This is a genomic window from Bradyrhizobium nivariense (assembly GCF_029846695.2).
In the GTDB taxonomy this organism is placed as follows: domain Bacteria; phylum Pseudomonadota; class Alphaproteobacteria; order Rhizobiales; family Xanthobacteraceae; genus Bradyrhizobium.
The window spans coordinates 1-56866 of record NZ_JARWCR020000041.1; the positions used below are offsets into that span (position 1 = coordinate 1).

At 64.5% G+C, this 56866-nt stretch carries 53 protein-coding genes (1 of these 53 cut by a window edge); 27 read left to right on the plus strand and 26 right to left on the minus strand.

The genetic code is table 11. The features are described 5' to 3' along the window. Positions 1-273 precede the first annotated feature (273 nt). Entirely contained in the window at positions 274-876 is a 603-nt protein-coding gene (gene ccmA, locus QCM77_RS28055; protein WP_279685808.1) for a heme ABC exporter ATP-binding protein CcmA, read from the minus strand. Positions 877-1120: 244 nt separating this feature from the next. On the opposite strand from ccmA, the gene acnA reads away from it, so the two are divergent. The 3 genes from acnA (at position 1121) to QCM77_RS28070 (ending at position 5824) form a co-directional block, all read left to right on the plus strand. Continuing rightward, the gene (gene acnA / locus QCM77_RS28060; protein ID WP_279685761.1) at positions 1121-3841 is read left to right on the plus strand and encodes an aconitate hydratase AcnA; all 2721 of its coding nucleotides are present in this window, start codon (positions 1121-1123) and stop codon (positions 3839-3841) included. Positions 3842-4072: 231 nt separating this feature from the next. Continuing rightward, entirely contained in the window at positions 4073-4864 is a 792-nt protein-coding gene (locus QCM77_RS28065; RefSeq protein ID WP_279667550.1) for a DUF1223 domain-containing protein, read from the plus strand. A 591-nt stretch (positions 4865-5455) separates the two neighbouring features. Continuing rightward, positions 5456-5824, plus strand: a complete 369-nt coding sequence (locus QCM77_RS28070) for a DUF2794 domain-containing protein (RefSeq protein WP_279667551.1) — start codon at positions 5456-5458, stop codon at positions 5822-5824. 92 nt (positions 5825-5916) lie between these two features. On the opposite strand, the gene QCM77_RS28075 is transcribed toward QCM77_RS28070, so the two are convergent. The 4 genes from QCM77_RS28075 to QCM77_RS28090 all read right to left on the minus strand — a co-directional run bounded on the left by QCM77_RS28075 (position 5917) and on the right by QCM77_RS28090 (position 11110). Beyond that, a complete protein-coding gene (locus QCM77_RS28075) occupies positions 5917-6447 on the minus strand; it encodes a GNAT family N-acetyltransferase (protein WP_279685762.1) in 531 nt (176 codons plus the stop codon). A gap of 298 nt (positions 6448-6745) precedes the next feature. Next, on the minus strand, positions 6746-7549 hold the full coding sequence (locus QCM77_RS28080) for a Bax inhibitor-1/YccA family protein (protein ID WP_279667553.1): 804 nt from the start codon (positions 7547-7549) through the stop codon (positions 6746-6748). A gap of 271 nt (positions 7550-7820) precedes the next feature. Continuing rightward, positions 7821-10391 (minus strand): ABC transporter permease, encoded by a 2571-nt coding sequence (locus tag QCM77_RS28085; RefSeq protein ID WP_279685763.1) that lies wholly within the window; start codon positions 10389-10391, stop codon positions 7821-7823. Further along, on the minus strand, positions 10388-11110 hold the full coding sequence (locus tag QCM77_RS28090; protein ID WP_279685764.1) for an ABC transporter ATP-binding protein: 723 nt from the start codon (positions 11108-11110) through the stop codon (positions 10388-10390). Before QCM77_RS28090 ends, QCM77_RS28085 begins: the two co-directional genes overlap by 4 nt. A 55-nt stretch (positions 11111-11165) precedes the next feature. Here QCM77_RS28090 and QCM77_RS28095 point away from each other — a divergent pair, with 55 nt between their 5' ends. Beyond that, positions 11166-11801 (plus strand): arylesterase, encoded by a 636-nt coding sequence (locus tag QCM77_RS28095; RefSeq protein WP_279685765.1) that lies wholly within the window; start codon positions 11166-11168, stop codon positions 11799-11801. Between the two features lie 174 nt (positions 11802-11975). After that, positions 11976-12512, plus strand: a complete 537-nt coding sequence (gene thpR, locus QCM77_RS28100; RefSeq protein WP_279685766.1) for an RNA 2',3'-cyclic phosphodiesterase — start codon at positions 11976-11978, stop codon at positions 12510-12512. 30 nt (positions 12513-12542) lie between these two features. On the opposite strand, the gene QCM77_RS28105 is transcribed toward thpR, so the two are convergent. Together QCM77_RS28105 and QCM77_RS28110 are read right to left on the minus strand one after the other, a co-directional pair. Continuing rightward, on the minus strand, positions 12543-12947 hold the full coding sequence (locus QCM77_RS28105) for a type II toxin-antitoxin system VapC family toxin (RefSeq protein WP_279685767.1): 405 nt from the start codon (positions 12945-12947) through the stop codon (positions 12543-12545). After that, a complete protein-coding gene (locus tag QCM77_RS28110) occupies positions 12947-13201 on the minus strand; it encodes a type II toxin-antitoxin system VapB family antitoxin (RefSeq protein WP_279685768.1) in 255 nt (84 codons plus the stop codon). Before QCM77_RS28110 ends, QCM77_RS28105 begins: the two co-directional genes overlap by 1 nt. Positions 13202-13402: 201 nt before the next feature. Between QCM77_RS28110 and zapE the strand changes: the two genes are divergently transcribed. The 12 genes from zapE to QCM77_RS28170 all read left to right on the plus strand — a co-directional run bounded on the left by zapE (position 13403) and on the right by QCM77_RS28170 (position 26585). Beyond that, the gene (gene zapE / locus QCM77_RS28115; RefSeq protein WP_279685769.1) at positions 13403-14587 is read left to right on the plus strand and encodes a cell division protein ZapE; all 1185 of its coding nucleotides are present in this window, start codon (positions 13403-13405) and stop codon (positions 14585-14587) included. 253 nt (positions 14588-14840) lie between these two features. Then, complete coding sequence (gene mdh / locus QCM77_RS28120; RefSeq protein WP_007598869.1) at positions 14841-15809, plus strand: malate dehydrogenase; 969 nt, start codon at positions 14841-14843, stop codon at positions 15807-15809. Between the two features lie 219 nt (positions 15810-16028). Further along, positions 16029-17225, plus strand: a complete 1197-nt coding sequence (sucC, locus tag QCM77_RS28125) for an ADP-forming succinate--CoA ligase subunit beta (RefSeq protein WP_279667561.1) — start codon at positions 16029-16031, stop codon at positions 17223-17225. Between the two features lie 4 nt (positions 17226-17229). Next, positions 17230-17709: a DUF1579 domain-containing protein gene (locus QCM77_RS28130; RefSeq protein ID WP_279667562.1), complete on the plus strand. Its 480-nt coding sequence runs from the start codon at positions 17230-17232 to the stop codon at positions 17707-17709. An 8-nt stretch (positions 17710-17717) separates the two neighbouring features. Further along, complete coding sequence (locus QCM77_RS28135) at positions 17718-18182, plus strand: hypothetical protein (protein ID WP_279667563.1); 465 nt, start codon at positions 17718-17720, stop codon at positions 18180-18182. A 6-nt stretch (positions 18183-18188) separates the two neighbouring features. After that, positions 18189-19073, plus strand: coding sequence for a succinate--CoA ligase subunit alpha (gene sucD, locus QCM77_RS28140; protein WP_279685770.1), 885 nt, complete (start codon positions 18189-18191; stop codon positions 19071-19073). Between the two features lie 137 nt (positions 19074-19210). Then, positions 19211-22192, plus strand: a complete 2982-nt coding sequence (locus tag QCM77_RS28145) for a 2-oxoglutarate dehydrogenase E1 component (protein WP_279667565.1) — start codon at positions 19211-19213, stop codon at positions 22190-22192. Positions 22193-22352: 160 nt separating this feature from the next. Next, a complete protein-coding gene (odhB, locus tag QCM77_RS28150; RefSeq protein WP_279685771.1) occupies positions 22353-23582 on the plus strand; it encodes a 2-oxoglutarate dehydrogenase complex dihydrolipoyllysine-residue succinyltransferase in 1230 nt (409 codons plus the stop codon). An 11-nt stretch (positions 23583-23593) separates the two neighbouring features. Next, on the plus strand, positions 23594-23818 hold the full coding sequence (locus QCM77_RS28155) for a hypothetical protein (RefSeq protein WP_279667567.1): 225 nt from the start codon (positions 23594-23596) through the stop codon (positions 23816-23818). A gap of 2 nt (positions 23819-23820) precedes the next feature. After that, positions 23821-24582 carry an SDR family oxidoreductase gene (locus tag QCM77_RS28160; protein ID WP_462804356.1) on the plus strand — a complete coding sequence of 254 codons (762 nt, stop codon included), beginning with the start codon at positions 23821-23823 and terminating at the stop codon, positions 24580-24582. Between the two features lie 38 nt (positions 24583-24620). Next, the gene (lpdA, locus tag QCM77_RS28165) at positions 24621-26021 is read left to right on the plus strand and encodes a dihydrolipoyl dehydrogenase (RefSeq protein WP_279685774.1); all 1401 of its coding nucleotides are present in this window, start codon (positions 24621-24623) and stop codon (positions 26019-26021) included. 33 nt (positions 26022-26054) lie between these two features. Further along, positions 26055-26585 (plus strand): hypothetical protein, encoded by a 531-nt coding sequence (locus QCM77_RS28170; protein ID WP_279667570.1) that lies wholly within the window; start codon positions 26055-26057, stop codon positions 26583-26585. Between the two features lie 160 nt (positions 26586-26745). Here QCM77_RS28170 and QCM77_RS28175 read toward each other — a convergent pair whose 3' ends face one another. Both QCM77_RS28175 and QCM77_RS28180 read right to left on the minus strand, forming a co-directional pair. Next, complete coding sequence (locus QCM77_RS28175; protein ID WP_279667571.1) at positions 26746-27330, minus strand: DUF4337 domain-containing protein; 585 nt, start codon at positions 27328-27330, stop codon at positions 26746-26748. A gap of 100 nt (positions 27331-27430) precedes the next feature. Next, the gene (locus QCM77_RS28180) at positions 27431-28396 is read right to left on the minus strand and encodes a tyrosine recombinase XerC (protein WP_279667572.1); all 966 of its coding nucleotides are present in this window, start codon (positions 28394-28396) and stop codon (positions 27431-27433) included. Positions 28397-28505: 109 nt separating this feature from the next. Between QCM77_RS28180 and QCM77_RS28185 the strand changes: the two genes are divergently transcribed. Further along, positions 28506-30716 carry a primosomal protein N' gene (locus QCM77_RS28185; RefSeq protein WP_279685776.1) on the plus strand — a complete coding sequence of 737 codons (2211 nt, stop codon included), beginning with the start codon at positions 28506-28508 and terminating at the stop codon, positions 30714-30716. A 213-nt stretch (positions 30717-30929) separates the two neighbouring features. Here the strand turns inward: QCM77_RS28185 and QCM77_RS28190 are convergent, their stop codons facing one another. Further along, positions 30930-31439: a septal ring lytic transglycosylase RlpA family protein gene (locus QCM77_RS28190; protein ID WP_279668898.1), complete on the minus strand. Its 510-nt coding sequence runs from the start codon at positions 31437-31439 to the stop codon at positions 30930-30932. A 636-nt stretch (positions 31440-32075) separates the two neighbouring features. Between QCM77_RS28190 and QCM77_RS28195 the strand changes: the two genes are divergently transcribed. From QCM77_RS28195 to QCM77_RS28220, 6 genes are all read left to right on the plus strand, one after another. Beyond that, positions 32076-32636 (plus strand): F0F1 ATP synthase subunit delta, encoded by a 561-nt coding sequence (locus QCM77_RS28195; RefSeq protein WP_279668897.1) that lies wholly within the window; start codon positions 32076-32078, stop codon positions 32634-32636. Continuing rightward, complete coding sequence (atpA, locus tag QCM77_RS28200; protein WP_106945574.1) at positions 32636-34165, plus strand: F0F1 ATP synthase subunit alpha; 1530 nt, start codon at positions 32636-32638, stop codon at positions 34163-34165. Before QCM77_RS28195 ends, atpA begins: the two co-directional genes overlap by 1 nt. Before the next feature lie 153 nt (positions 34166-34318). Further along, a complete protein-coding gene (locus QCM77_RS28205; protein ID WP_279668896.1) occupies positions 34319-35194 on the plus strand; it encodes a F0F1 ATP synthase subunit gamma in 876 nt (291 codons plus the stop codon). Between the two features lie 52 nt (positions 35195-35246). Continuing rightward, the gene (gene atpD, locus QCM77_RS28210; RefSeq protein WP_247497189.1) at positions 35247-36689 is read left to right on the plus strand and encodes a F0F1 ATP synthase subunit beta; all 1443 of its coding nucleotides are present in this window, start codon (positions 35247-35249) and stop codon (positions 36687-36689) included. Positions 36690-36798: 109 nt separating this feature from the next. Continuing rightward, positions 36799-37206 (plus strand): F0F1 ATP synthase subunit epsilon, encoded by a 408-nt coding sequence (locus QCM77_RS28215; RefSeq protein ID WP_279685778.1) that lies wholly within the window; start codon positions 36799-36801, stop codon positions 37204-37206. A 184-nt stretch (positions 37207-37390) separates the two neighbouring features. Then, entirely contained in the window at positions 37391-39022 is a 1632-nt protein-coding gene (locus QCM77_RS28220; RefSeq protein ID WP_279685780.1) for an adenylate/guanylate cyclase domain-containing protein, read from the plus strand. 156 nt (positions 39023-39178) lie between these two features. On the opposite strand, the gene QCM77_RS28225 is transcribed toward QCM77_RS28220, so the two are convergent. From QCM77_RS28225 to proB, 10 genes are all read right to left on the minus strand, one after another. Further along, positions 39179-39679, minus strand: coding sequence for an RNA pyrophosphohydrolase (locus tag QCM77_RS28225; protein WP_279685782.1), 501 nt, complete (start codon positions 39677-39679; stop codon positions 39179-39181). A 64-nt stretch (positions 39680-39743) separates the two neighbouring features. Further along, positions 39744-40250, minus strand: coding sequence for an RNA pyrophosphohydrolase (locus QCM77_RS28230; RefSeq protein WP_279668892.1), 507 nt, complete (start codon positions 40248-40250; stop codon positions 39744-39746). Positions 40251-40323: 73 nt separating this feature from the next. Beyond that, positions 40324-41550 (minus strand): divergent polysaccharide deacetylase family protein, encoded by a 1227-nt coding sequence (locus QCM77_RS28235; RefSeq protein ID WP_279685784.1) that lies wholly within the window; start codon positions 41548-41550, stop codon positions 40324-40326. A gap of 144 nt (positions 41551-41694) precedes the next feature. Beyond that, a complete protein-coding gene (locus QCM77_RS28240) occupies positions 41695-43053 on the minus strand; it encodes a S41 family peptidase (RefSeq protein ID WP_279668890.1) in 1359 nt (452 codons plus the stop codon). Further along, positions 43050-44402, minus strand: a complete 1353-nt coding sequence (locus tag QCM77_RS28245; protein ID WP_279685786.1) for a murein hydrolase activator EnvC family protein — start codon at positions 44400-44402, stop codon at positions 43050-43052. Before QCM77_RS28245 ends, QCM77_RS28240 begins: the two co-directional genes overlap by 4 nt. Before the next feature lie 33 nt (positions 44403-44435). Further along, positions 44436-44918, minus strand: coding sequence for a 23S rRNA (pseudouridine(1915)-N(3))-methyltransferase RlmH (rlmH, locus tag QCM77_RS28250; protein ID WP_279668888.1), 483 nt, complete (start codon positions 44916-44918; stop codon positions 44436-44438). 95 nt (positions 44919-45013) lie between these two features. After that, on the minus strand, positions 45014-45370 hold the full coding sequence (rsfS, locus tag QCM77_RS28255) for a ribosome silencing factor (RefSeq protein ID WP_279668887.1): 357 nt from the start codon (positions 45368-45370) through the stop codon (positions 45014-45016). 208 nt (positions 45371-45578) lie between these two features. Beyond that, entirely contained in the window at positions 45579-46223 is a 645-nt protein-coding gene (locus QCM77_RS28260; protein WP_279668886.1) for a nicotinate-nucleotide adenylyltransferase, read from the minus strand. Positions 46224-46243: 20 nt separating this feature from the next. Beyond that, complete coding sequence (locus QCM77_RS28265; RefSeq protein ID WP_279685788.1) at positions 46244-47539, minus strand: glutamate-5-semialdehyde dehydrogenase; 1296 nt, start codon at positions 47537-47539, stop codon at positions 46244-46246. Positions 47540-47687: 148 nt separating this feature from the next. After that, positions 47688-48809 (minus strand): glutamate 5-kinase, encoded by a 1122-nt coding sequence (proB, locus tag QCM77_RS28270; RefSeq protein ID WP_279668884.1) that lies wholly within the window; start codon positions 48807-48809, stop codon positions 47688-47690. 195 nt (positions 48810-49004) lie between these two features. On the opposite strand from proB, the gene QCM77_RS28275 reads away from it, so the two are divergent. Continuing rightward, positions 49005-49970, plus strand: a complete 966-nt coding sequence (locus QCM77_RS28275; RefSeq protein ID WP_279668883.1) for a Bug family tripartite tricarboxylate transporter substrate binding protein — start codon at positions 49005-49007, stop codon at positions 49968-49970. 137 nt (positions 49971-50107) lie between these two features. On the opposite strand, the gene QCM77_RS28280 is transcribed toward QCM77_RS28275, so the two are convergent. The 3 genes from QCM77_RS28280 to QCM77_RS28290 all read right to left on the minus strand — a co-directional run bounded on the left by QCM77_RS28280 (position 50108) and on the right by QCM77_RS28290 (position 53603). Next, positions 50108-51742, minus strand: a complete 1635-nt coding sequence (locus QCM77_RS28280) for an alkaline phosphatase family protein (protein ID WP_279685789.1) — start codon at positions 51740-51742, stop codon at positions 50108-50110. Positions 51743-51961: 219 nt separating this feature from the next. Continuing rightward, the gene (obgE, locus tag QCM77_RS28285) at positions 51962-53002 is read right to left on the minus strand and encodes a GTPase ObgE (RefSeq protein WP_279669156.1); all 1041 of its coding nucleotides are present in this window, start codon (positions 53000-53002) and stop codon (positions 51962-51964) included. Positions 53003-53123: 121 nt separating this feature from the next. Continuing rightward, positions 53124-53603 (minus strand): MaoC family dehydratase, encoded by a 480-nt coding sequence (locus QCM77_RS28290; protein WP_279685791.1) that lies wholly within the window; start codon positions 53601-53603, stop codon positions 53124-53126. Between the two features lie 121 nt (positions 53604-53724). Between QCM77_RS28290 and QCM77_RS28295 the strand changes: the two genes are divergently transcribed. Further along, complete coding sequence (locus QCM77_RS28295) at positions 53725-54639, plus strand: DMT family transporter (RefSeq protein WP_279669158.1); 915 nt, start codon at positions 53725-53727, stop codon at positions 54637-54639. Positions 54640-54642: 3 nt separating this feature from the next. Here QCM77_RS28295 and QCM77_RS28300 read toward each other — a convergent pair whose 3' ends face one another. The 3 genes from QCM77_RS28300 to rplU all read right to left on the minus strand — a co-directional run bounded on the left by QCM77_RS28300 (position 54643) and on the right by rplU (position 56148). Further along, the gene (locus QCM77_RS28300; protein WP_279669159.1) at positions 54643-55236 is read right to left on the minus strand and encodes a GNAT family N-acetyltransferase; all 594 of its coding nucleotides are present in this window, start codon (positions 55234-55236) and stop codon (positions 54643-54645) included. A 155-nt stretch (positions 55237-55391) separates the two neighbouring features. Further along, positions 55392-55661 carry a 50S ribosomal protein L27 gene (gene rpmA / locus QCM77_RS28305; RefSeq protein ID WP_007598923.1) on the minus strand — a complete coding sequence of 90 codons (270 nt, stop codon included), beginning with the start codon at positions 55659-55661 and terminating at the stop codon, positions 55392-55394. Between the two features lie 97 nt (positions 55662-55758). Then, entirely contained in the window at positions 55759-56148 is a 390-nt protein-coding gene (gene rplU / locus QCM77_RS28310; RefSeq protein WP_279685793.1) for a 50S ribosomal protein L21, read from the minus strand. A 349-nt stretch (positions 56149-56497) separates the two neighbouring features. On the opposite strand from rplU, the gene QCM77_RS28315 reads away from it, so the two are divergent. Next, on the plus strand, positions 56498-56866 hold the beginning of the coding sequence (locus tag QCM77_RS28315) for an ROK family protein (protein ID WP_279685794.1). The gene runs 786 nt beyond the window's last position; 369 of the gene's 1155 nt are visible here — the first part of the coding sequence; the start codon lies at positions 56498-56500; the stop codon falls past the right edge of the window.

Genomic DNA, 56866 nt, shown 5'->3' on the forward strand with positions numbered 1-56866 from the left:
GCTCTACAGCCGCCCAGTCGACCAGCTCGCAAATCCGCCTCAGCACCGGGCTCCCTTTCCCTCGCCGCGACACCAGCGCGTCCGCGAAACCCGGTTGCCCAACCTGTCGATATGCCATCCCGAGCCCCTCCGAGCCTAGGCCCTAATGAATCCCTGATTCGCCTTTGTGCAAAGCTCTCGCAAGCGGGAGAGGCGAGGGAGCCCGCGGCGACGACCGCGTCCAGGGTGTGAGAGCGCCGCCCAGGCGCTTGGAAAGCTGAGGGTCGTGTCGCTTCACGCCATCCCCCCGATCCGAAGCTCCCGCGAATCGATGCCGAGCGGGGCGTGGGTGGCGGCGATGATCAGGCCGCCGCGGTCGAGGTGCTGGCGCATCAGGCCGCCGAACATATCCTGGCCGGCGACATCCAGCGCTGTGGTCGGCTCGTCGAGCAGCCAGACCGGACGGCGGACCGTCAGCAGGCGGGCCAGCGAGAGCCGGCGGCGCTGGCCGGCGGACAGGAAGGCGGCGGGCAGATGGGCGGCGTGGTCGAGGCCGACAGTGGCGAGGCTTTTGGCAGCGTCAAAACGCTCGCCGCCGAGAAAATCGGCCCAGAATGTCAGATTTTCCGCCACGCTCAGCGCCGGCTTCAGGGCGTCGCGATGGCCGAGATAGTGACATTGCTCCGGCAGGGTCAGCTCGGCATCGCCGCCGTCCAGCGCGATCGTGCCGCCCGCCGGAATGAGCAGGCCCGCGATTAGCCGCAGCAGCGACGTCTTGCCCGATCCGTTGCGGCCCACGACCGCCACGGCTTCGCCGGCGCCGGCCTCGAAATCGAGCCCGGAAAACACTTCGCGCCCGCCCCGCACGCAAATGACCCCGCGTCCGGAAAGCTGCATCTTGCCATGGTCCAATCCGCTCAAAGCCAGGCCTCAGGAAATCTTTGGGTAGCGCATGGGAATTTTTGGCTCGCGAATTGCTGCGGCTCGATTGTGGCTGTGGCGGCGCGGTTAGAAAGCTTCTATAAGCCCGGAACTACTTGATGCAGCAACTCAACCTGCCCCTGCAAGCGACTCAGCCGGAATCGCTGACGGTGTTAAAATACCCCTTGCCGGGTATAACTAACAATTGGGATTTTCCTACATGACCTCGCTCGACAGCTTCAAATGCAAAAAGACCCTCAAGGTCGGCGCCAAGACCTATGTCTATTACAGCCTGCCCACGGCCGAGAAGAATGGTCTGAAGGGAATTTCGAAACTTCCCTATTCGATGAAGGTTTTGCTCGAGAACCTGCTCCGCAACGAGGACGGCCGCTCGGTCAAGAAGGAGGACATCGTCGCGGTGTCGAAGTGGCTGCGCAAGAAATCGCTGGAGCATGAGATCGCATTCCGTCCGGCCCGCGTGCTGATGCAGGACTTCACCGGCGTGCCCGCCGTGGTCGATCTCGCCGCGATGCGCAACGCGATGCAGAAGCTCGGCGGCGATGCCGAGAAGATCAATCCGCTGGTGCCGGTTGATCTCGTCATCGACCACTCGGTGATCGTGAACTTCTTCGGCGACAACAAGGCCTTCGGCAAGAACGTCACCGAGGAATACAAGCAGAACCAGGAGCGCTACGAGTTCCTGAAGTGGGGCCAGAAGGCGTTCACGAACTTCTCCGTCGTGCCGCCCGGCACCGGCATCTGCCACCAGGTCAATCTCGAATATCTCTCCCAGACGGTGTGGACCAAGAAGGAGAAGATGACGGTCGGCAAGAAGACCGGCACCTTCGAGGTCGCCTATCCCGACTCGCTGGTCGGCACCGACTCCCACACCACCATGGTCAACGGTCTCGCCGTGCTCGGCTGGGGCGTCGGCGGCATCGAGGCGGAAGCCTGCATGCTCGGCCAACCGCTGTCGATGCTGCTGCCCAACGTCGTCGGCTTCAAGCTGAAGGGCGCGATGAAGGAAGGCGTCACCGCGACCGACCTCGTGCTGACCGTGACGCAGATGCTGCGCAAGCTCGGCGTCGTCGGCAAGTTCGTCGAGTTCTTCGGCCCCGGCCTCGACCATCTCTCGGTCGCCGACAAGGCGACCATCGCCAACATGGCGCCCGAATACGGCGCGACCTGCGGCTTCTTCCCGGTCGATGCCGCCGCGCTCGATTATCTCAAGACCTCCGGCCGCGCCCCGGCGCGCGTCGCGCTGGTGCAGGCCTATGCCAAGGCGCAAGGGCTGTTCCGCACCGCCAAGTCGGCCGATCCGGTGTTCACGGAGACGCTGACGCTCGACCTCGGCGACGTCGTGCCCTCGATGGCCGGCCCGAAGCGTCCCGAGGGCCGCATTGCGCTGCCGTCGGTCGCCGAAGGCTTTTCGGTCGCCCTCGCCAGCGAATACAAGAAGGCGGATGAGCCGACGAAGCGCTTTGCCGTCGGCGGCAAGACCTTCGATCTCGGCCATGGCGACGTCGTGATCGCCGCCATCACCTCCTGCACCAACACCTCGAACCCGAGCGTGCTGATCGGCGCCGGTCTTCTGGCGCGTAACGCCGCCGCGAAGGGCCTCAAGGCCAAGCCGTGGGTGAAGACCTCGCTCGCCCCGGGCAGCCAGGTGGTGGCGGCCTATCTCGCCGATTCCGGTCTCCAGGCCGATCTCGACAAGGTCGGCTTCAATTTGATCGGCTTCGGCTGCACCACCTGCATCGGCAATTCCGGCCCGCTGCCCGAGGAGATCTCGAAGTCGATCAACGACAACGGCATCGTCGCGGCAGCCGTGCTCTCCGGTAACCGCAACTTCGAAGGCCGCGTCTCGCCGGACGTGCAGGCGAATTATCTGGCCTCGCCGCCGCTCGTCGTCGCCCACGCGCTCGCAGGGTCCGTCACCAAGAACCTCGCGGTCGAGCCGCTCGGTGAAGGCAAGGACGGCAAGCCGGTCTACCTGAAGGACATCTGGCCGACGACGAAGGAGATCAACGCCTTCATGAAGAAGTTCGTGACCGCGGCGATCTTCAAGAAGAAGTATGCCGACGTGTTCAAGGGCGACACCAACTGGCGCAAGATCAAGACGGTCGAGAGCGAAACCTATCGCTGGAACATGAGCTCGACCTACGTGCAGAACCCGCCCTATTTCGAAGGCATGAAGAAGGAGCCGGAGCCCGTCACCGACATCGTCGAGGCCCGCATCCTCGCCATGTTCGGCGACAAGATCACCACCGACCACATCTCGCCGGCCGGCTCGATCAAGCTCACCTCGCCCGCCGGGAAATACCTCAGCGAGCATCAGGTGCGTCCCGCCGACTTCAACCAGTACGGCACGCGGCGCGGCAACCATGAAGTCATGATGCGCGGCACCTTCGCCAACATCCGCATCAAGAACTTCATGCTGAAGGGCGCCGACGGCAACATTCCGGAAGGCGGCCTCACCAAGCACTGGCCCGACGGCGAGCAGATGTCGATCTACGACGCCGCGATGAAGTACCAGCAGGAGCAGGTGCCGCTGGTGGTGTTCGCCGGCGCCGAATACGGCAACGGCTCCTCGCGCGACTGGGCCGCGAAGGGCACACGTCTGCTCGGCGTGCGCGCCGTGATCTGCCAGAGCTTCGAGCGCATCCACCGCTCCAATCTGGTCGGCATGGGCGTGCTGCCGCTGACCTTCGAGGACGGCACCTCCTGGTCGTCGCTCGGCCTGAAGGGCGACGAGAAGGTCACGCTGCGAGGCCTCGTCGGCGACCTGAAGCCGCGCCAGAAGCTGACTGCGGAGATCGTCTCCGGCGACGGTTCGCTGCAGCGGGTTTCGCTGCTTTGCCGCATCGATACGCTGGACGAGCTCGAATACTACCGCAACGGCGGCATCCTGCACTACGTGCTGCGCAAGCTCGCGGCGTAAGCGCGAATTTGTGAACGGTGGCTCACTGCGAAGTGAGTAGGAGGTTGAACGAAGGCGGCCTATCAAAAGGCCGCCTTCGCGCGTTTGCGGCAGGCTTCAGATGGGCCCGTCCGGCAGAGAACCTCGCCTTGGAGGTTACTTGACGATCGAATATGCGACGTCCGTAAGACTACGGTGATCATCCGGCGGTAAGAATTCCCTTCTCACGAGCAATGGTGTGCGACGTTCGACATGACAACAATGACGGCTTCTCATCTGGTTTCGCGCCACGTGATCTCAAGGTGGTCCGGTGCCCTCTGGTCGGGAGCACTTGGTATCTGCGCGATCGTCGCCGTCATTCGTCCTGCCGAGGCTGATCCCCGCGCCGTTGTCGAATTGTTTACCTCGCAGGGCTGCTCCTCCTGCCCGCCGGCCGACAAGATCATCGGCGACCTCTCCAGCGATCCCTCGATCATCGCGCTGAGCATGCCGATCGATTATTGGGATTATCTCGGCTGGAAGGACACCTTGGCCGATTCGCGCTTCTCTGCACGGCAGCGTGCCTATTCGCGCATGCGTGGCGACCGCGAGGTCTACACGCCGCAGGTCGTGGTCAACGGCTCCACGCATGTCGTCGGCAGCGACCGCACCGGCATCGAAAGCGCGATCGGCAGGACCGACAATGGTACGGGCGCGATGAGCGTGCCGGTGACGATGTCGCTCGCGGGCAAGCAGATCAACGTCTCGGTGGCCGCAAGCAAGGAGCCGGCAGTCTCGCACGGCGAGGTCTGGATCTGCTCGATTGCGAAATCGGTGCCGATCGCGATCAGCCGCGGCGAAAATCGCGGACAGCAGGTGATCTATCACAACGTGGTGCGCAACCTGCTCAAGGTCGGCGACTGGACCGGCCGTCCGGAAAGCTGGACGGTGCCGCTCGAGAACCTCACACGTGACGGCGTCGACGGCGCGGTGGTCTATGTCCAGGACGGCAGCCGCGAGAAACCGGGCCCGATGCTGGGCGCCGCGTATACGTCGCTGCACTGATTCGATTCTCTCACTAGCGTCGTACCATCTCTCACTCCTCATGGTGAGGAGCGCGCCTTTGCGCGCGTCTCGAACCATGCAGGCCCTGCTGATCCAGCTCGGGCCTCGATCCTTCGAGACGCCGCGGCTCCTCAGGATGAGGAGAGGGGTTCTGGCGCGGATGTCTGGTGAGCTATTCGTCGAGCCAGAAACATCCCGGCACAAACAAAACACAAACAAAAAAGGACCAACTTGCGTTGGCCCTCCTTGTCGTGCGAACAGACCCGATCCTGACGACCCCGGGGGGCTGGGGGCTGAGGAATCCGGAACCGAAAGGACCGGGTCAACGCACACAGGTCTTTTCGCAGCGCAGGGCGGCAGTCGCTTGGCGGAAAAGCGGCGACACTATGATTCCTGCTAACGATCCCGTGACGGTTTGCCGCGACAGAGTTCCACCGCTGCGTGTGTCCGGACGCGCACCGGATTCCATGCATCCTTTCAACGGCCCCTTGCGGTGGGGAACAGTTGGCGCAATCATGCAGCTGTCATGATCCGCGGTTCCGGGGACGGTCTTCGCGGGCGCGGTCATGCTGATGCGACAGGAGGCGCTCCATGAGTCTGTCGGAGGATGCCGATCCCAGCGAACAGCGCGCGGCGGTGCGTCCTGCCGCTGCGAATGCGCAACTGAGCCGGGTCACGTTCAACCGGCTCGAGCTGCACCGTATTCTCAATCTGTACGGCCGTATGGTCGCCGACGGCGAGTGGCGCGACTATGCCATCGACTTCCTGAAAGACCGCGCCGTGTTCTCGGTCTATCGCCGCGCCTCGGAAGTGCCGATCTATCGCATCGAGAAAGATCCGCGCCTCGCGCGCAAGCAGGGCATGTACAGCGTGATCTCGGCGACGGGTCTGATCCTGCGCCGCGGCCACGAACTCGAGCGCGTGCTGCTGGTGATCGACCGCAAGCTGGCAGTGGTGTAGCCGCGATCCAGTAGCCCGGATAAGCGTAGCGACATCCGGGTCTTTGCCTGCAGCGTTCCCGGGTATCGCTTCGCTCACCCGGGCTACAGGCCTTACTTCCCCGGCACCGTGCTCGCGCCCTCGCCGAGGTCGCGCTGCATCATCACCGTGTCCAGCCAGCGGCCGAATTTCAGCCCGACGCTGGGATGCGTGCCGATCATCCTGAACCCGCCCTTGGTGTGCACGCCGATCGAGCCGGCATTGGCGGAATCGCCGATCACCGCGATCATCTGGCGAAAGCCGCGCGCCTCGCATTCGGCGACCAGACGCTCCAACAGCAGAAGCCCGACGCCGCGGCGGTGGAAGGACGGGTCGAGATAGATCGAGTTCTCGACCGTGAAGCGATAGGCCGGCCGCGGCCGGTAGGCGCCGGCATAGGCATAGCCGGCCACACGGCCGTCGAGGATGGCGACGAAATAGGGATAGCCCCCGTCGACCAGCGCGCGGTAGCGGCGCGTCATTTCAGCTAGGTCCGGCGGCTCCAGCTCGAACGTCGCGGTGCCCTCGCGGACAGCCTGCTGGTAGATGGCGGTGATGGCGGGAAGATCGGCCTCGAGGGCGGGTCTGATTTCAGGTGCGGACATGGAAGCGAGATTAGAGCCTTCCGGGGACGGCTGGGAAGAGACAACGGCTTCTCGGCGTCGTCTTTGCGAGAGCAGCAGCCTCCATCTTCTCGCTGTCATGCCCCGCGTAGGCGGGGCATCCAGTACTCCGAGACAGCGCGGCTAGAACGGAGCCGCTGCGGCGTACCGGATCGCCCGCCCCAGTGCGCAAGTGCGCACAAGGCGGGCGACGACAGCGGCGGGTGCTGCGACGTCCAGCCCCAAACGAAAAACCCCGGCCTCTCGGCCGGGGTTCGTGTCCGCTCTCTCAGGCTAACGCTTAGTCGCGCTGGCCGAGGAGCTGCAGCAGCAGCGTGAACAGGTTGATGAAGTTCAAGTACAGCGACAGCGCACCGGTGATGGCCGCACGCTCCGCGACGTCACCGCCGGCCGAGGCGTAGCCGTAGATGTAGTCGTTCTTCAGCCGCTGGGTGTCCCAGGCGGTAAGGCCCGCGAACACCAGCACGCCGACCACCGACACGACGAACTGCAGCACCGAGCTTGCCAGGAACAGGTTCACCAGGCTCGCGATGATGATGCCGATCAGGCCCATGAACAGGAACGAGCCCATTCCGGTCAGGTCACGCTTGGTGGTGTAGCCATAGAGGCTGAGCGCGCCGAAGGTCGCCGCGGTGATGAAGAACACCCGCACGATCGAGGTGTGCGTGAACACCAGGAAGATCGAGGACAGCGAGATGCCCATCAGTGCCGCGAACACCCAGAACAGGATCTGGGCGGTCGAAGGAGCGAGGCGATTGATGCCTGCCGAGATCACGAACACCATCGCGAGCGGCGCAAACATGAAGAGCCACTTCAGCGGGCCAAGGTACATCGCACTGCCGAACGGCGTCAGATAGATCGCCTTCGCGCCGGTACCTATCCGAATCGCGTCGGCGGCAGAAGGGTCGGCTACTGACGCCATGTAGACGCCGAGCGCGGCCAGGCCGGTGATGGCGAGGCCAACGCTCATATAGTTGTAGATGCGCAGCATGTAGGCGCGCAGGCCGGCATCGACCGTCGCGGCGTCAACACGCCCGGCGGCCCTGCCGAAAGGAGAAGCGTAGTTACGGTCTAGGTCCGACATGGTCGAATTCCCGTTGGTTGGCCCGGTCCGGCATGAGGGTCGCCATGCCGCCGGTTCGTCAAATTCTATCTCGGATACCGGTGTGTGCCGACATTAAATTTGGCTCACAATCCGGGCTCCGAACCCATTCGATATGTGGGAAACTAACACATCCGCTGCAACGGTCCACGCGCGGCCGAATGTCGCCCTCAGCCACAATCCTGACGAGCGGACGTGGTTAATCGCAGGAATCGTGCGATTCCGCTACCGCGCGGCGACCCGCTACCATTTGTCACAAATTCCGCAACACCGTGGCGGGCTTTTTGTTCAACGCCAGGAGCGTGCCGGCGAGCCCGAGGCCGACCGTGACGACCAGGGCGGCCGCGACCACGCCGGCCGCGCTGCCGGCCTGCCAGACGAAGCTCAGCGTCATCAGCCGCGTCACGATCATCCAGGCCGCGATGCTGCCGGCGAAAACGCCGAACACCGCCGTGGCCAGCCCGATCAGGAGGTATTCGAGCGCATAGGCGCCGAGCAGCCGTAGCCGGGTCGCGCCCAGGGTCTTGAGGATCACCGCATCGTAGACCCGGTGGCGATGGCCGGCGGCGAGTGCCCCGCCGAGCACCAGGATCGCCGAGATCAGGGTCACGGCGCTGGCGCCGCGGATCGCCAACGCAAGGTTGGTCACGACCGAACCGACCGTCTCCATCACCTCGCGCACGCGCACGCTCGTGACCATCGGATAGGCGTCGGCGACCTGCTTGATGATCTGGCCGTCACCCGCCGCATCGCCGCCCGCTTCCGTCAGCGTCGCGATGTGGGTATGCGGCGCGCCCTTGAACGCGTTCGGCGAGAACATCAGGACGAAATTGATGCCGAGGCCCTGCCAGTCGATGGTGCGCAAATTGCTGATCTTCGCCGGGATGTCGCGGCCGAGGATATTGACGACGACCTCGTCACCGAGCTTGAGGCCGAGCCCGTCCGCGATCTTCTTCTCCATCGAAACCAGCGGCGGGCCGGAATAATCGGCGCTCCACCACTCGCCCTCGACCACCTTGGAGCCTTTCGGCAGATCGGCGGTATAGGTCAGGCCACGGTCGCTCTGCAGCACCCACTCGGAATCGGTGCTGGGCTTGAGCTCCTCGGCGCGGAGGCCACGGGCTCCGACGATGCGCCCGCGCAGCATCGGCACGTCCTCGACCTTCGCGCCAGGGGCGATCTGACGCAGATAGGAGTCGAACTGCTCGGCCTGCGTGCTCGGAATATCGATGAAGAAGAACGATGGCGCGTGCTCGGGCAATGCCGCCAGGAACTGCCGGCGCAGATTGCCGTCGATCTGGGTAATGGTGACGAGCACCGCGAGTCCGAGCCCGAGCGACAGCACGACCGAGGGCGTCAGCGCGCCCGGCCGGTGGATGTTGGCAATCGCGAGTCGCAGCATCGGCAACCGCGTGCGCGGCAGCCGCCGTGCGATCGTCATCAGCAGGGCGGCAATGCCGCGCAGCAGGGCGAATACGACGACGGAGGAGGCCACGAACACCGCGGCGATGCGCTTGTCGAAGGACAGCCCGATCACGACCGCGATGAGCAGCGTGATCACGACGGCCATGAAAACGAGGTAGCTCCAGCGTGGCCGGTGCCATTCGGAGCTGATGGTGTCGCGGAACAGCGCGGCCACCGGCACGTCGTGCACCCGCCCGAGCGGCCACAGGCCGAAGGCAAGCGCGGTGAGAAGCCCGTAGACGAACGACAGTGCGAGCTCGTCGACGTGCACCGCCGCCACCACCGGCAGCGGCAGCAGCTTGCCGAACAGGCCGACGATGGTGAAGGGCATGGCGGCACCGAGCGCAAGGCCGATCACCGAGCCGATCGCTGCGAGCAGGAGAACCTGCGCGAGATAGATGCCGAACACGTCGCGCCCCGTGGCGCCGACGGCCTTGAAGGCCGCGATCACCTCGAGCTTGTGGTCGATATGGGCCTTGACGGCATTGGCGACGCCGACGCCGCCCACCAGCAGCGCGGCGAGGCCGACCAGCGTCAAAAACTGCGTGAAGCGATTGATGTTGCGCTCGAGCTGCGGCGAGGCATTGGAGCGGCTGCGGACCTCCCAGCCGGCCTGCGGCGCGGCGTTGCGCGCGTCCGTGATGAAGGCTTCGGTGGCGCGCTCGCTGTTGGCGGTATCGGGCAATTTCACCCGGTAGACCCAGCGCACCAGGCTGCCGGGCTGGATCAGGCCGGTGGCGCGCAGGCCCGCCTCGCTGATCAGGAAGCGCGGGCCGAAGCCGATGCCGCCGGCGAGCTTGTCGGGCTCGGCTTCGACGGCGCTGCGGATCTGGAACGTCGCTGACCCGATGGTGACGCGATCGCCGGTCTTCAGCGAGAGCCGCGCCAGCAACGTCGGATCGGCGGCGGCGCCGAACGCGCCGTCGCGCTCCGCGAGCAGATCGGACATCGGCAGTGGTGGCGCGAGCGTCAATTGGCCGAGCATCGGATAGGCGTCGTCGACCGCCTTCATTTCGACCAGCGCCAGCTTGCCCTCCGCCGACCGCGCCATGCCGCGCAGTGTGGCGGCGCTCGAGACGGTGCCGCGCGAACGCAGGAAGGCGATTTCCTCCGGCTTCGCCTCGCGCTGAAACAAGACGAACGACACGTCGCCGCCGAGCAGCGTACGGCCCTCGCGGGCGAGGCCGTCGCTCAGGCTGGCCGAGACCGAGCCGACACCGGCGATCGCCATCACGCCGAGCGCGATGCAGGCAATGAAGACGTAGAAGCCGCGCAGGCCGCCGCGCAATTCGCGCAACGCGTAGCGCAGCGACAGCGCGACGCCGTTGGGCTTCGCGAACGGTTCGGCAGCAGTGCTCATACCGGCGCCGACTGCGTGTCGATGCGCCCGGAGCGCAGGCGGATCACGCGATCGCAGCGATGCGCGAGCGAGGAATCGTGCGTGACCAGCACCAGCGTCATGCCGCGCTCGGCATGCTTGCTGAACAGGAGATCGACGATCTGCTTGCCGGTGGCTTCGTCGAGATTGCCGGTCGGCTCGTCGGCAACGAGGATCGCGGGATCGGGCGCCAGCGCGCGCGCGAGCGCGACGCGCTGCTGCTCGCCGCCGGAGAGCTGCGTCGGATAATGATGCAGACGGTCGCCGAGCCCCACCGATTGCAGCTCCTGCGCCGCGCGCTTTGCGGCGTCCGGATTGCCCGCGAGTTCGAGCGGCACGGCGACGTTCTCCAGCGCCGTCATCGTCGGGATCAAATGGAAGGACTGGAAGACGATGCCGACCTGGCGGCCGCGGAAGCGGGCCAGCGCGTCCTCGTCGAGGGCATTGAAAGGCGTGCCGCTGACCACCACCTCTCCGCTATCAGGACGCTCCAGCCCCGCCATCACCATCAGCAGCGTGGATTTGCCCGAGCCTGACGGGCCGATCAGGCCGACCGTCTCGCTACGGCCGACGCGCAAGCTGATATCCTTGAGAATGTGAACGCGTGCCGCGCCCGTACCCAATGACAGATTGACGTTGGAGATGGCGATGGTGTCCGCCGAACTGTCGGCGAGCGAAGAGGAATAGATGCGAGTGTCCATGGTCCGGTCATATGGCAACTCCGTACGCGCGGTCGAGAGGCGTTACGGATTGTTCATGCACATAGCCGTGTTGATGTTCGCTTTGATGACGGTCGCAAATCCGGCCTGGGCGGGAGCGGCAAAACCGGTCAAGCTTGTCGTTCTGGGCGATTCCCTGAGCGCCGGCCTCGGTCTCGCAGCCCAGGAAGCATTTCCCACAAAACTTCAAAAAGCCTTGCAGGCCAAAGGCATAGTCGTCGATATGACCAACGCCGGGGTGTCCGGCGACACCTCATCCGGCGGTCGTGACCGGCTCGACTGGTCGGTCCCTGACGGAACCGATGGCGTCATCATCGAGCTTGGCGCCAACGACGCGCTGCGCGGCGTCGATCCCGATCTGACCCGCGCCGCGCTGACCGACATCGTCCAGCGCCTCAAGGCGCGCAAGATCGCGGTGATGCTGTGCGGCATGCTGGCGCCGCCGAATTACGGCGCGGATTATGCCGCGCGCTTCAATTCGATTTATCCGGATCTGGCGAAAAAATTCGACGTGCCGCTCTATTCGTTTTTTCTCGACGGTGTTGCAGCGGACGCCAAGCTCAACCAGGCCGACGGCATTCATCCGACCGCGCCCGGCGTCGACATCATCGTCGGCAACATCATGCCCACCGTGGAGGCATTTCTGCGCAACATAAGCGAGCAACCGCATTGAAAAGCAGGCAGCGCCGACCGTAATTCCCAGGGTTTTACCGGGGTGGCCCGCAGCGTGCTTCGCAGAGTCACACAACTGCGATAGGAATCAGGGTACCGGTGATTCGTCACCGGCTCTAAAATTTGGATATGATCTTTCCCAAGGATCATGCCCAAGCATCGGGAGTGCGAAACGATGCCGCGTTTGTTCACTGGTCTGGAAATTCCGGCCGAGATTGGCCAGTCGCTTTCCAATTTGCGGGGCGGCCTTCCCGGCGCCCGCTGGATCGATCCCGAAAATTACCACGTCACCCTGCGTTTCATCGGCAATATCGATGGCATGTCCGCCAACGAAATCGCCTCGATGCTGTTTCGCGTCGACCGCAAGCCGTTCGAGGTGAAGGTGCAGGGCTTGCAGAGTTTCGGCGGACGCAAGCCGCGCGCGGTGGTCGCAACCATCGTGCCGAGCAAGCCGCTGATGGAATTGCAGGCCGAGCTCGAGCGCATGATGCAGCGGATCGGCCTCGACCCTGAAGGCCGCAAGTTCATCCCGCATGTCACGCTGGCCCGTCTGCACGACGCCACCGACCGAGATGTCGCCGACTATCTCTCGCTGCGCGGCTACTTTCCGAGCAAGGCGTTCATGGCCGAACGCTTCGTGCTGTTCTCGTCCCGCGCCTCCACCGGCGGCGGCCCTTATGTGGTCGAGGACGCCTACGAGCTGTGTCAGTGAGGCTTCATAGCGCTCCGGCTTGTCGCGTCGCTATCGCAGCGGCGCCATGCCGGGCCGGCTGATATCAGTCTTCGCAAAATCCCCGCCCTTGAACAGCAGCGGCTCGCTGCGGGTCACCGCCAGCGCGTAGGAAAAGCAGTCGCCGTAGTTCAGCGCAGCGATGTGACGTCCCTTTCCGTAGCGTCGCCAAGCGCGTCGTGCCGCATCGGTTTGTTCGGCGTCGACGGCAACGATCTCGGCGCCGATCTTGAGCAGCCAAAGGTCGAACTCACGCCCGCCCGCGTCACCCATCCGCGTTTCAAGCACCATCGCTGCTTCGAGCACGGTTGCTGCCGAGATCAGTCGGACCGGGTCATCCGCAATCTGGATTTCCATCCTTGACGCGTCCGGCTCGTTGAGGGCGATTGCCACGATCGCCGATGTGTCGATCACCATCAGCGCGGCAATCCGTGCTCGTCATAGCCGAGGATCTCTTCTGGCGTTCGGTCATCGACCACGGCCATCTCGCTCCAGCGACGCCGGATCTCCGCCATGTCTTCCAACAGAGCGGTCTTGCGGGATTGGCTGCCAAGGCGGCGCAATCGCTCCTCGATGGCGCGCTTGGTCGCGGTCGTGATGTTCTCGCCGGTGAGCTGCGCCAGAGTCCGCGCCAATTGCTCGGTCTCGGGATCCTTGATGCTCAGTGCCATGTAAGGTTCCTAGGTTCCTCCTTAGATATATTCTACCTTTTTGCAAAGGCAAGATGAGGAAGCCAGGACGCAGGTCGTATGGTTCAACGTGACGTTCTGGCGGCCTGTGGAGGACATTTCCTGGGGAAGTAGAAAAAGCGCATACGCCGTTGCGCCAATACACGGCTTGCAATTTGCCCCCGTCTCTGGCGGTAAAGAGCCATGCTCTCGACCCCCAGTTCCCCATTCCGCGAGGCCTATCAAGCCGAGATCGCCTCCGGCGCGATCGAGCCCGATGCTGCCCAAGCCGAGGTCGCCGAGGCCTATGCGGCGCTCGACCAGCGGCTCGCCAATTACAAGCCGCCGCGCAAGCAGGGCCTGCTCAGCCGCCTGTTCAGCGCCGACAAGGACGAGGCACCGCGCGGGCTCTACGTCCATGGCGAGGTTGGCCGCGGCAAGACCATGCTGATGGACCTGTTCTTCCAGCACAGTACCGTCGAGCACAAGCGCCGCGCGCATTTCCACGAATTCATGGCCGATGTGCACGAGCGCATCTACGACTATCGCCAGGGCATCGCGCGCGGCGAGATCCCCGACGGCGACGTCATCACGCTGACCGCGAACGCCATCTTCGAGGAGAGCTGGCTGCTCTGCTTCGACGAATTCCACGTCACCGACATCGCGGACGCGATGATCCTCGGCCGCCTGTTCGCAAAGCTGCTGGAACTCGGCACCGTGGTGGTCGCAACCTCCAACGTCGCACCCGACGACCTCTACAAGGGCGGTCTGAACCGTTCGCTGTTCCTGCCCTTCGTCAAGCAGATCACCGACCACATGGACGTGCTGCGGCTCGACGCGCGCACCGACTTCCGTCTGGAAAAACTTCAGGGCGTGCCGATGTGGCTGACGCCGGCGGACACCGAGGCGGACACCGCGCTCGACCGCGCCTGGTCGAAGATGTCAGGTGGCGCCAAATGCAAGTCACGCGATATTTCGATCAAGGGACGCATCCTGCACGTGCCGTGCTCGGCCCACGGCGTGGCGCGCTTCGCGTTCGCCGATCTCTGCGAGAAGCCGCTCGGGGCATCCGACTATCTCAGGCTGGCGCACGACTATCACACCATCCTGGTCGACCATATTCCAGTGATGGACATCTCCCGGCGCAACGCCGCCAAACGTTTCATCACGCTGATCGACACGCTCTATGACAATGCCGTGAAGCTGATGGCCTCGGCCGAGGCCAATCCGGTGTCGCTCTATCTCGCTAACGAAGGCAACGAGGCCAACGAGTTCAAGCGGACGTCGTCACGCCTGATCGAAATGAGCTCGGAATCCTATCTGGCGCTGCCCCACGGCCGCAAGGATTCCACCGCCAGCGGCTCGACCAAGGGTCTGGTGGAGACTTAAGTCCTATTTGCCAGCGCGGTCATTCCGGGGCGCCCGCCCTTCGCGGGCGAGCCCGGAATCCATTTCGCCACCAGTGTTGAGGCCCGATGGATTTCCGGGCTCGTCGGTTCGCGACGCCCCGGAATGACAGGGATGCGCTTGAATACGCGGCAAGCCCGACAATTGGGCAACCGGCGACTTGAACGGGGGAGGCGAAAGGGATAACCACCCGTCTCAGTTTTCCCCTCCTTACGTGTCTAAAGGACAGGTTCACATGGCGCGCGACAAGATTGCTTTGATTGGCTCCGGTCAGATCGGCGGAACGTTGGCTCATCTCATCGGCCTGAAAGAGCTGGGCGACGTGGTGATGTTCGACATCGCCGAGGGCGTGCCGCAGGGCAAGGCGCTCGACATCGCGCAGTCCTCGCCGGTCGACGGCTTTGACGCGCACTACACCGGCGCCAACTCCTACGAAGCGCTCGACAACGCCAAAGTCTGCATCGTCACCGCCGGCGTGCCGCGCAAGCCCGGCATGAGCCGCGACGACCTCCTCTCCATAAACCTCAAGGTCATGGAGCAGGTCGGCGCCGGCATCAAGAAGTACGCCCCCGATGCTTTCGTCATCTGCATCACCAACCCGCTCGACGCGATGGTCTGGGCGCTGCAGAAGGCCTCCGGCCTGCCGCACAAGAAGGTCGTCGGCATGGCCGGCGTGCTGGATTCGTCGCGCTTCCGCTACTTCCTGGCCGACGAGTTCAACGTTTCGGTCGAGGACGTCACCGCCTTCGTGCTCGGCGGCCACGGCGACACCATGGTGCCGCTGGTGAAATACTCCACCGTCGCCGGCATCCCGCTGCCCGATCTCGTCAAGATGGGCTGGACCTCGCAGGCGCGCCTCGACGAGATCGTCGACCGCACCCGCAACGGCGGCGCCGAGATCGTCAATCTGCTCAAGACCGGCTCGGCCTTCTACGCGCCGGCGGCCTCCGCGATCGCGATGGCCGAGAGCTATCTGCGTGACAAGAAGCGCGTGCTGGCCTCAGCCGCCTACCTGAACGGCGAATACGGCGTGAAGGACATGTATGTCGGCGTGCCCGTCGTGATCGGCTCCAAGGGTGTCGAGCGCGTCGTCGAGATCGAGCTCGTCGGCAAGGACCGCGAGGCCTTCGACAAGTCGGTCGGCGCAGTGCAGGGCCTGGTTGACGCCTGCAAGAAGATCGCCCCTGATCTTCTCGGTCGCTAAACGCCTACAATCCCCGCCGAAGATCGAAAACCGGTCTTCGGCGGTTTCACTTCCGGGCCCCGGCTGCAGCACTTGTTGAAGGCTGGCGGGTTCCGGGTCGGCAGTCCAGAGATCGATGTCAAAGAATCCGAGTTGCAGTTCCTGTGGTATATGGTATGCCAGCCACAAGACTGAGGTGGGCCCATGTGGTCACCGCCCGCGGGTTCAGGGAGCGACCATATGAATATCCATGAATATCAGGCCAAAGCGCTGCTGAACGAGTTCGGCGTAGCGATCTCCAAGGGCGTTCCGGTCCTGAAGGCGGCCGATGCGGACGCCGCGGCAAAGGCCCTCCCGGGCCCGGTCTGGGTGGTGAAGAGCCAGATCCATGCCGGCGGCCGCGGCAAGGGCAAGTTCAAGGAAGCCTCGGCCGGCGACAAGGGCGGTGTGCGCATCGCCAAGTCGGCCGCGGAGGTCTCCGAGTTCGCCAAGCAGATGCTCGGCGCCACGCTCGTGACGATCCAGACCGGCCCCGCCGGCAAGCAGGTCAACCGCCTCTACATCGAGGACGGCTCCGACATCGACAAGGAGTTCTATCTCTCGATCCTGGTCGACCGCGAGACCTCGCGCGTCTCCTTCGTGGTGTCGACCGAGGGCGGCGTCAACATCGAGGACGTCGCGCACAACACCCCTGAGAAGATCGTCACCTTCTCGATCGATCCCGCGACCGGCATCATGGGCCATCACGGCCGCACCGTCGCGGACGCGCTGAAGCTCTCCGGCGATCTCGCCAAGCAGGCCGAGAAGCTCACCGCGCAGCTCTACGCGGCCTTCGTCGCCAAGGACATGTCGATGCTGGAGATCAACCCGCTGGTCGTGACCAAGCAGGGCCAGCTTCGCGTGCTCGACGCCAAGGTGTCGTTCGACGACAACGCCCTGTTCCGTCACCCCGAGGTGCTCGCGCTGCGCGACGAGACCGAGGAGGACGCCAAGGAAATCGAGGCGTCGAAACACGACCTCAACTACGTCACCCTCGACGGCAACATCGGCTGCATGGTCAACGGCGCCGGTCTCGCGATGGCGACGATGGACATCATCAAGCTCTACGGCATGGCGCCGGCGAACTTCCTCGACGTCGGCGGCAGCGCCAGCAAGGAGAAGGTCGCGGCCGCGTTCAAGATCATCACCGCGGACCCGAACGTGAAGGGCATCCTGGTCAACATCTTCGGTGGCATCATGAAGTGCGACGTGATCGCCGAGGGCGTCACGGCAGCGGTTCGTGAAGTCGGCCTCAGCGTGCCGCTGGTGGTTCGCCTCGAAGGCACCAATGTCGAGCTGGGCAAGAAGATCATCCGTGAATCCGGCCTGAACGTCGTGCCCGCCGATAATCTCGACGACGCCGCGCAGAAGATCGTGAAGGCCGTCAAGGAAGGCTAAGGCCATGACCCAGGACCATCTCGCTGCATCATCCCCGCTGCCGGAGCACGCGCGTCTTGCCGCGTTCGCCGGTGAATGGAACGGTGAGGAGGTGGTCTTTCCGTCGCGCTGGATGGAGGGCGGGACAGCCACCTCTCACGTCATCGCGCACATGGATCTGAACGGCTTCTACCTGATCCAGGACTCGGTCCAGATGCGCGACGGCAAGCAGAGCTTCGCCACCCACGGCATCTTCACCTTCGACCGCGAGGACCGGACCTACAAATTGTTCTGGTACGATTCTCTCGGCTACACGCCGCCCTCGCCCGCCTCCGGCGGGTGGGTCGGCAAGACCCTGACGCTGGTGCGCGGCTCGCTCCGCGGCAATGCGCGCCACGTCTACGAGATCATCGACGACGATTCCTATTCGTTGAAGATCCAGTTCTCGCCGGACGCGGAAGGCTGGGCTGACGTGCTCACCGGCGTCTACCGCCGTGTTCACTAGGGTGAGGTATGTCCGGATATCCGATATGGGACGCAGCAACGACCACGGATTGGCCTCCGGAAGCATGCCCGTTCTCAATCGAGGAGATGCAGCAATATCTCTTCGTCAACCACTATCACTGGTCGCGCGATGAGGAGCCAACGACTTTCCTCGTCAGGGGGCCACATGCTGAGGCGATCAAGACCGAGCGGAGTTACTGGCTGTTTGAGGCCACCAAAGATCGGTTATCTCGACGCGAACGCAAAGAACTTTGGTGCTCGCTCTGTCAGAAGCCGCACGTTCTCGATGCGCTTCACGACTATAACCCCGTCTATGAGGACCGACAGTGGTTCGTCGTCGTCGGGTCAGGAAAGTTTGGACGCGAAAAGATGATGCGTTGGATGTACGCCCAGACAAATGATGATGACCTGTCGCCGGACCAATTCCTCGACAAGGCTTGTGAAGAACAACTCGCAGAAGATGCTCGGAGCTAAGTAAAAATGTCCATCCTGATCGACAAGAACACCAAGGTCATCTGCCAGGGCTTCACCGGCAAGAACGGCACCTTCCACTCGGAGGCCGCGATTGCCTACGGCACCAAGATGGTCGGCGGCACCTCGCCGGGCAAAGGCGGCGCGACGCATCTGGGCCTGCCGGTGTTCGACACCGTGCGCGAGGCGCGTGAGAAGACCGGCGCCGATGCGTCGGTGATCTACGTGCCGCCGCCGGGCGCGGCGGACGCGATCTGCGAAGCCATCGACGCCGAGGTCCCGCTGATCGTATGCATCACCGAGGGCATTCCTGTCATCGACATGGTGCGCGTGAAGCGCTCGCTGGCCGGTTCCAAGTCGCGCCTGATCGGGCCGAACTGCCCGGGCGTCATGACCGCCGGCGAGTGCAAGATCGGCATCATGCCCGCCAACATCTTCAAGACCGGCAGCGTCGGCATCGTCTCCCGCTCCGGCACGCTGACCTATGAAGCCGTGTTCCAGACCACCCAGGAAGGCCTCGGCCAGACCACCGCGGTCGGCATCGGCGGTGACCCGGTCAAGGGAACCGAGTTCATCGACGTGCTGGAAATGCTCCTTGGCGACCCCAAGACCGAGTCGATCATCATGATCGGCGAGATCGGCGGGTCCGCCGAGGAGGACGCCGCCCAGTTCCTCAAGGACGAGGCCAAGCGCGGCCGCAAGAAGCCGATGGTCGGTTTCATCGCCGGTGTCACCGCCCCTCCCGGCCGCCGCATGGGCCACGCCGGCGCGATCATTTCGGGCGGCAAGGGCGACGCCGGTTCCAAGACCGACGCGATGAAATCGGCAGGAATTACAGTGTCGCCGTCTCCCGCTCGCTTGGGTCATACGCTTGCCGAAAAATTGAAGGGCTAATTCACTCCTTCGTAATTTTCCGGGCGAAGTTTCGCAGCAAATAGGGTAAATGGTGCCTGTCGCGCTGGGCCTCTGCCGGGGAGCTCAGCGCGAGCGCCGTTTGTTATGCGCGAACCGAAATCGCCAGGAACTCAAGTATGTCTCGCCAAGACGCGAACGCAGCCTTTGCCCTCTCCTCCTTTTTGCAGGGCACCAACGCCACCTACATCGACGAAATCTACGCCCGCTACGAGAAGGACCCGTCCTCGGTCGACGCCGAGTGGCAGGACTTCTTCAAGAGCCTCAACGACCAGCCCGGTGACATCAGCAAGAACGCCGAAGGCCCGTCCTGGGAGCGCGCCAATTGGCCGCTGACCCCGCAGGACGATCTGACCTCCGCGCTCGACGGCAATTGGACCGAAGTCGAGAAGACGGTCGGTGCCAAGATCGCCGCCAAGGCGCAGGCCAGGGGTGGCGACAAGGGTAGCGACAAGGGCGGCGGTCTCTCCTCCGCCGACCTGCTCCAGGCCACGCGCGACTCCGTCCGCGCCCTGATGCTGATCCGGTCCTACCGCATGCGTGGTCATTTCCACGCCAAGCTCGATCCGCTCGGCATCGAAGCCCCGCGTAACCGCGAAGAGCTCGACCCGCGCACCTACGGCTTCAGCGAAGCCGATTTCGACCGAAAGATCTTCCTCGATCACGTGCTCGGCCTCGAATACGGCAGCTTGCGCGAGATCACCGCGATCTGCGAGCGCACCTACTGCCAGACGCTCGGCGTCGAGTTCATGCACATCACCAATGCGGCGCAAAAGGCCTGGATCCAGGAGCGGATCGAGGGGCCGGACAAGGAAATCTCGTTCACCCGCGAAGGCCGTCGCGCCATCCTGATGAAGCTGGTCGAAGCCGAAGGTTTCGAGAAATTCTGCGACACCAAGTTCACCGGCACCAAGCGCTTCGGTCTGGATGGTGCCGAATCGCTGATCCCCGCGCTCGAGCAGATCATCAAGCGCGGCGGCAATCTCGGCGTGAAGGAGGTCGTGCTCGGGATGCCGCATCGCGGCCGCCTCAACGTGCTGACCCAGGTGATGGGCAAGGCGCATCGCGCGCTGTTCCACGAGTTCAAGGGCGGCTCGGCCAATCCTGATGCGGTTGAAGGCTCCGGCGACGTCAAATATCACCTCGGCGCGTCCTCGGACCGCGAATTCGACGGCAACCGCATCCATCTGTCGCTGACCGCCAACCCCTCGCATCTCGAGATCGTCGATCCCGTCGTGCTCGGCAAGGTCCGCGCCAAGCAGGACCAGCACGGCGATCCGCCGGACATGCGCATCTCGGTGCTGCCGCTCTTGATGCATGGCGACGCCGCGTTCGCCGGCCAGGGCGTGGTCGCCGAATGCTTCGGTCTGTCGGACCTGAAGGGCTACCGCACCGGCGGCTCCGTGCACTTCATCGTCAACAACCAGATCGGCTTCACCACCTATCCGCGTTATTCTCGTTCGTCGCCTTACCCGTCCGACGTGGCGAAGATGATCGACGCGCCGATCTTCCACGTCAACGGCGACGATCCGGAAGCCGTCGTGTTCGCGGCCAAGGTCGCGACCGAGTTCCGGCAGAAATTCCACAAGCCCGTCGTCATCGACATGTTCTGCTACCGCAGGCATGGCCATAACGAGGGCGACGAGCCGGCTTTCACCCAGCCGGTGATGTACAAGAAGATCGCGGCCCATCCCTCGACGCTCGAGCTCTATGCCCGCCGCCTGATCAGCGAAGGCGTGCTGACCGAGGGCGAAGTCGAGAAGGCCAAGGCGGATTGGCGCGTGCGGCTCGATGCCGAGCTCGAAGCCGGCTCGGGCTACAAGCCCAACAAGGCCGACTGGCTCGACGGCAAGTGGGCCGGCTTCAAGATCGCCGATCAGGAAGAAGATGCGCGGCGTGGCGTCACCGGCGTCGACGTTGCCGAGCTGAAGGACATCGGCCGCAAGATCACCAAGGTGCCGGACGGCTTCCGCGTCCACCGCACCATCCAGCGTTTCCTCGAGAACCGCTCCAAGGCGATCGACGGCGGCACTGGCATCGACTGGGCGACCGGCGAGGCGCTGGCGTTCTGCACGCTGCTCAACGAGAACCACCATGTCCGCCTGTCCGGACAGGATTCGGAGCGCGGCACCTTCTCGCAGCGCCACTCGGTCCTGATCGACCAGGAGGACGAGAGCCGCTACACGCCGTACAACCATCTCGGCCACGAGCAGGGCCATTACGAGGTCATCAACTCGCTGCTGTCGGAAGAAGCCGTGCTCGGCTTCGAATACGGCTACTCGCTCGCCGAGCCGAATACGCTGACGCTGTGGGAAGCCCAGTTCGGCGACTTCGCCAACGGCGCGCAGGTCGTGTTCGACCAGTTCATCTCCTCGGGCGAGCGCAAATGGCTGCGCATGTCCGGCCTCGTCTGCCTCTTGCCGCACGGCTATGAAGGCCAGGGACCGGAGCACTCCTCGGCGCGTCTGGAGCGTTATCTCCAGATGTGCGCGGAAGACAACATGCAGGTGGTCTACCCGACCACGCCGGCGAACTACTTCCACGTGCTGCGCCGCCAGCTCCATCGCGAGATCCGCAAGCCGCTGATCGTAATGACGCCGAAGTCGCTGCTCCGTCACAAGCGGGCGGTGTCGCGTCTGGAGGAGCTCGCGAAGGATACGACCTTCCACCGCATCCTCTATGATGACGCCCAGATGCAGCCGAGCGAGGCGACCAAGCTCGTTCCGGACGAAAAAATCCGCCGCATCGTGCTGTGCTCCGGCAAGGTCTATTACGACCTCTTCGAGGAACGCGAGAAGCGCGGCATCGACGACATCTATCTGATGCGCGTCGAGCAGCTCTATCCGGTGCCACTGAAGGCGCTGGTGGCCGAGCTGTCGCGCTTCAAGAAGGCCGAGGTGATCTGGTGCCAGGAAGAGCCGCGCAACATGGGTGCGTGGCACTTCATCGAGCCCTATCTGGAATGGGTGCTGAACCAGGTGAACGGTGTGAGCCGGCGTCCGCGTTATGTCGGCCGCGCCGCTTCCGCCGCGACCGCCACGGGTCTGATGTCGAAGCATCAGGCGCAGTTGAAGGCGTTCCTGGACGAAGCATTGAGCTGATAAGTTTTTACACCTCGTCATGCCCCGCGAAGGCGGGGCATCCAGTATTCCGCGTCGCCCGTCCTTATCACGACTGTCACGGCGTACTGGATCGCCCGCATCCGCGGGCGATGACATCTGCACTTATGTCCGCATTGGCGATCCCCTTAAGGAAAAGACCATGACTGAAATTCGTGTGCCGACCCTCGGCGAATCCGTCACCGAGGCCACCATCGGCCGCTGGTTCAAGAAGGCCGGCGATCCCGTCGCCGTCGACGAGCCCCTGGTGGAGCTCGAGACCGACAAGGTCACCATCGAAGTCCCGGCGCCCTCCGCCGGCACGCTGAGCGAGATCATCGCCGCCGATGGTGCCACCGTTGCGGTCGGTGCGCTGCTCGGCCAGATCACCGAAGGCGCCGCTGGCGCTGCCAAGCCGGCCGCTGCGCCCGCCAAGCCCGTGGCTGCCGCTGCCGCCGCTGCTCCCGCTGCGGCGAAGGCACCTCCGGCCGACGCCCCGCTCGCCCCGTCCGTGCGCAAACTCTCGGCCGAGACCGGCATCGACGCCTCGACCGTTCCGGGCTCCGGCAAGGACGGCCGCGTCACCAAGGGCGACATGCTCGCCGCGATCGAACGCGCGGCGTCCGCGCCGACCCCGGTCAACCAGCCTGCCGCCGCCGTCCAGATGCGCAGTCCCTCGCCGGCCGATGACGCCGCCCGCGAAGAGCGCGTCAAGATGACCCGGCTGCGCCAGACCATCGCGCGTCGCCTCAAGGACGTGCAGAACACCGCAGCGATGCTGACGACCTTCAACGAGGTCGACATGACCAACGTCATGGCGCTGCGCGCGCACTACAAGGATGCGTTCGAGAAGAAGCACGGCTCGAAGCTCGGCTTCATGGGCTTCTTCACCAAGGCCGTCGTGCAGGGCCTGAAGGACATCCCGGCCGTCAACGCTGAGATCGACGGCACCGATTTGATCTACAAGAACTACTACCACATCGGCGTCGCCGTCGGCACCGACAAGGGCCTCGTCGTGCCGGTCGTGCGCGACTGCGACAACAAGTCGATCGCCGACATCGAGAAGGGCATCGCCGATTTCGGCCGCCGCGCCCGTGACGGCCAGCTCAAGATCGACGAGATGCAGCGCGGCACCTTCACCATCACCAATGGCGGCATCTACGGCTCGCTGATGTCGACCCCGATCCTGAACGCGCCGCAGTCCGGCATCCTGGGCATGCACAAGATCCAGGAGCGTCCGATGGCGATCGGCGGCAAGATCGAGGTCCGCCCGATGATGTACCTGGCGCTGTCCTACGATCACCGCGTGATCGACGGCAAGGAAGCGGTGACCTTCCTGGTCCGCGTCAAGGAGAGCCTGGAAGATCCGGCGCGGCTGGTGCTGGATCTCTAATGGAGGCGACGATGGAAGAACCGTCGCTTCTTCTTTCCCTCCTGCCGTTCCTGCTGACCACTCTTATTTTCTTCTTCTTTGCGATTCCGATAAGTCGCAGGAAGGGTAAGGGTGTCGGTTTTGCCGCTTGGTGCCTGATTCCGTTCCTCACTCCCTTCATCCTATTCCACTTGGTGAGCTTGACGGATAAGTCCGTGCTGGATCGATTGGCAGCTCTCGAGGGCAAGAGCGGATAGCTATGGGGGCTGATGTGACCGATAAAGTCGTTGTCATCACCGGCGGCAGCCGCGGCATTGGGCGGGCGACTGCGATTGCGGCGGCCGCACGCGGCTTCCGTGTCGTGGTCGGCTATGCCAGCAACAAGACGGCCGCCGACGAGGTGGTCTCCGAGATCGAGACCAGCAACGGCAAGGCGATCGCGGTGAAATGCGACGTCGCCGAGGAAAGCGACATCCTCGCGCTGTTCGAGGCCGCCGATCAATTCGGCACGCTCGGCGCGCTCGTCAACAATGGCGGCATTGTCGGCCAGAGCGGAGTGCGCGTCGACGAGATGTCGGCCGATCGCATCCAGCGCGTGATGGCGGTCAACGTCACCGGCTCCATCCTCTGCGCGCGCGAAGCCGTAAAGCGGATGTCGACCAAGCACGGCGGCAAGGGCGGCGTCATCGTCAATCTGTCATCGGTTGCTGCCAAGCTCGGCGCGCCGAACACCTATGTCGATTATGCCGCGTCCAAGGGCGCGATTGATTCCTTCACCATCGGTCTCGGCTACGAGGTCGCAAGCGAAGGCATCCGCGTCGCCGCGATCCGTCCCGGCCTGATCGACACCGAAATCCACGCCGCCGGCGGTGAGCCCGACCGCGCCCATCGTCTGGCCCATATGGTGCCGATGAAGCGCGTCGGCACCGCCGACGAAATCGCCAACGCCATCGTCTGGCTGATGTCGGACGATGCCTCCTACGTCACCTCAGCCATTCTCGATGTGTCCGGCGGACGCTGACACATCCTCATCACGCTAAACTTACGGGACTTTCTCTCATGGCTACCTACGATCTCGTCGTCATCGGCACCGGACCGGGCGGTTATGTCTGCGCGGTGCGCGCCAGCCAGCTCGGCATGAAGGTCGCCGTGGTGGAAAAGAACGCAACGCTCGGCGGCACCTGCCTCAACGTCGGCTGCATGCCGTCGAAGGCGCTGCTGCATGCGTCCGAGATGTTCGAGGAGGCCGGGCATTCCTTTGCCAAGATGGGCGTGTCGGTCTCAGCGCCGAAGCTCGATCTGCCTTCGATGATGAACTTCAAGCAGCAGGGCATCGACGGCAACGTCAAGGGCGTCGAGTTCCTGATGAAGAAGAACAAGGTCGACGTGCTCAAGGGCACCGGCAAGATCCTCGGCACCGGCAAGGTCGAAGTCTCCGCCGACGGCAAGTCGCAGCTGGTCGAGACCAAGAACATCGTGATCGCCACCGGCTCGGACATCGCGCGGCTGAAGGGCATCGAGATCGACGAAAAGCGCATCGTGTCCTCGACCGGCGCGCTGTCGCTGGACAAGGTACCTGGAAAACTCCTGATCGTCGGCGCCGGCGTGATCGGCCTCGAGCTCGGCTCGGTCTGGCAGCGCCTCGGCGCCGAAGTCGTCGTCGTCGAATTCCTCGACCGCATCCTGCCCGGCATGGACGGCGAGATCGCCAAGCAATTCCAGCGCATCCTGGAAAAACAGGGTTTTGCCTTCAAGCTGGGCTCGAAGGTCACGGGTGTCGAAGCGAACAGCAAGGCATTGCTCGCCCAGATCGAGCCGGCCGCGGGCGGCGCGGCGGAGACGCTCGAAGCGGACGTCATTCTCGTCTGCATCGGCCGCGTGCCCTACACCGATGGCCTCGGCCTGAAGGAAGCCGGCGTAGCACTGGACAACCGCGGCCGCGTGCAGATCGATCCGCATTTCGCCACCAGCGTGAAGGGCGTCTATGCCATCGGCGACGTCGTCGCGGGCCCCATGCTCGCGCACAAGGCCGAGGATGAAGGCGTCGCGGTTGCCGAGATCATCGCCGGGCAGGCCGGCCACGTGAACTACGATGTTATCCCAGGCGTCGTGTATACCACGCCGGAAGTGTCCTCCGTCGGCAAGACCGAGGAGGAGCTGAAGCAGGCGGGCGTGGCTTATACGGTCGGAAAGTTTCCCTTTACCGCCAACGGCCGCTCCAAGGTCAACCAGACCACCGACGGCTTTGTGAAGATTCTCGCAGATGCGAAGACCGATCGCGTGCTCGGCGTGCACATTATCGGCCGCGAAGCCGGCGAAATGATCCATGAAGCCTGCGTTCTCATGGAATTTGGCGGCAGTGCGGAGGATCTCGCGCGCACCTGCCACGCGCATCCGACCCGCTCGGAAGCCATCAAGGAAGCCGCGCTTGCAGTCGGCAAGCGGGCCATCCATATGTAGGTCGCGCCCAGCGCTGAATCGGGCGGGAAACACATGCTGCGCCGCCTTCTTCAACCGGTCTGGGTTCTGCTTGCGATCATCTTCCTGATCGAAGCCTGGCTGTGGGACCATCTCGAACCGATCGTCGCGCGGGTTGTCGCAACCATCCCGCTCGCCCGGTTCAAGCAATGGCTGTCGGAGCGCGTCGACGCGCTGTCGCCGGCGATGACGCTGATCGTCTTCGCCGTCCCCATCCTGCCGCTGTTTCCGCTCAAGCTGGTCGGCCTGTGGCTGCTCACGCACGAATACTGGACCAGCGCGGTCTTCACGATCCTGTTCGCAAAACTGCTCGGCGTCGGCGTCACCGCCTTCGTGTTCGACGTGACGCGCGACAAGCTGATGGAGATGGCCTGGTTCGAGCGGCTCTATGCTCTGGTGCTGAGGCTGCGCGCCAAGGCCGCCGAGCTGGTCGATCCGATCAAGCGGCGCATCAGGGAGCTGATCGCCGGCAACGGCGAAGGCTGGTCCTCCCGCACGCTCCGCCTGATCCAGCGTTTTCGCAAGAGCGTGCACGAAGCGCGCTGAAGGTTCAACGCATACTCGCTGTCATCGCCCGGCCTTGACCGGGCGATCCAGTATTCCAGAGACGTCAATCGAATACGGAGGAGCTGCGGCGTACTGGATGCCCCGATCCAGCCGGGGCATGACACTGTCTATGTGGCGTCAAGCCAGGCGCCGCATCCCCTCAATGCAAATGCACCAGATGCGGCAACCATAGGCCGAGCCCGGTCATGAGGAGCCCGCCGAGCGTCAGCAGGCCGGCGATATAGGCGAGCGCGACCATGCCGGTGATGATGGTGGCCGAGGCCAGCACGATGCCGATCTGGAAGGCGGCAGACGCAAGCTCGAAGTGATGATATTTCGCGGTGGCCTCGTCGCGTTCGTGCTCGGCGTGCTTGGCCTTCTCGGCAAGCTGCTCGGTGCCTTCGCCGGTCTCGGGCTCGGAGCGGTAGCGCTGCGCGGTCTTCTGCCAGTCCTCGATCTGCTTCTGCACGGCAGCCTTGGTGGCGTCATCAGGCGTGGTGGTCAGCTTGGCTCCCTCGGCCGCGGTCTGCACCACGGTGCGGCGGATGCTCTTGGCCTGGAAGAAGGCCCAGAGGTTGGAAGCCTCGACGTTCTTGCTGATCGATTCGGTCTGGGCGCCCTTGCCGAGCGTCTCCGAAATCGCCAGGAACAGCGCCAGCACGGCGATCAGAAGGGCGATCTTCCTGTTCTCGCCGGACGCGTGTTCGGCGTGCTCGGCATGCTCCATGCTTTCATGTGCGCTCATAAGTTCCTCCTGCCAATTTGCCAACGATTGACCGAACCGCGGGCGCCGCGCAAGAGGCATGCGCGCCAAGAGAGCGCGCTATGACAGCTTCATGTCAGCATCACCGCCGCGGATGCGCGCTGGCATAGACTTCCAGCAGCCGCTCGGAATCGATGCCGGTATAGATCTGGGTGGTCGAGAGCGAGGCATGGCCGAGCAATTCCTGGATCGCGCGCAGATCGCCGCCGCGCGACAACAGATGCGTGGCGAAGGAATGCCGGAGCGCGTGTGGCGTCGCGCTGTCGGGCAGGCCGAGCGCGCCGCGCAGCCGCTCCATCGCGAGCTGGATGATGCGCGGGCTCAAGGGGCCGCCGCGTGCGCCGACGAAGATTGGGCCTTCGGCCGGCAGCGGATAAGGGCACATCGCGACGTATTCCTGCACGAGCGCGAGCACGTTCTGCAGCACCGGCACCATGCGGGTCTTGTTGCCTTTGCCGGTTACGATCAGCACGTCGCCCTCGCCGGGACGCGGCACCTCGCGGCGCTTCAGCCCCAGCGCTTCGGAGATGCGCAGGCCCGAGCCGTAGAGAAGAGCCATCACCGCGGCATCGCGCGCAAGAATCCAGCTCTCGCGATCCTCGCCGGCGCGCTCGTCAGCATCCGCAAGGCGTTTGGCCGACGCCATCGGCAGCGGTTTTGGCAGGCTCTTTGCGACTTTCGGCGCGCGGATCGCCGAGAGCGCCCCGACCTTGCCCTTGCCTTCGCGTTCGAGAAAGCGGCCGAACGAGCGCAGGCCCGCCAATGCGCGCATCAGCGAGCGGCCGGCAATATCGTCGGCGCGGCGCATCGCCATGAAGGCCCTGATATCGGTGGCCTCCAGCGCGGCGAAACGCTTGAGCGTCACCCGCTCGCCCCAATGGCTGCAGAGGAAATCCAGGCACTGCCGCAAATCGCGGCCATAGGCTTCCAGCGTCTTCGGCGACAGCCGTCGCTCCGCGCCGAGATGCGACAGCCAGCGCGTCATCTCCTGCGCGATGTCAGGATCGGCGCTGGCGAGCTCGATAGGTGGGGCGGCCGCTTTGCTCATGCGCTCTGGACGTGGTGATTCCACTCAGTATATCGCATCACACTCGTTTATCGTTCGCTAAGGCCGCCTCAGGGCGCTAGCCTTGAGGCCCCGGGTTCCGATTCCATCCATGGATCACACAGCGCGCAGCAACACCGTCTCCGCCAACGCGACCCGCATGGTCGACGTGCTGGTGCCGGTCGCGCTCGACCAGACCTATTCCTACAAGGTGCCGCGCGGGATGGAGCTTAAGGCGGGCGATCTCGTCGGCGTGCCGCTCGGCCCGCGCGAGGTGATCGCCGTGGTCTGGGCCGAAAACGCCAATCCCGATCCGCGCCTGCACAACCGCCTCAAGGAGGTCAGCGAAAAGCTCGACATCCCGCCTTTGAAGCCCGAGCTGCGTGCGGTCGTGGACTGGATCGCCAATTACACGCTGAGCCCGCGCGGCATGGTGCTGCGCATGTGCCTGCGGATGGGCGAGAATCTCGGCCCCGAGCGGGTGCGCGCCGGCGTGCGCCTGGTCGGCGATCCGCCGCGGCGGCTGACGCCGGCGCGGCAGCGCCTGATCGAGGTGCTCTCGGACCGGCTGCTGCACGGCAAGTCCGAGGCGGCCAAGGAGGCCGGCGTTTCGGCCGGCGTGATCGACGGCCTCGTCGACGAGGGCACGCTGACGGTCGAGCCGATGCCGCCGCCTCCGCCGCCGCCGGCCCCCGATCCGGATTTCAGCCGGCCGGATTTTTCGCCGCTCCAGCGCGCCGGGGTCGATGCGATGCGCGCGCTCGCGGCCAACGGCACTTTTCACGTCGCGCTGCTCGACGGTGTCACCGGCTCGGGCAAGACCGAGGTTTACTTCGAAGCCGTGGCGGAGACGATCCGCCGCGGAAAACAGTCGCTGATCCTGATGCCGGAGATCGCGCTCACCGGCCAGTTCCTCGACCGCTTCGCGCAGCGTTTTGGCGTGCGGCCGATCGAATGGCACTCCGAGCTCACCCCGCGCACCCGCGCGCGCAACTGGGCGGCGATCTCCGAAGGCAGTGCGCCGGTCGTGGTCGGCGCGCGCTCGGCGCTGTTTCTGCCCTACGCCAATCTCGGCCTCATCGTGGTCGATGAAGAGCACGACCAGGCCTACAAGCAGGACGAGGGCGTGCATTATCACGCCCGCGACATGGCGGTGGTGCGGGCGCATATCGCAAAGGTCCCGATCGTGCTGGCGTCGGCGACGCCGTCGGTCGAATCCGAGGTCAATGCGCGCAAGAACCGCTATCAGCGCATCGCGCTGCCGTCGCGCTTCGGCGGCCAGCACATGCCGCATATCGAGGCCATCGACATGCGCCGCGAGCCGCCGGCGCGCGGCCGCTTCATCTCGCCGCGGCTGGCCTCCGAGATCAGGACCGCGATCGAGCGGCGCGAGCAGGCGCTATTGTTCCTCAATCGCCGCGGCTATGCGCCGCTGACGCTGTGCCGCGCCTGCGGTCATCGCTTCGCCTGCACCATCTGCGATGCCTGGCTGGTCGATCACCGCTTCCGCCAGCGCCTCGTCTGTCACCATTGCGGCTTCTCGATGCCGCGTCCGCAAACCTGCCCGCATTGCGCGGCGGAGGAATCGCTGGTCGCGGTCGGGCCCGGCGTCGAGCGCCTGCAGGAGGAAGCGGCGGCGCTGTTCCCGGAAGCGCGCACCATGGTGCTGTCGAGCGATCTCATCACCTCGATCGAGACGATGCGCTCGGAGCTGAATGACATCGCCGAAGGCCGCGTCGACATCATCATCGGCACGCAGCTCGTCGCCAAGGGCCACAATTTCCCGCGGCTCAATCTCGTCGGCGTGGTCGATGCGGATCTCGGCCTTTCCAATGGCGATCCGCGCGCGTCGGAACGCACCTGGCAATTGCTCAATCAGGTGATCGGCCGCGCCGGGCGCGAGCAGGGCCGCGGCGTCGGCTATCTCCAGACCCACCAGCCCGATCATCCGGTGATGAAGGCGCTGATCGCCTGCGACCGCGAAGCCTTCTACGACAGCGAGATCGATTTGCGCGAACGCACGCTCTATCCGCCGTTCGGGCGGCTCGCGAGCCTGATCATTTCCGCTGGCGACCGGCCGAGCGCCGAAGGCTTTGGCCGCCGCCTCGTTGCGCTCGCGCCGCGCGACGAGCGCGTCGTGGTGCTGGGGCCGGCGGAAGCCCCGCTCGCCGTCATCAAGGGCCGCTACCGATTCCGCATCCTGGTGAAATCGGCGCGCGGCTTCGACCTGTCGGACTATTTGCGCAACTGGCTCGCCGTATGCCCGAAGCCGAAGGGCAATCAAAAGCTCGAAGTCGACGTCGATCCGCAGAGCTTTTTGTAGGGACTGCTCTCTCCTCTCATGCCCCGGACGCAGCGCAGCGTCTCTTCGACGGTGCGCTGCAGAGCCGGGACACGTTCGTCATGACGGGGCAAACAAAAAGCCCGCCGTCCCCCAAGACGGCGGGCTTGTTTCACCCGCACTGATCCCGCTGCTCACATGTCCATGCGGACGATGACGGGAACTGCGCTTGTGCGGTGCGGCGCTGGTCGCGCCTTAGGAGACGACTTCCGCGGTGACGCGGCCGACGCCGGCGCCGGTGAGGCCGATGGCGCGGGCAGCGCCCGTGGAGAGGTCGAGGACGCGGCCGCGAATGAACGGGCCACGGTCGTTGATGGTGACGACGACGCTCGAGCCGCCATGGGTGACGCGCAGCTTGGTGCCGAACGGCAGCGAGCGGTGCGCCGCGGTCATGGCGTTCTGGTTGAAGCGCTGGCCCGAGGCGGTCTTGCTGCCGGACTCGTTGCCGTAGAACGAAGCCATGCCGGAGAAGCTGTGGCCCGTGCCCGACGATGGCGTCATCGACGCGTTGGCGCTACGCCAATCGGAGGTCGTGTTGGCATCGTTCTGGGCGTGGTTGCGGTGATGATGGTGAGAGTACCGATGGTGATGCCGGGATTTGGCGGAAGCTTCGGTGGCAGTTCCACCGACGAGGAGAGTTGCGGCAACGAAAGCGATCGCCGTACGCGGCCGGGTCACAGAGCCCAGCGTCTTCAAAGAAAGCATTTAGTGGTCCCTAAGCTAGTATTGCCACATATGTGGCAAGTGGAGCCCCCGTAACTTTGTGAGCGAGATGGCGTTTCGATTCCTAATGAGGCGTGAATTGGGCAGTAAATCCGTTCTGTATCGTCGTGTAATATCTTGTTACCGGCGGATAATATTCATCCGATGTTCCGTAATCTTCGGCTTTAACGATTCATTAACCTATAAATTACTTGGAAGTACTGTAAAAGGAAGTCATCACTTCCTGCGTTTAGAATTGGGTAAGTATTCGGCGAGTGAAGCCGGCGCGCCGGGGATCACGCCTCAGCGATCCGTGTTCATGGCCGCTATGCGCTGAGGGCAGGAACGAATGGACGTGTCGGTGCCAGGGGCCCGGCAATTCCGTCAGGTGACAGGTCCATCGTTGCGTCGTCATTGACTGCGACGAACTGGCGACAGAACGTCGTGCCTTTAATTTGGCGTCATGTTGCACGTGCGCGCCTGCTATGTTAGCAAAGCCGCGATTTTAACGAGCCCGGCACTTCCCGTGCGGGGTCGAAAATCGAAGTCCCGCTTGAATTCCAAGGGCTTGGATCGCTAGGCGCCGCTTCGTGGCGACGGTTTTTCCCTTGCGAGTTTGACAGCAAAAAGAGCGCGTCTGTGGCTGCAGAAAATTCGTCCGTTTCGGGTGTGTCGGGCCGTTATGCGACGGCCTTGTTTGAACTGGCCCGCGACCAGAAAGTGATCGACGAGGTCAAGGCCGATCTCGACAAATTCGAGGGCATGCTGGACGAAAGCGCCGATCTGAAGCGCCTCGTCCGCAGCCCGGTGTTCGCGGCCGATACCCAGTCCAGGGCCCTCTCGGCCGTGCTGGACAAGGCCGGCATCGCCGGTATCTCCGCCAATTTCCTGAAAGTGCTGACCGCCAACCGCCGCCTGTTCGCGGTGGCTGACGTCATCCGCGCCTATCGCGCCCTGGTCGCCCGGTTCAAGGGCGAGGCGACGGCCGACGTCACCGTGGCGGAGGCGCTATCGGGCAAGAATCTCGACGCCCTCAAGGTTGCCCTGAAGTCGGTGACCGGCAAGGACGTCGCGCTCAACGTGAAAGTCGATCCCTCGATCATCGGTGGCCTCGTGGTCAAGCTTGGCAGCCGGATGATCGATAGTTCGCTTCGCACCAAACTCAATTCGATCAAGCACGCGATGAAAGAGGCAGGCTGATGGACATCCGCGCCGCGGAAATTTCCGCGATCCTCAAGGACCAGATCAAGAATTTCGGCCAGGAAGCTGAAGTCTCCGAAGTCGGACAGGTGCTGTCCGTCGGCGACGGTATTGCCCGCGTCTACGGTCTGGACAATGTCCAGGCCGGTGAAATGGTCGAGTTCGAGAACGGCACCCGCGGCATGGCGCTGAACCTCGAAACCGACAACGTCGGTATCGTTATTTTCGGCGCCGACCGCGAGATCAAGGAAGGCCAGACCGTCAAGCGCACCCGCGCCATCGTGGACGCACCGGTCGGCAAGGGCCTGCTCGGCCGCGTCGTCGACGCGCTCGGCAACCCGATCGACGGCAAGGGCCCGATCCAGGCCGACAAGCGCATGCGCGTCGACGTCAAGGCGCCCGGCATCATTCCGCGCAAATCGGTGAACGAGCCGATGGCGACCGGCCTCAAGGCAATCGACGCCCTGATCCCGATCGGTCGCGGCCAGCGCGAGCTGATCATCGGCGACCGCCAGACCGGCAAGACCGCGATCGCGCTCGACACCATCCTCAACCAGAAGCCGCTCAACGCGCAGCCGGACGAGAACATCAAGCTGTATTGCGTCTACGTCGCGATCGGCCAGAAGCGCTCGACCGTTGCCCAGTTCGTGAAGGTGCTGGAAGAGCAGGGCGCGCTCGAGTATTCGATCATCGTCGCCGCCACCGCGTCGGATCCGGCGCCGATGCAGTACATCGCGCCGTTCACCGGCTGCACCATGGGCGAGTACTTCCGCGACAACGGCATGCACGCCGTCATCATCTATGACGATCTGTCCAAGCAGGCCGTCGCCTACCGCCAGATGTCGCTCTTGCTGCGCCGCCCGCCGGGCCGCGAAGCCTATCCGGGCGACGTGTTCTATCTGCATTCCCGCCTGCTCGAGCGCGCGGCGAAGCTGAACAAGGACCAGGGCTCGGGCTCGCTGACGGCGCTGCCGGTCATCGAAACCCAGGCCAACGACGTGTCGGCCTACATTCCGACCAACGTCATCTCGATCACCGACGGCCAGATCTTCCTGGAAACCGACCTGTTCTTCCAGGGCATCCGTCCCGCCGTGAACGTCGGTCTGTCGGTGTCGCGCGTCGGCTCCTCGGCGCAGACCAAGGCCACCAAGAAGGTCGCCGGCAAGATCAAGGGCGAGCTCGCGCAGTACCGCGAAATGGCGGCGTTCGCACAGTTCGGCTCCGATCTTGACGCCTCGACCCAGCGCCTGCTCAACCGCGGCTCGCGCCTGACCGAACTCCTGAAGCAGCCGCAGTTCGCGCCGCTGAAGATGGAAGAGCAGGTCTGCGTGATCTGGGCCGGCACCAACGGCTATCTCGATCCGCTCCCGGTCAACAAGGTGCGCGCGTTCGAAGACGGTCTGTTGTCGCTGCTGCGCGGCAAGAATGTCGAGATCCTCAACGCGATCCGCGACAGCCGCGATCTCTCCGACGACTCCGCCGCCAAGCTGAAGTCGGTGGTCGAAGGTTTCGCCAAGAGCTTTGCATAAGAGAACCGTCGCATGGCCGGGCTTCTTGTCCCGGCCGTCCGTGCCTCACCGCATGGAGACGAAGACGTGGATGCCCGGGACAAGCCCGGGCATGACGACTGGGATAGGCTAGCGGCTTGATCCAAGGGGTCGAACCGCCGGGGTGCACGAAGAATGGCGTCACTTAAAGACATGCGCGTCCGCATCGCCTCCACCAAGGCGACGCAGAAGATCACCAAGGCGATGCAGATGGTCGCGGCGTCCAGATTGCGCCGCGCCCAGCAAGCGGCCGAGGCGGCGCGGCCCTATGCCGACAAGATGAGCGCGGTGATCTCCAACATCGCCAGCGCAGCCGCCGGTTCGCCCGGCGCGCCGACGCTGCTGGCTGGCACCGGCAATGATCAGGTCCACCTGCTGCTGGTCTGCACCGGCGAGCGCGGCCTGTCCGGCGCCTTCAACTCCTCGATCGTGCGCCTCGCGCGCGAACGCGCCCAGGCGCTGATCGCGCAGGGCAAGGAAGTCAAATTCTTCTGCGTCGGCCGCAAGGGCTACGAGCAGCTCCGCCGCCTGTACGACAAGCAGATCGTCGAGCACCTCGACCTGCGCGGCGTTCGTCAGCTCGGCTTCATCAACGCCGAGGACATCGCCAAGAAGGTGCTGGCCCGTTTCGACAACGGCGAGTTCGACGTCTGCACGCTGTTCTACGCGCAGTTCAGGTCGGTGATTGCCCAAGTCCCGACCGCGCAGCAGATCATTCCGCTGACCGTGGAAGAAAAGGCGGCGAACGCGCCGTCGACGTCCTACGACTATGAGCCGGAGGAAGACGAACTCCTCTCCGGCCTGTTGCCGCGCAATATCGCGGTGCAGATTTTCCGCGCGCTGCTGGAAAACAACGCCTCGTTCTATGGCGCGCAGATGAGCTCCATGGACAACGCCACCCGCAACGCCGGCGAAATGATCCGCAAGCAAACCCAGATCTACAACCGAACCCGTCAAGCCCAGATCACCAAGGAGCTGATCGAGATCATCTCCGGCGCCGAGGCGGTCTGACGCACGAACCAAACGACGGTCGTTCAAGTCCAGAATTTCGAAGGAGTGCTTCATGGCTACAGCAGCTAACCAGGTCGGTCGCGTCACCCAGGTCATGGGCGCCGTCGTCGACGTTCAGTTCGAAGGCCATTTGCCGGCCATTCTGAATTCGTTGGAAACCAAGAACGGCAACATCCGCCTCGTGCTGGAGGTTGCGCAGCATCTCGGTGAGTCCACCGTGCGCACGATCGCGATGGACGTGACCGAAGGTCTGGTCCGCGGCCAGGAAGTGACCGACACCGGTCAGCCGATCGCGGTTCCGGTGGGCGCGGGCACGCTCGGGCGCATCATGAACGTCATCGGCGAGCCGATCGACGAAGCCGGCCCGATCCAGTCCGAAGGCAGGCGCGCCATCCACCAGGAAGCGCCGAGCTACACCGACCAGTCGACCGAAGCTGAAATTCTCGTCACCGGCATCAAGGTCGTCGATCTTCTTGCTCCGTACGCCAAGGGCGGCAAGATCGGCCTGTTCGGCGGCGCCGGCGTCGGCAAGACCGTGCTGATTCAGGAGCTGATCAACAACGTTGCGAAGGCGCACGGCGGTTACTCCGTGTTCGCCGGCGTGGGCGAGCGTACCCGCGAGGGCAACGACCTCTATCACGAGTTCATCGAGTCCAAGGTCAACGCCGATCCGCACAATCCGGATCCGAGCGTCAAGTCGAAGTGCGCGCTGGTGTTCGGCCAGATGAACGAGCCGCCCGGCGCCCGCGCCCGCGTCGGCCTCACCGGTCTGACCGTCGCCGAGCACTTCCGTGACCAGGGCCAGGACGTGCTGTTCTTCGTCGACAACATCTTCCGCTTCACCCAGGCTGGTTCGGAAGTGTCGGCGCTGCTCGGCCGTATTCCGAGCGCCGTGGGTTACCAGCCGACGCTGGCCACCGACATGGGCGCGCTGCAGGAACGCATCACCACCACGCAGAAGGGTTCGATCACCTCGGTGCAGGCCATTTACGTTCCGGCCGACGACTTGACCGACCCGGCGCCCGCGACCTCGTTCGCGCATTTGGACGCCACCACGGTGTTGAACCGCGCGATCTCGGAAAAGGGCATCTATCCGGCGGTGGACCCGCTCGACTCGACCTCGCGCATGCTCTCGCCGCTCGTCGTCGGCCAGGAGCACTACGACACCGCGCGTCAGGTCCAGCAGGTGCTGCAGCGCTACAAGTCGCTCCAGGACATCATCGCCATTCTCGGCATGGACGAGCTTTCGGAAGAGGACAAGCTGACGGTGGCCCGCGCCCGCAAGATCGAGCGCTTCCTGTCGCAGCCGTTCCACGTGGCCGAAATCTTCACTGGCTCGCCCGGCAAGTTCGTCGACCTCGCGGACACCATCAAGGGCTTCCGCGGCCTCTGCGAAGGCAAGTATGACCACCTGCCGGAGGCCGCCTTCTACATGGTCGGCACCATCGAAGAGGCGATCGAGAAGGGCAAGAAGCTGGCGGCGGAAGCCGCCTAACTCTGAAGTGTCATCGCCGGGCTTGCCCCGGCGATCCATCGAAAGAGAATTTTGATGGATGGACCCGCGGGTCAAGCCCGCGGGTGACAAGCAGAAAAACGGATGACCAATGGCCACCTTCCACTTCGATCTCGTCTCGCCGGAAAAGCTCGCCTTCTCGGGCGAGGTCGACCAGGTCGATATCCCCGGCGTCGAGGGTGACTTCGGCGTGCTGGCGGGACATGCCCCGGTCGTGGCTGCGATCCGGCCCGGCATTCTCAACGTCACCACCGCCGGCAAGCACGAGAAGATCATCGTGCTCGGCGGTATCGCCGAAGTCTCCGAAAAGGGCCTGACCGTGCTCGCCGACGTCGCGACGTCGCTGGCCGAGCTCGACCGCGCTCAGTTCGCCGCGACCATCTCGGAGATGGAGGAGGGGTTGAAGGAACACGAAGGCAGCGAGCTCGATCAGGCCATTGCGCGGCTCGACCACTTCAAGAGCATCCAGCAGCAGCTCAACAGCACGGCTATGCACTAAGCCCCGGTGCACCGCGCCGGGGCTCAAGCTACAAATTCCTGTAAGCTACGAATTCCTGCAAGCTGCAAATTCCCGAATGAGTTCAGCGCTCGTCACGGCCGTGGCGGGCGCTGAAACTTTGTTGCACCGCGCCGCCGATAGCGGCATTCTGTGCTCGCGAACTTTGTTCCGGGGCGGGTAGCAGATGAAACGCAAGATCGCAGCGATTTTCGCAGCCGATATTGCCGGTTACTCAAGGCTGGTCGCGGAAGACGAGGAGGAGACGCTGCGGCGTCTCGCCTCCTATCGCGAGGTCGTCGACGATTTCATTGCGAAGGCGGGCGGACGCATCTTCAACACCGCGGGCGACGCCGTGCTCGCGGAATTTCCAAGCGCAGTCGATGCGGTGCGCTGCGCGATCGACATCCAGGAATCCCTGCGAACCCGCAACATGGCCTATCCGCCGAGCCGGCAGATGTCGTTCCGCATCGGCATCACCATCGGCGACGTCGTCGAACGCGACGGCGATCTGCTCGGTGACGGCGTCAATATCGCCGCCCGGCTCGAAGGTCTCGCCGAGGTCGGCGGCATCTGCGTCTCCCGTGCCGTGCACGAGCAGGTCGCCAACAAGCTGTCGGTGCAATTCGCCGATATCGGCGCGCAGGAGGTCAAGAACATCCCGACGCCGGTGCATGCCTACATGGTGGCGATGCGGCGCGAGGACGGCAGCTACAACACGCCGCAGGTGAAGAAGATCACGGGCAAGGCCGCGCCCGCGCCGAACTGGATGTGGCCGCTCGTCGTCGGCGTCGTCTCCGTCGTCGCGATTGCTGTCGGCGGCTTCCTCTATTTCACCAAGCTCGAGACCACCAAGGCACCGGCGAGCGCCGCGGCGACATCGCCAAATCCGACGTCAAGTGCGGCAGCTGCGGCGACGCCCAGCCCGACGCCCACGATGGCCGCAAAGGCGCCGATGCCGATGCCCATGCCAACACCATCCGCCTCGCCGATGACCGGCAAGTTTCCTGCCGACAGCGTGCCCTTCATCAACGAGCGCGTGCGCAACTATCTGGCCGGCGACTATTCCGCTGCCGGCGACTACAAGGCGTTCGCGCTCAATGTCGGCGGTTTCACGGGCGCGTCGTTGAATCAGCTGAACGAGGAGGCCGCGCGCAACGCCGCACTTGATCAGTGTCAGAAGCGGGCCGATGCCGCGCAGTCACCGCGGCGCTGCGAGCTCTATGCGGTCGGCAACAATATCGTCTACACGCATGGCAAGCCGCCGATGCCGCAGCAGCCTTTTGTCCGGCATGATGCCATGACCGAGCGTGCCTTCGCCTCGAAAGACTTTCCGATGGTGCGCGATCCCGCGAAGGTCCGGCTGGAGAACATATTCGTGCCCGCGGCGAAATCCCGCTCGGTCGCGCTCGGCCCGGGCGGTCAATATTTCATGGTGATGGGCGCATCATCCGCCGACGACGCCGCGCGGCGCTCGCTGGAATCGTGCGGCGCGATCGCCGGCGTCGCCTGCATGGTCGTCGCGGTCGACGACAATTTCGTCGTGCCGATCCCGACCCTGCTCAGGATCACCGGCTTCTTCCATGCGGCGTCCAACGCCTCGATCGTCGCAGATGCGCGCGACGAGGTCGTGCGCAAGCTCGCCGATGGCATGGGCTGGAATGCAGTCGCAGTCGGCACCGCGGGCCGGCCCGGTCTCGGCCTGAAGGCCGCGGACGAGCAGACCGCCGTCAATTCCGCGCTCGCCGACTGCGCCAAGCGCGACAGCGATTGCCATGTGATCGCGATCGGCCCGTTCACGGTGGGACCGATCAATTAGGGTTGAAAAGGGCTTCGCAAGGGCGTTCCTGACGGAGGTCGCGACGATTGCGCGCTGCCGCCGATTTCTCCCTCTGTGTCAGTGACTTCGTAACAGCCACAGCGCATCGCTCCGGCGGTGGCCGGCTACTGTGCATGGGGTTGTTTTCGCGTTTTTTTAGTTTGCGAAGGGCGCAAACTGCTGTGCTACCGCGCGGTAGACCTCGCGGCGAAACGGCACGACGACATCAGCGACACGATCGAGGCGCTCCCAGCGCCACGCGTCGAACTCCGCGGGCTGGTCGTTGCGCGGCGTCAACGGATCGATCTCGTCATCCTTGCCGGTGAAGCGCAGCGCGAACCACTTTTGGCGCTGCCCGCGGAATTTCGCCAGCCGGTGCGTCGGCGGTCCGTCGTAGGGCGGGAAGTCGTAGGTCAGCCAGTCGGTCTCGCCGAGATAGGCTGCACTCTTGACGCTGGTCTCTTCCCAGAGCTCGCGCAGCGCCGCATCGCGCAGGTCCTCGCCTTCGTCGACGCCGCCCTGCGGCATCTGCCAATCGAGGCCCGGCAGGACGATCTCGGGTCCGTCGCCCTTGAAGCGGTGCCCGATCAGCACGCGGCCATCGGCATTGAACAGCGCGATCCCGACATTGGGACGGTAGGGCTTTTCATTGGTCACGCGTGGATCTTTCGTTGTCATTCCGAGCGATGCATTAGCACCGAACCCGGAATGACAATTTGATTTAGTCCTGCGCCAGCGCGGAAAATTCCTTCACCACGCGCTCATAGACCGGGCGTTTGAACGGGATGATCAGCCCGGTCAGGTTCTTCATCGGCTCCCAGCGCCAGTTCACGAACTCGGCCTTGTGGCCGCCGCCACCGGGCTTTTCGACGTTGATCTCGCTGTCATTGCCAGTGAAGCGGACCGCGAACCATTTCTGGCGCTGGCCGCGGTAGCGGCCCTTCCAGGCCCGGCCCGCAACGGTGCGCGGAATATCGTAAGTGAGCCAGTCCGGAACCTCGCCGAGCCGCTCGACCGAGCGCACGCTGGTCTCCTCATAGAGCTCGCGCCTGGCGGCGTCCCAATTGTCCTCGCCGGGATCGACGCCGCCCTGCGGCATCTGCCAGACATGGGTGTCGTCGACCTGCTCGATGCCGCCGGCGCGGCGGCCGATGAACACCAGGCCCTTCGTGTTGATCAGCATCACACCGACGCAGGTCCGGTAGGGCAGATCCTCATAACGCGCCATTCCGCCAGACCTCTCGCGTGCTTCTGGCAGGCGCTGCGCCCCGCAGGGACCCGCGCCGTACCAATCCGTTGATTTAGCTGGATTTTGATTTCAGCATCGCGGTTGTCAATGGCACCAAAAGGATACCTCGGTCGCCCAATGTCTTGGTCCAGGCGCCGATGCGCTCGATCGAGACCGGGAGGGCGGAGGCGGTGCCCACGGCAGTGCCGCGCTCGCGCGCCGCCGCTTCGAGCTTGTTCAGGGCGCGGTCGATTTCGGCCGGGGTCGGAACCACGTCGATCGCGATGTCGCCCTTGCCGAACGGCATCGCCTGGCTGGCGGCGGCCTGGGGCGCGATGCTGCGGGGCGAGGAGCCGTCGTCGAAGAAGCCGAGGCCGCGCCTGGCCGCCTCGCGGATGATCGGCTGCATCGCCGGCTCCGTCGCGATGAAGCGGGCGCCCATGAAATTGGTGAGGCCGGCATAGCCCTGCATCCGGCTCAGATGCCAGTACAGGCGGTCCATGTTCTGGTCGGCGCTCAGCGAAGTCAGCAGGGTCTGCGGGCCCGGATCGTTGTCGGGGAAGTCGTAGGGCTCCATCGGGATCTGGAGGAAGATCTCGTGGCGCTGGGCGCGGGCCCGCTCGGCGAGTTTTCCTGGATCGGAACCATAAGGCGTGAAGGCCAGCGTCACCGCCGGCGGCAGTCGCATGATGGCATCGGTGGTCTTGGCAGCGCCGACGCCGAGGCCGCCGATCAGGATCGCGACCACCGGCATCTTGGCGGCCTTGGCGCGGTCGGCATCCGCCGCATAGACGTTGAACGGCTTCAGGTCGCCGGCAACCACGGGGATCATGCCGTAGCGCGATTTCTCAAGGAGCTTTGGGTCGATCCCGGCCATGACGGGCGGCGCTGCGGAGGCCGCCTCGCCCTTGTCGGCGGCATCGCCGCCGATCACCACGTCGTGGCGCGTGCCGGTGGAACCGTCGATCATGGTGACGGTCTTCTGCTCGCCCGCCTGCTTCGGCGCCTCCTTGGTTTCGTGCTTGCTATCCGGCTTGCTTTCCTGGCCGTGGCCGGAAGCGGCCGGCTTCTCGTCGCTGGCCTTGTCTGTGGCGTTGGGCTCGCGGATCGCGAGCCGCGTCATCGGCTCGCCGCCGAGCGGATCCTTGTTGAAGATGGTGAAGCCGGCAAAGGCGACCAGGAACAGGCCGAGCAGGACCGCGAGCATCTGCATGGCCGTGAACGGCAGCCGCAGCCGGCGTTTCCGGCGCGGCTTATCCTGTCCGAGCGGGGCGCTCAGATCATCGGCCGTTTCAGTCATGCGCGATCCCGAATCACTCAGCAATGACGATACCACGCCGGGGTCAAGCGGCGGCAGGCCGGGATAGGCCGGGGATGTCAGGAGGCCCAAGTAAAAAGGGCGGCTCCGGGAGCCGCCCTTTTCATCAGATCGCGATGCGCCGACTTAGTTGGCCGCTTTGGGCTTGTCGGTCGTGGCCTTGTTGTCGCTGCCCGGCGTGGGCGCCGCGGAGGCGCTGTTCTTGATGCCGTGGAGCAGGTCGTCGGCGAGCTTGAGCGCCTTGTCGTCCTTGGCGTCGGGCGGAACGTAGGACTGCGAGCCGGTCTTCTCGTCGCCGTCGTTCTTGAGATGGCCGCGCAGCGAAGCCTCGCCCTTGGTGTCGGTGCGCGACTTCAGCTCGTCCGGCACGTCCTGCAGCACTTCGATGTCGGGCACGATGCCCTTGGCCTGGATCGACTTGCCCGACGGCGTGTAGTAGCGCGCCGTGGTCAGACGCAGCGCGCCATTGCCCGAGCCGAGCGGAATGATGGTCTGCACAGAGCCCTTGCCGAACGAACGCGTGCCGACGATGGTCGCGCGCTTGTGGTCCTGCAGCGCGCCGGCGACGATCTCCGACGCCGAGGCCGAGCCGCCATTGACCAGCACGATGACCGGCTTGCCCTTGGTGAGGTCGCCCGCATGCGCGGTGCGGCGCTGGGTCTCCTCGGCATTGCGGCCGCGGGTCGACACGATCTCGCCCTTCTCCAGGAACGAGTCGGAGACGGTGACCGCTTCCTCGAGCAGGCCGCCCGGGTTGTTGCGGAGGTCGATGACATAGCCCTTCAGCTTGTCGCCGATCTGATTCGAGAGGTTGGCGACCTCGCGCTTCAGGCCTTCGGTGGTCTGCTCGTTGAAGGTGGTGATGCGGATATAGCCGATGTCGTCGGCCTCGATGCGGGCGCGCACCGAGCGGACGCGAATGTTGTCGCGCACCAGCGTAACGTCGATCGGATTGTCCTGGCCCTTGCGGATGATCTTGAGCTTGATCTTGGTGTTGACCGGACCGCGCATCTTCTCGACCGCCTGGTTCAGGGTCAGGCCCTGCACCGCCTCGTCATCGAGATTGGTGATGATGTCGTTGGCCATGACGCCGGCGCGCGAAGCAGGCGTGTCGTCGATCGGCGAGACCACCTTGATCAGGCCGTCTTCCATCGTGACTTCGATGCCGAGGCCGCCGAACTCACCGCGGGTCTGCACCTGCATGTCGCGGAAGCTCTTGGCGTCCATGTAGCTCGAATGCGGATCGAGGCCGGTGAGCATGCCGCTGATCGCGGATTCGATCAGCTTGGTGTCGTCGGGCTTCTCGACATAATCCGAGCGCACGCGTTCGAAGACGTCGCCGAACAGATTGAGCTGGCGATAGGTGTCCGCGGTGGCGGCTCGCGCGCTGGAGCCCATGAAGACCGCGCGCGGCTGGGTCACGAACAGCGTCAGCGCCGCGCCGGTGGCCGCGCTGAGGAGGATAACTGAAGTCTTGCGCATCATCCGCGAACCTTCTCGCCTTCATTTGCGGCCCACCATGGGCCTGGATCGATTGGAGTGCCGTCTTTGCGGAACTCGACATACAGCACAGGTTGACTCGCGTTCGTGGCGAGAATGGAGGCGACTTGAGAGGTCGACCCCATGGTTGCGACAGGCTCCCCCGTGAGCACAAACTGTCCGATGTTTACCGAAATGCGCTCCATCCCGGCGATCAGGACATGATACCCGCCCCCGGCATTGAGGATCAAGAGTTGTCCATAGCTCCGGAACGGGCCGGCATAGACCACCCAGCCGTCACACGGCGTCGTGACCTGGGAGCCGGGCCTGGTCGCCAGCGAAATGCCCTTCTGGACCCCGCCGACTCCGTCGGAACCGCCGAAATCCCTGATCTTGTTACCGTTAACCGGAAGAGGCAGGAGGCCCTTGGCTGCGGCGAAGGCCATCGCAGGGGTGGTCCGGGAACGGTCCTTGAAAGCGCCGGGGCCGGGCTTGGCGCTGGCGGCGGCTTTGGCCTCGGCCTGCTTTGCGGCCTCAGCCGCCTTCTCAGCCGCCTTGGCGGCGCTTTGCAAATCCTGCTCCATCTTGGCGATCAGCCCCTGGAGATCGCCGACCTGTCTTGAGAGCGCGACGGCGCGCGAGTTCTCGGCGTCCAGGTCCTTTTCGCGCGCCGCCTGCTGGCGCTGCCGCTCGTCGACCAGGGCGGTGAGCCGGGTCTGGTCGTTGCGGACCTTGTCGCGGTCGGAGGCAAGCTGGTCGCGCTCGGTCGCGATGGTCTTGCGCAGGGCCACGAGCTCGCCGAGCTCGCCTGCGATTTTTTCCGCGCGACCGCGCAATTCCGGCACGACGGCGCCGAGCAGCATCGCCGTGCGCAGCGATTGCAGCGCGTCCTCGGGCCGCACAAGGAGCGCCGGCGGCGTGCGCCGGCCGGCTCGCTGCAGGGCCGCCAGCACCTCGACGATGTCGGCGCGGCGCGAATCCAGCGAGCTGCGCATCTGCTGCTCGCGGCCGTTCAGCGCGCGCAGCCGTGCTTCGGCCTCGTCGATCTTGGTCTCGACGCTGCGCACATTGGCGGCGGTGTCGATCAATTGCTGATTGAGCTGGGTGCGGTCCTGGCCGAGCGAGGTGATCTCGGACTTGAGCTTGGCCTGCGCTTCCTCCGCGCTCTTCTTGCTTGCGCGCGCGGCCTCCAGCTCCTGCTCGCGCTGCTTGATCCCATCGGGCGAGACGGCTGCAGTTTGCGGCGCAGGCGCAGGCGCAGGCACGGGCGTCTGAGCTTGCGCGAGGCTTGAGCCCAGGACGCTTGAGCCCAAGACGCCAGCAATCAGCAGCAGGTTGAAAATCGGCGCTCGCATCGCTTTAGGCAAAGGTGCTCGTTGTGGCGCGGTTCACGCGCGGTGATAGGGGTGGCCGGCCAGAATGGTGGCGGCCCGATAAAGCTGTTCCAGAAGCATGACGCGGACCATTTGATGCGGCCAGGTCGCAGAGCCGAACGCGATCGCGAGCTTGGCCTTACGGCGCAATTCGGGCGAAAGTCCGTCCGCCCCTCCGATCATGAAGATAGTATGACCGGCACCCTCGTCGCGCCAGCGCCCGAGATGCCGTGCGAATACGGTCGAATCTAGATTCTGGCCGCGCTCGTCCAGCGCCACCAGGATCGATTTCTCCGGAATATGCGCGGAGATCGCCGCGGCCTCTTCGGCCATCCGCGTCGCCGCATCGCGCGCGCGGCTTTCGGGCAATTCGTGGATCGTGAGCTCGCGGAATCCGAGCTTGCGGCCGGCCTCGTCGAACCGCTCGAAATAGCGGTCGGCAAGCTCCCGTTCGGGGCCCTGCTTCAGCCGGCCCACCGCAATGACAGCAACACGCATGATATCTTCAGGGTCGCGTTTTCAAGACCGCGCGCAATATGCGCGCGCACGACGCTAGCATGCGCGTCAGCCGATTCGAAATCGGCTCTATGAGCCTAGATCGCCTTCGCCGCCCCTGGGCCCTGCGTGTACAATCTCTCGAGATTGTAGAACTCACGGACCTCGGGTCTGAACACGTGCACGATCACATCGCCGGAATCGATCAGCACCCAGTCGCAATTGGGCAAGCCCTCGACGTGGATGTTCTTGATGCCGTTTTCCTTGAGGCCCTTGGCGACGTTCTCCGCGATCGCGCCGACGTGCCGGTTCACCCGGCCGGTGGTGACGATCATGTAGTCGGAGTAGGCCGATTTGCCGCGAAGGTCGATGGTGACCGTCTCTTCCGCCTTCATGTCGTCGAGGCGGGAGAGGATCAGGCTCAGCGTCTTGTCGGCGTCGGGTTGCGCCGTCAAGGCCGCAGCTTTGGTCGATGTTTTACGCGCCGGTTTCGCCACCTTGGGTAAAACAGACTTGGACAATACAGATGTGGTCAGGGACCATTCCTTTCACTGTATCGCGAACGCCGAATCCGGCACTCACTGGTTACACTACATCATGTGGGGTTAAGGGTTTCAATATGCCAGAGAGTCCAAAGTTCACACCACCCCGCGCAGTTCTGACTCACTTCGTACCTTTCCAGCTTCCGTCCGGGTTCCGTAGGCCGGTCGAAGAGAGATTCAGCTTCATTCCTGTCAGGAAGACCCAGGCCGGCGCGGCCCGGTCCGCAAGCCTTGCCGCCTCATTCTCGGGCAGGCGGTAGCGGGCTAGCGCCTGGGCGGCGGGAGAGGCGAGGGCACGAAAACTCTGCGGTGGGCGATCGATGACCGCAATCGGCACCTGGTCGGCGATGCGCCGCCAGTGCTGCCAACGATGGAATTGAGCGAGGTTGTCGGCGCCCATGATCCAGACAAAGCGCAAGCCGCTGAGACGGCGGCGCAGGGTGTTGATCGTGTCGATAGTGTAGCGCGTGCGAATGACGGATTCGAGACAGCTCACCTCGATCCGCGGGTCGTCGGCAACGTCGCGCGCCGCCTGCATGCGCGCGCCGAGCTCATGCAGCGTGCCGTTCTCCTTCAGCGGATTGCCTGGCGTCACCAACCACCACACGCGATCGAGCTGGAGGCGTTTCAGCGCGAACTGGCTGATCGCGCGATGGGCCTGGTGCGGCGGATTGAACGAGCCGCCGAGCAGGCCGATGCGCATGCCCGAGGTGTGGGTTGGTATGGCCTGCGCGAAGAAACGTGGCGCGACGAAATTGTTGCTCAATGCCCCGCGCCCTGCGTCGTTTACGGCCGCGTCTGCCCGGTGCCGTGAACGCGATACTTGAAACTCGTCAGCTGCTCGGCGCCAACCGGGCCGCGAGCATGGAATCTGCCGGTGGCGATGCCGATCTCGGCGCCGAAGCCGAACTCGCCGCCGTCGGCGAACTGCGTCGAGGCGTTGTGCAGCACGATCGCGGAATCGACCTCGCTCAGGAATTTTTTCGCAGCGGTCTCGTCCGCGCTCACGATCGCATCGGTGTGGTGCGAGCCGTGGTTCTGGATATGCGCGATGGCGCCGTCGACGCCGTCCACCACCTTCGCCGCGATGATCGCGTCGAGATATTCAGTGTCCCAATCGTCCTCGCTCGCGGGTTTCACGCGCGCATCGGTCTTCTGCACGGCGACGTCGCCGCGCACTTCGCAGCCCGCCTCGATCAGCATCTCGATCAGCGGCTTCAGATTTTTGCCAGCAGCAGCGCGATCGACCAGCAGCGTCTCGGCGGCGCCGCAGACGCCGGTGCGGCGCATCTTGGCGTTGAGCACGATCGACTTCGCCATGGCGAGGTCGGCGCTGCCGTCGATGTAGACGTGATTGACGCCTTCGAGATGCGCGAACACCGGCACGCGCGCTTCCTGCTCGACGCGCGCGACGAGGCTCTTGCCTCCGCGCGGCACGATCACGTCGACGGCGCCGTTCAATCCCGACAGCATCATGCCGACAGCGGCGCGGTCGCGTGTCGGCACCAGTGTGATCGCAGCTTCCGGCAGGCCGGCTTCACGCAGGCCCTGGACGAGGCATTCATGGATCGCGCGGCACGAACGGAAACTGTCGGAGCCGCCGCGCAGGATCACGGCATTGCCGGATTTCAGGCAGAGCACGCCGGCGTCCGCCGCAACGTTCGGCCGGCTCTCGAAGATCACGCCAACGACGCCGAGCGGCACGCGCACGCGCTCGATGGTCATGCCGTTCGGCCGTTGCCAGCTCTCGGTGACGATGCCGACCGGATCGGCGATGCCGCGCACAATGCCGATGCCCTCGGCCATGCCCTCGATCCGCGCCGGCGTCAGCGTCAGGCGGTCGATGAAGGAGGAGGTGGCATTGCCGGAGGTGCGGGCCTCCGCGACGTCCTCGGCATTGGCGGCGAGGATCGCCGTCGCATTGCTGCGGATTGCCCGCTCCATGGCCTCGAGCGCCCGGTTCTTCTGCTCCGGCGGCGCCAGCGCCAGCACGCGCGCGGCAGCGCGGGCACGAGTACCGAGATCGGTCATCAGCGCCTGAAGATCGGCATTGCCGTCGACGGCTTTGAGGGGGGCGGCCATAGCTAGTTCAACCTTCTGCTAAGGCTGTGTCCTAGCACGGAAATCCCGCGTCTGCGAAGGGGCGGGAGGGTATGGCAGGTCCGTCCAGCCCGCGCGGGGGCTAGGTCTTTGGCCTACCAAGTCTCTCGGAAAAGGACCGCTGTGGCCCTTACCCACCCATCACCAGATCGTCCCGGTGGATCATCTCGGACCTCCCGCTGATGCCGAGGATGGCCATGACATCCGGGGAGGAGCGACCCTTGATCCGCTCGGCATCGTCGGCGTCGTAGGCGATCAGGCCGCGGCCGACCTCGCTGGTGTCGGGGCCGCGCACGATCACGGCATCGCCGCGGGCGAACTGGCCCTCGACCTTGATCACGCCGGCCGGCAGCAGGCTGGCGCCGGCGCGCAGCGCCGCGACCGCGCCGGCGTCGATCGTCAATGTGCCCTTCGGCTCCAGCGAGCCCGCGATCCAGCGTTTTCGCGAGGTGATGGGATTGGCCGGCGTCAGGAACCAGGTGCAGCGGCCGCCGTCGGCGATCGCCTGCAACGGATGCTCGATCTTGCCGGACGCGATCAACATGTGCGTGCCGCCGGTGGTGGCGATCTTCGCCGCCTCGACCTTGGTGCGCATGCCGCCGCGGGAGAGTTCGGACTCGGCCTCGCCTGCGACAGCCTCGATCTCCGAGGAGATGCTGTCGACGACCGGAATGAGCTTGGCGTTCGGGTTGTTCTTCGGCGGGGCGTCGTAGAGCCCGTCGATATCAGACAGCAGCACCAGCAGATCGGCGCTCGCCATGGTGGCGACGCGCGCGGCGAGGCGGTCGTTGTCGCCGTAGCGGATCTCGTTGGTGGCAACCGTGTCGTTCTCGTTGATCACGGGGATCGCGCGCCACTCCAGGAGCTTGCCGATAGTGGAGCGCGCGTTCAGATAGCGGCGGCGCTCCTCGGTGTCCTGGAGCGTCACCAGGATCTGGCCGGCGCCGATGCCGTGGGCACCGAGCACCTCCGACCAGATGCGGGCGAGCGCGATCTGACCGACGGCGGCCGCCGCCTGGCTCTCCTCCAGCTTCAGCGGGCCGCGCGGCAATTTCAGGCGGCTGCGGCCGAGCGCGATCGAACCGGAGGAGACGACGAGCACGTCACGGCCCTCGCGGTGCAGCTTGGCCATGTCGTCGGCGAGCGCGGCAAGCCAGGACGCCCGCACCTCGCCCTTGTCGGAATCGACCAGTAGCGCGGAGCCGACCTTGACGACGATGCGACGAAATTGACTGAGTTCGGGGCTGGCCATGTGTGTATGTGCTGGCGCGTGTGACGGATTGCTCGGGCTGGGTACCGGCGGAGCAAATAAGCGGCGCCGGTAAGGCCTGCTTTTGCAGCAGGACGATGGCCGGCGCAAGGCGGCAGGCCCGGTAAACGGCGCTTGTCCGGAACGCCCGTCTGGCTCTAATTGTCGTCAACCATAATGGGCTCAAAGAGGAAACCAATGGATCGCCGCAACTTCATCGCCGGGTGCCTCGGGTTGCCGCTATTGGCGCAGGCGGGCGGGTCGCAAGCGCAGGCCGGGCTGACGAAAATGATCTTCCCGTTTGCGGCCGGAGCCGGCGGCGACACGCTGTGCCGGCTGATTGCCCAGGAAATGGCACCGGCGCTGCAACGGACCATCGTGGTCGAGAACCGCACCGGCGGTGACGGCCTGATCGGCATCAAGGCGGTGAAGGGGTCCAGCCCCGACGGCAGCATGGTGCTGGTGACGACCGGACCCACGATGTACCTGCTGCCGATGGTGGAGACGACTCCGAGCTTCGACGCGGCCAAGGATTTCATGCCGGTGTCGCTGCTGGCGCGGTTCGAGTTCGCGCTCGTGATCGGACCGGGGGTCGATGCCGCCGATTTCAAGGGGTTCGTCGCCTGGCTGAAGGCGCATCCGGACAAGACGTCGTTCGGCGTGCCCAGCAACGGCACCATCCCGCATTTCATGGGCTCCAAGCTCGAGAAGGATCTCGGCATTCCCCTGACCCGCGTGCCCTATCGCGGCAGCGCGCCGATCCTCAACGACCTCGTCGGCGGCCATGTCTCGTTCGGCATCACGACATTGGCGGATGCGCTGCCGCAGCATCGCGCCAAGGGCGTGAAGATCATCGCGGTCTCGAGCGCGGAGCGTTCGCCCTTTGCACCAGATGTGCCGACGCTGAAGGAGAGCGGCATCGATCTCGTCGCGGATGCCTGGTACGGCATGTGGCTTCCCGCCGGCAGCCCGCCGGAATTCGCGAGCAAGCTCGGCGCAGCCGCGAGCGCCGCGCTCGCCAAGCCCGAGGTGAAGGAAAAGCTCACCGCGATCGGCTTGATCCCGGTCGGCTCGACCGCGGAAGGTCTGACGAAGGAGCTCGCCGCCAACACCGCGTTCTGGCAACCGGTCGTGAAGGCGACGGGGTACAAGATCGAGAATTAAGCCGGGCGCCTCACTCTATCCCCTCATCCTGAGGAGTGCGCTCTTGCGCGCGTCTCGAAGGATGAAAGGCCCGACTGCAGCAGCGGTGGCCTGCATGGTTCGAGACGGCGCTTTCGCGCCTCCTCACCATGAGGGTCTTACATCTTCGCGCGTTGCGCGATTCCGTCCTTGATCGCGGCGAGCTCTTTCTCATCCCAGACGCCGATCAAGATCCCGCCCTTCACCTGGAGCTGGTTGTCGGCATAGTTCGCGATCTTCTCGCGGGGGGTGGTGATGTGGTCGTTGGGATGCAGTGCCCAGTCGAACAATTCGGCCTGCAACCGCGCGATGATGCCGGCGCACTCCGGGTCGTCGCCGCGATCCAGAAATTCTTCCGGATCGGTCTCCAGGTCATACAGCATCGGGCGGAAGCCGGAGGCGTGGATGTATTTCCAGCGGCCGTCGAACACCATGAACAGGCGGCAGCGCTCGATCGGCTGGTTCAATTTCAGCCTTACATCCTGCATCGCGTAGTCGTATTCGGAGAACGCGACCTTGCGCCAATCCGGCGGCGTTGGCCCGCGCAGCAGCGGCAGCAGCGAGCGTCCTTCGAGGATGTGGCCCGGCACCTTGCCGCCGAAATAATCGACGAAGGTCGGCGCGAGATCGATGCCTTCGACCAGCGCATCGCTGCGCGTGCCGCGCGTGGCGTCGGCCTCCTTCGAAGGATCGATGATGATCAGGGGGATCTTCGCCGACTGCTCGTGGAACAGGTCCTTCTCGCCCATCCAGTGATCGCCGAGATAATCGCCATGATCGGAGGTGAAGACGATCATGGTCGTGTCCACGAGGTCGCGCTCCTCCAGAAATTTCATCAGCACGCCCATCTGATCGTCGATCTGGGTGATCAGGCCCATATAGGTCGGGATCACCTTCTCGCGGGCATCGTCGCGCACCATGTTGCGGGAGTAGCGCATGTCCATATAGGCGCCGAACACCGGATGCGGATTCTGGCGCTCGCGCTCGGAGCGGATCGCCGGAATCATGTCATCCGTCGAATACATGCTGGCGTAAGGTTCGGGCGCGATGTAGGGCCAGTGCGGCTTGATGTAGGACAGATGCAGGCACCACGGCTTGCCGTCGGTTTCGGCCTCGCTGATGAAGTCCATCGCGCGGCGCGTCATGTAGGGCGTTTCGGAATGTTCGTCCGGTACGCGCGCGGCCTTGTCGGCATGCACGAGCAGCCAGCCGTTTTGGAGCGAGCCGTCCTCCGCTGCACCTGAATTCGCCCAATGCTCCCAGGGATTGGTCGCTTCAAAACCCTGCTGGCGCAGATACTCATCGTATTTCGGGCGCGGCCTCCCGGTCGGATGCAGGCCGTCGTCACGCTCATAAGGCTCGAACCCGCATTCGGCGACGTGCACGCCGATCACCGATTCCGGCGGGATGCCGAGCGCCTTCATGCCTTCGAGATCGGGCGCCATGTGGGTCTTGCCGACCAGCACGTTGCGCACGCCGAGCTTCTTGAGGTGATCGCCGAGCGTGGGTTCGCCGACGCGTAGCGGCCAGCCATTCCAGTGCGAGCCGTGCGAGCGCATATAGCGCCCGGTGTAGAACGACATCCGCGAGGGGCCGCAGATCGGCGACTGCACATAGGCCTTGCTGAAGAGCACGCCGCGCTTCGCCATGGCGTCGACGTTCGGCGTCTTCAGCGTGGGATGGCCGGTGCAGCCGAGATAGTCATAGCGAAGCTGGTCGCACATGATCCAGAGAACGTTCTTCGCGCGCGCCATGCGTCATCCCTGCCGTTTCTTGATTGTTCGATGCTGCGCTATCGCGTTAGCGAAGACAACCTCTCCCAACGTCGTCCCGGCCTGGTGCGCAATTGCGCACGGGGGCCGGGACCCATACTCCTCAGAAGAAGTTATGGCGTGAGATGGCAATGACCAATCTTCGCCAAATCGCATTCGGTGGTTATGGGTCCCGGCCTTCGCCGGGACGACGGAGGGGGGTCAAACCGACCACGGCTCCGCTTCGGCCGCGCTCTTCGCCTTGGCGGAGACCGGGCTTTCGCCGATCACGTCCGCCAGCGCGCGCAACGCTTCCTTCACGCCATCGCCGGTGACGGCGGAGAGCAGCAGCGGCGTCTTCTTGGCGGCGCGCTTCAGCCGGTCCTTCTGCTTCTTGAGCTCGTCCGGCTCGACCGCGTCGATCTTGTTCAGCGCGACGATCTCGATCTTGTCGGTGAGCTGCCCGGCATAGGCGTCCAGCTCCGTTCGCACCGTCTTGTAGGCCTTGCCGGCATGCTCGCATGTCGCATCGACGAGATGCAGCAGCACGCGGCAGCGCTCGACATGGGCGAGGAAGCGGTCGCCGAGACCCACACCTTCATGCGCGCCTTCGATCAGACCGGGGATGTCCGCCAGCACGAATTCGCGGCCGTCGGCATCCACGACGCCGAGCTGCGGATGCAGCGTGGTGAAGGGATAGTCGGCGATCTTCGGCTTGGCCGCGCTGACCTTGGCGAGGAAGGTGGATTTGCCGGCATTGGGCAGGCCGACGAGGCCGGCATCCGCGATCAGCTTCAGCCGCAGCCAGATCCAGCGCTCTTCGCCAGGCTGGCCGGGATTGGCATTGCGCGGCGCGCGGTTGGTCGAGGTTTTGAAATGCGCGTTGCCGAAGCCGCCATTGCCGCCCTCGGCCAATACGAATTTTTCGCCGACAGTGGTGAAGTCGTGGATCATGGTCTCGCGATCCTCGTCGAAGATCTGCGTGCCCATGGGAACCTTCAGCACGATCGCCTTGCCGTTGGCGCCATGGCGGTCCGAGCCTGCGCCGTTCTCGCCCTTCTGGGCCTTGAAGTGCTGCTGGTAGCGATAGTCGATCAGCGTGTTCAGCCCGTCGGCGACCTCGATGATGACATTGCCGCCGCGGCCGCCATTGCCGCCGGAGGGACCGCCGAATTCGATGAATTTTTCGCGGCGGAACGCCACACAGCCGTTCCCGCCGTCACCGGAGCGGATATAGACCTTTGCTTCGTCAAGGAATTTCATGGGCCATAGGTAGGCCAGCCGGGCACGTGCGGCAACCCGGGCTGACCCGCAAATCGGCCGAATCTCCGCGATTTTGGGGCCGTGCTTAACCCCAAGATCAGGTTCAAGGTCCAAGACGACATCAGAGCGGCCGGCGCCGGATCAGGAATTTCTGCGTGCCCTCCAGCACCAGCTCCTTGCGCTGGTTGAATACGGTGCTTTTGAGCGTCACCGCGCCGGTCGAGCGTCCCGGCACCAGCTCGATGACCTCGAGCGCGGGATAGATGGTGTCGTCGGCGAACACCGGTTTGAGGAATCGGCTCGACTGCTCGAGGAAGCCGACCAGGGATTCCTCGACCATGAACGGAAACAGGCCCGCGCCGGGTGCGGTGTGGATCAGCGTCTGGAAACCGTGGGCCAGCAAATGCGGCATGCCGCGGCTGCGGCAATACTCCACATCGTAATGCACCGGATGGGTGTCGCCGCTGGCTGTCTGGAACGCCGCGAACACCGCCGTCGTCTGGGTGCGGCTCGGCAGCACAAAACGCTCGCCGACCACGAAATCCTCAAACCAGCGTTGCGCGAGGATCATGCGATGCCGGGCCGGGTCGAAGTCGGTCATGCGCTGCACCATCAGGATGGATTCGAAAGATTATCCGTATCGCGCGGCGCGGAGTGCGACAATGCGTTCAATTCATTGGAGGCGGGCTTGTCCGGCGCGCCCACGCGATTAAAACGCGCCAATGCCCCTTTTCAAAAATCTCTCGGCCTATGACGAACGCTCGGCGCGCCTTGCCGGCATTGCGCTCATGGTGCTGTCGATCTTCATGTTCTCGTTCGGCGATGCCATGGGCAAGTTCCTGGTCGGGAGTTATTCGGTGGGGCAGCTGCTGTTCCTGCGCGCCTGCGCAGCGCTGCTGCTGCTGTCGCCGCTGGTCTGGCGGCAGCGTCACCAGTTCCTGCATCTGGAGCGGCCGGGCCTCCAGCTCTTCCGCGTGGTGCTGTCGACGCTGGAAGTAGCCGCCTTCTTCCTTGCGACGGTCTATCTGCCGCTCGCCGACGTCATCACCTATTATCTCGCCGGCCCGATCTTCGTCACGGCGATGTCGGCGATCTTCCTGGGCGAGAAGGTCGGCTGGCGGCGCTGGACGGCGATCCTGATCGGCTTCTGCGGCGTGCTGATCGCGCTGCGGCCGTCGGCACAGACGGCGAGCCTGCCGGCGCTGATTGCGCTTGGCGGCAGCCTGTCGTTTGCAACGCTGATGCTGATCACGCGCAGCCTGCGCAAGACGCCAGACATCGTGATGGCGTCCTCGCAATTCGTCGGCACGTTTTCGCTGGGCGCTGTGCTGTCGGCGTTCCACTGGGTGCCGCCGACATCAGGCAGCCTCGCGATCTTCGCGCTGGCGGGGTGCGTCTCGGTCACCGCGCTGTTCTGCGTCAACCGGTCGCTCAAGCTGGCGCCGGCCAGCGTCGTCGTGCCCTATCAATATTCGATGATCGTCTGGGCCGTGATCTTCGGCTTCGTCGTGTTCGGCGACGTGCCCGAGGCCGCCACCATTGTCGGCGCCGCCATCATCATCGGCGCCGGGTTCTATATCTATCTGCGTGAGCGCGATCTCGGCCGCGCCGGCGGAGAGGTGAATCCGCCGGCGTAGCTCCTACCTCACGCGCCTCGCACTGCTCCAGCTCTTCAGCGACGCCCACACGCCACGTGACAGGCGGAAGCAGTCGACGGGCGTCGACGAGCCCAGCGCCAGAAAGCGGTGCAGCTGGACGCCGCTCCACTGGAAGCCGCACTTCTCCAGCACCTTGCGCGAGGCCGGGTTGGTGACGCGCGCACCTGCATAGAGATGATCGTCCTCGAACTCCTCGAAGAAGAAGTCGATCGCGCCGCGCGCGGCTTCGGTGGCAAAGCCCCGGCCCCAATGCTCGACGCCGAGCCAATAGCCGAGCTCGGCATTGCCGGGCGTGGAGCAGTCGATGCCGACCATGCCGACCGGCCCGCTGTCATGCTCGATCAGGAACACGGTCTCGCTGCCGAGCGCGGCGGTGGCGCGGACGAATGCGACGGCGTCGTCCTGCGAATAGGGATGGGGGAGGCGCCGGGTGTTTTCGGCGACGCGACGGTCGTTGGCGAGGAGGGCGATGGTCCTGACGTCGGCCAGGGTCGGCCGCCGCAAGGTCAGCCGCTCGGTGGCGACGACGCTCAGTCTCGCCTCCTGCAAGGTCGTGCTCGAAAAATCCTGCAACATGTCCGGCTCCGTCGAAGTCACCAAATGGAAAGTGAGCAAGTCAAACGAAAGGGGAGGCCGGTTTCCCGCCTCCCCTGGAGCCTTCGATCTCTATGATCTCAAGGACTCCGCCGGTTCGGTCTGGGACCCGGCGGACTCCAAATTTGGTCCACCGTCTATTCGGCCGCCTCTGCGAGCGGGAGCACCGAGATGAAGGTGCGGCCGTTGGCTTTAGCCTGGAACGTTACGCGACCCTCGACCTTGGCGAACAAAGTGTGGTCCGTGCCCATGCCGACATTAAGGCCGGGATGCCAGGTGGTGCCGCGCTGACGCGCAATGATGTTGCCGGGAATCACAACTTCCCCGCCGAACGCCTTGATACCGAGGCGCTTGCCTTTGGAATCGCGACCGTTGCGCGATGAACCGCCTGCTTTTTTGTGAGCCATGGCTCGTCTCCGAAATCCTGAGTATTTCTAGATCAATTCCTTGACGGAATCATTTCACAATTTCTCACGCATCAATTCGTGATGGCGCGTGATCAAATTATGCGGCGGCCTCTTCGGTTGCCGTTTCCTTGGCGACCTTTTCCCGCTTCGGCCGCGGCCCCTTGGTGGGCTTGGCGCCGTCCGTCAGGATCTCCGAGATGCGCAGCACCGTGATCTCGTCGCGATAGCCGCGCTTGCGGCGCGAGTTCTTGCGGCGGCGCTTCTTGAACGCGATGACCTTGGGACCGCGCTTGTGGTCGAGCACCTCGACCGCAACGGACGCGCCTGCGACCGTCGGCAGACCCAGGACCGGCGTGTCGCCGCCGACCAGCAGAACTTCATTGAGCTGCACGATCGAGCCGACTTCGCCTTCGATCTTGCCTACTTCCAGGACATCATCCGGAACGACGCGGTATTGCCGGCCGCCGGTTTTGATGACTGCGAACATCGTTGTTTTCCTTCGTGTTCAATCCCGGCCTCGCGACTGATAACGTCGGGGCCGGCTTTTTGTCAGTCGCTACGGGTTTATGCGAGTATGGGTTTATGCGAGTTTTGTGCGGGCGGGAGTTATCCCTTTGAAAACCCACGCAAAAACAAGCGGCGCGAGAAACGCCCCGCGCCGGTTGCGGGATTTATAGCCGCTCGCTCCCGGGAGTCAAGGAAAACCGGGCAAAACGGCCCGGAACTGAAGCATTTGGGTCGAATTCGAGCCCGGCAGCCGAATCTCGGCCCGCCCTGCAACCAACGGGTTCCCGGGCCGTTGTTCACGCGAATTCTCGCGCGGGCAAGGGCTTTCCATGGCAACAGACGAACTGGTCAAGAGCACGGGCATCGCCACCCACGGCGCCGCGCGGCTGCCCTCGGTGGACGTCGACAGCTTCAACATCGAGATGAAGGACGAGGACGGTTTTCTCGGCGACCGCGCCAGCAAGGGCGCGTTCCGCGAGATCCTCGAGCGCTGGCGCAAGCCGCTGCGCAAGACCGGCGAGGACCCGTTCGGCAAGGAGCCCTCGGAGAACGTCAGCAAGAAGACGCTGGATGCCATCCTGATCGGCGACGACACCGAGGCCTCCGCGGTGGTGCACAGCGCGATCGAGGAGTTTGCCCAGGAGCTCGCCTATGTCACGCGGCGTTTCCTCAAGTCCAAGGCCTGGGCCAAGACCGAA

Bases quoted from the DNA above. Each gene is read 5' to 3' on its own strand.
- ccmA (WP_279685808.1), bottom strand. From the start codon at position 876: ATGCAGCTTTCCGGACGCGGGGTCATTTGCGTGCGGGGCGGGCGCGAA.
- acnA (WP_279685761.1), top strand. From the start codon at position 1,121: ATGACCTCGCTCGACAGCTTCAAATGCAAAAAGACCCTCAAGGTCGGC.
- QCM77_RS28065 (WP_279667550.1), top strand. From the start codon at position 4,073: ATGACAACAATGACGGCTTCTCATCTGGTTTCGCGCCACGTGATCTCA.
- QCM77_RS28070 (WP_279667551.1), top strand. From the start codon at position 5,456: ATGAGTCTGTCGGAGGATGCCGATCCCAGCGAACAGCGCGCGGCGGTG.
- QCM77_RS28075 (WP_279685762.1), bottom strand. From the start codon at position 6,447: ATGTCCGCACCTGAAATCAGACCCGCCCTCGAGGCCGATCTTCCCGCC.
- QCM77_RS28080 (WP_279667553.1), bottom strand. From the start codon at position 7,549: ATGTCGGACCTAGACCGTAACTACGCTTCTCCTTTCGGCAGGGCCGCC.
- QCM77_RS28085 (WP_279685763.1), bottom strand. From the start codon at position 10,391: ATGAGCACTGCTGCCGAACCGTTCGCGAAGCCCAACGGCGTCGCGCTG.
- QCM77_RS28090 (WP_279685764.1), bottom strand. From the start codon at position 11,110: ATGGACACTCGCATCTATTCCTCTTCGCTCGCCGACAGTTCGGCGGAC.
- QCM77_RS28095 (WP_279685765.1), top strand. From the start codon at position 11,166: ATGCACATAGCCGTGTTGATGTTCGCTTTGATGACGGTCGCAAATCCG.
- thpR (WP_279685766.1), top strand. From the start codon at position 11,976: ATGCCGCGTTTGTTCACTGGTCTGGAAATTCCGGCCGAGATTGGCCAG.
- QCM77_RS28105 (WP_279685767.1), bottom strand. From the start codon at position 12,947: ATGGTGATCGACACATCGGCGATCGTGGCAATCGCCCTCAACGAGCCG.
- QCM77_RS28110 (WP_279685768.1), bottom strand. From the start codon at position 13,201: ATGGCACTGAGCATCAAGGATCCCGAGACCGAGCAATTGGCGCGGACT.
- zapE (WP_279685769.1), top strand. From the start codon at position 13,403: ATGCTCTCGACCCCCAGTTCCCCATTCCGCGAGGCCTATCAAGCCGAG.
- mdh (WP_007598869.1), top strand. From the start codon at position 14,841: ATGGCGCGCGACAAGATTGCTTTGATTGGCTCCGGTCAGATCGGCGGA.
- sucC (WP_279667561.1), top strand. From the start codon at position 16,029: ATGAATATCCATGAATATCAGGCCAAAGCGCTGCTGAACGAGTTCGGC.
- QCM77_RS28130 (WP_279667562.1), top strand. From the start codon at position 17,230: ATGACCCAGGACCATCTCGCTGCATCATCCCCGCTGCCGGAGCACGCG.
- QCM77_RS28135 (WP_279667563.1), top strand. From the start codon at position 17,718: ATGTCCGGATATCCGATATGGGACGCAGCAACGACCACGGATTGGCCT.
- sucD (WP_279685770.1), top strand. From the start codon at position 18,189: ATGTCCATCCTGATCGACAAGAACACCAAGGTCATCTGCCAGGGCTTC.
- QCM77_RS28145 (WP_279667565.1), top strand. From the start codon at position 19,211: ATGTCTCGCCAAGACGCGAACGCAGCCTTTGCCCTCTCCTCCTTTTTG.
- odhB (WP_279685771.1), top strand. From the start codon at position 22,353: ATGACTGAAATTCGTGTGCCGACCCTCGGCGAATCCGTCACCGAGGCC.
- QCM77_RS28155 (WP_279667567.1), top strand. From the start codon at position 23,594: ATGGAAGAACCGTCGCTTCTTCTTTCCCTCCTGCCGTTCCTGCTGACC.
- QCM77_RS28160 (WP_462804356.1), top strand. From the start codon at position 23,821: ATGGGGGCTGATGTGACCGATAAAGTCGTTGTCATCACCGGCGGCAGC.
- lpdA (WP_279685774.1), top strand. From the start codon at position 24,621: ATGGCTACCTACGATCTCGTCGTCATCGGCACCGGACCGGGCGGTTAT.
- QCM77_RS28170 (WP_279667570.1), top strand. From the start codon at position 26,055: ATGCTGCGCCGCCTTCTTCAACCGGTCTGGGTTCTGCTTGCGATCATC.
- QCM77_RS28175 (WP_279667571.1), bottom strand. From the start codon at position 27,330: ATGAGCGCACATGAAAGCATGGAGCATGCCGAGCACGCCGAACACGCG.
- QCM77_RS28180 (WP_279667572.1), bottom strand. From the start codon at position 28,396: ATGAGCAAAGCGGCCGCCCCACCTATCGAGCTCGCCAGCGCCGATCCT.
- QCM77_RS28185 (WP_279685776.1), top strand. From the start codon at position 28,506: ATGGATCACACAGCGCGCAGCAACACCGTCTCCGCCAACGCGACCCGC.
- QCM77_RS28190 (WP_279668898.1), bottom strand. From the start codon at position 31,439: ATGCTTTCTTTGAAGACGCTGGGCTCTGTGACCCGGCCGCGTACGGCG.
- atpA (WP_106945574.1), top strand. From the start codon at position 32,636: ATGGACATCCGCGCCGCGGAAATTTCCGCGATCCTCAAGGACCAGATC.
- QCM77_RS28205 (WP_279668896.1), top strand. From the start codon at position 34,319: ATGGCGTCACTTAAAGACATGCGCGTCCGCATCGCCTCCACCAAGGCG.
- atpD (WP_247497189.1), top strand. From the start codon at position 35,247: ATGGCTACAGCAGCTAACCAGGTCGGTCGCGTCACCCAGGTCATGGGC.
- QCM77_RS28215 (WP_279685778.1), top strand. From the start codon at position 36,799: ATGGCCACCTTCCACTTCGATCTCGTCTCGCCGGAAAAGCTCGCCTTC.
- QCM77_RS28220 (WP_279685780.1), top strand. From the start codon at position 37,391: ATGAAACGCAAGATCGCAGCGATTTTCGCAGCCGATATTGCCGGTTAC.
- QCM77_RS28230 (WP_279668892.1), bottom strand. From the start codon at position 40,250: ATGGCGCGTTATGAGGATCTGCCCTACCGGACCTGCGTCGGTGTGATG.
- QCM77_RS28235 (WP_279685784.1), bottom strand. From the start codon at position 41,550: ATGACTGAAACGGCCGATGATCTGAGCGCCCCGCTCGGACAGGATAAG.
- QCM77_RS28240 (WP_279668890.1), bottom strand. From the start codon at position 43,053: ATGATGCGCAAGACTTCAGTTATCCTCCTCAGCGCGGCCACCGGCGCG.
- QCM77_RS28245 (WP_279685786.1), bottom strand. From the start codon at position 44,402: ATGCGAGCGCCGATTTTCAACCTGCTGCTGATTGCTGGCGTCTTGGGC.
- rlmH (WP_279668888.1), bottom strand. From the start codon at position 44,918: ATGCGTGTTGCTGTCATTGCGGTGGGCCGGCTGAAGCAGGGCCCCGAA.
- QCM77_RS28265 (WP_279685788.1), bottom strand. From the start codon at position 47,539: ATGGCCGCCCCCCTCAAAGCCGTCGACGGCAATGCCGATCTTCAGGCG.
- proB (WP_279668884.1), bottom strand. From the start codon at position 48,809: ATGGCCAGCCCCGAACTCAGTCAATTTCGTCGCATCGTCGTCAAGGTC.
- QCM77_RS28275 (WP_279668883.1), top strand. From the start codon at position 49,005: ATGGATCGCCGCAACTTCATCGCCGGGTGCCTCGGGTTGCCGCTATTG.
- QCM77_RS28280 (WP_279685789.1), bottom strand. From the start codon at position 51,742: ATGGCGCGCGCGAAGAACGTTCTCTGGATCATGTGCGACCAGCTTCGC.
- obgE (WP_279669156.1), bottom strand. From the start codon at position 53,002: ATGAAATTCCTTGACGAAGCAAAGGTCTATATCCGCTCCGGTGACGGC.
- QCM77_RS28290 (WP_279685791.1), bottom strand. From the start codon at position 53,603: ATGACCGACTTCGACCCGGCCCGGCATCGCATGATCCTCGCGCAACGC.
- QCM77_RS28295 (WP_279669158.1), top strand. From the start codon at position 53,725: ATGCCCCTTTTCAAAAATCTCTCGGCCTATGACGAACGCTCGGCGCGC.
- QCM77_RS28300 (WP_279669159.1), bottom strand. From the start codon at position 55,236: ATGTTGCAGGATTTTTCGAGCACGACCTTGCAGGAGGCGAGACTGAGC.
- rpmA (WP_007598923.1), bottom strand. From the start codon at position 55,661: ATGGCTCACAAAAAAGCAGGCGGTTCATCGCGCAACGGTCGCGATTCC.
- rplU (WP_279685793.1), bottom strand. From the start codon at position 56,148: ATGTTCGCAGTCATCAAAACCGGCGGCCGGCAATACCGCGTCGTTCCG.